This is a genomic window from Subtercola boreus (assembly GCF_003399635.1).
In the GTDB taxonomy this organism is placed as follows: domain Bacteria; phylum Actinomycetota; class Actinomycetes; order Actinomycetales; family Microbacteriaceae; genus Subtercola; species Subtercola boreus_B.
In genome coordinates this window covers 282700-336248 of the sequence record NZ_NBXB01000029.1, presented here as the reverse complement: position 1 = coordinate 336248, position 53549 = coordinate 282700, and the positions used below count along the sequence as shown (strand labels likewise).

At 68.0% G+C, this 53549-nt stretch carries 44 protein-coding genes (1 of these 44 running past the window's edge); 15 read left to right on the top strand and 29 right to left on the bottom strand.

Annotation, left to right across the window (positions count from 1 at the left end; translation table 11 throughout):
• The coding region (locus B7R22_RS11465) for an HNH endonuclease signature motif containing protein (protein WP_147305361.1) at nt 1-1094 on the top strand (1094 nt) is incomplete at its 5' end.
• 197 nt (nt 1095-1291) lie between these two features.
• The gene (locus B7R22_RS11460) at nt 1292-2857 is read left to right on the top strand and encodes a DUF7059 domain-containing protein (protein WP_116411849.1); all 1566 of its coding nucleotides are present in this window, start codon (nt 1292-1294) and stop codon (nt 2855-2857) included.
• Between the two features lie 3 nt (nt 2858-2860).
• Here the strand turns inward: B7R22_RS11460 and B7R22_RS11455 are convergent, their stop codons facing one another.
• From B7R22_RS11455 to B7R22_RS11420, 8 genes are all read right to left on the bottom strand, one after another.
• Nucleotides 2861-4297 carry a threonine/serine ThrE exporter family protein gene (locus B7R22_RS11455; protein WP_116411848.1) on the bottom strand — a complete coding sequence of 479 codons (1437 nt, stop codon included), beginning with the start codon at nt 4295-4297 and terminating at the stop codon, nt 2861-2863.
• Between the two features lie 38 nt (nt 4298-4335).
• Entirely contained in the window at nt 4336-5118 is a 783-nt protein-coding gene (locus B7R22_RS11450) for a dienelactone hydrolase family protein (RefSeq protein ID WP_172582325.1), read from the bottom strand.
• A gap of 10 nt (nt 5119-5128) precedes the next feature.
• The gene (locus B7R22_RS11445; protein WP_116411846.1) at nt 5129-6874 is read right to left on the bottom strand and encodes an ABC transporter ATP-binding protein; all 1746 of its coding nucleotides are present in this window, start codon (nt 6872-6874) and stop codon (nt 5129-5131) included.
• A complete protein-coding gene (locus tag B7R22_RS11440; protein WP_116411845.1) occupies nt 6871-8022 on the bottom strand; it encodes an ABC transporter permease in 1152 nt (383 codons plus the stop codon). The genes B7R22_RS11445 and B7R22_RS11440 overlap by 4 nt, the downstream gene beginning before the upstream one ends.
• A gap of 2 nt (nt 8023-8024) precedes the next feature.
• Nucleotides 8025-9125 (bottom strand): ABC transporter permease, encoded by a 1101-nt coding sequence (locus tag B7R22_RS11435; RefSeq protein ID WP_116411844.1) that lies wholly within the window; start codon nt 9123-9125, stop codon nt 8025-8027.
• Nucleotides 9126-9241: 116 nt separating this feature from the next.
• Complete coding sequence (locus tag B7R22_RS11430; RefSeq protein ID WP_116411843.1) at nt 9242-10882, bottom strand: ABC transporter substrate-binding protein; 1641 nt, start codon at nt 10880-10882, stop codon at nt 9242-9244.
• Between the two features lie 232 nt (nt 10883-11114).
• Nucleotides 11115-11789: a hypothetical protein gene (locus B7R22_RS11425; protein WP_116411887.1), complete on the bottom strand. Its 675-nt coding sequence runs from the start codon at nt 11787-11789 to the stop codon at nt 11115-11117.
• Nucleotides 11790-11978: 189 nt separating this feature from the next.
• Complete coding sequence (locus B7R22_RS11420; protein ID WP_172582324.1) at nt 11979-13394, bottom strand: glycosyltransferase 87 family protein; 1416 nt, start codon at nt 13392-13394, stop codon at nt 11979-11981.
• Between the two features lie 56 nt (nt 13395-13450).
• Here B7R22_RS11420 and B7R22_RS11415 point away from each other — a divergent pair, with 56 nt between their 5' ends.
• Nucleotides 13451-14830, top strand: a complete 1380-nt coding sequence (locus B7R22_RS11415; protein ID WP_116411841.1) for a molybdopterin-dependent oxidoreductase — start codon at nt 13451-13453, stop codon at nt 14828-14830.
• Nucleotides 14827-15306: a hypothetical protein gene (locus B7R22_RS11410; protein WP_116411840.1), complete on the top strand. Its 480-nt coding sequence runs from the start codon at nt 14827-14829 to the stop codon at nt 15304-15306. Before B7R22_RS11415 ends, B7R22_RS11410 begins: the two co-directional genes overlap by 4 nt.
• Nucleotides 15307-15386: 80 nt before the next feature.
• On the opposite strand, the gene B7R22_RS11405 is transcribed toward B7R22_RS11410, so the two are convergent.
• From B7R22_RS11405 to B7R22_RS11365, 9 genes are all read right to left on the bottom strand, one after another.
• The gene (locus B7R22_RS11405; RefSeq protein ID WP_253259026.1) at nt 15387-16640 is read right to left on the bottom strand and encodes an LCP family glycopolymer transferase; all 1254 of its coding nucleotides are present in this window, start codon (nt 16638-16640) and stop codon (nt 15387-15389) included.
• A gap of 249 nt (nt 16641-16889) precedes the next feature.
• A complete protein-coding gene (locus B7R22_RS11400) occupies nt 16890-17555 on the bottom strand; it encodes a class I SAM-dependent methyltransferase (RefSeq protein WP_116411839.1) in 666 nt (221 codons plus the stop codon).
• Nucleotides 17552-18238, bottom strand: a complete 687-nt coding sequence (locus B7R22_RS11395; protein ID WP_116411838.1) for a TIGR04282 family arsenosugar biosynthesis glycosyltransferase — start codon at nt 18236-18238, stop codon at nt 17552-17554. The genes B7R22_RS11400 and B7R22_RS11395 overlap by 4 nt, the downstream gene beginning before the upstream one ends.
• 212 nt (nt 18239-18450) lie before the next feature.
• The gene (locus B7R22_RS11390; protein WP_253259036.1) at nt 18451-19188 is read right to left on the bottom strand and encodes a glycosyltransferase; all 738 of its coding nucleotides are present in this window, start codon (nt 19186-19188) and stop codon (nt 18451-18453) included.
• Between the two features lie 152 nt (nt 19189-19340).
• Nucleotides 19341-20618: an NAD-dependent epimerase/dehydratase family protein gene (locus tag B7R22_RS11385; protein WP_116411837.1), complete on the bottom strand. Its 1278-nt coding sequence runs from the start codon at nt 20616-20618 to the stop codon at nt 19341-19343.
• A complete protein-coding gene (locus B7R22_RS11380) occupies nt 20611-21576 on the bottom strand; it encodes an MTAP family purine nucleoside phosphorylase (protein ID WP_116411836.1) in 966 nt (321 codons plus the stop codon). The genes B7R22_RS11385 and B7R22_RS11380 overlap by 8 nt, the downstream gene beginning before the upstream one ends.
• A gap of 44 nt (nt 21577-21620) precedes the next feature.
• Nucleotides 21621-22577 carry a bacteriorhodopsin gene (locus tag B7R22_RS11375; protein WP_172582322.1) on the bottom strand — a complete coding sequence of 319 codons (957 nt, stop codon included), beginning with the start codon at nt 22575-22577 and terminating at the stop codon, nt 21621-21623.
• 5 nt (nt 22578-22582) lie between these two features.
• Complete coding sequence (locus B7R22_RS11370) at nt 22583-22921, bottom strand: DUF7882 family protein (protein WP_172582320.1); 339 nt, start codon at nt 22919-22921, stop codon at nt 22583-22585.
• A 226-nt stretch (nt 22922-23147) separates the two neighbouring features.
• A complete protein-coding gene (locus B7R22_RS11365; protein WP_116411834.1) occupies nt 23148-24521 on the bottom strand; it encodes an L-serine ammonia-lyase in 1374 nt (457 codons plus the stop codon).
• Nucleotides 24522-24678: 157 nt separating this feature from the next.
• On the opposite strand from B7R22_RS11365, the gene B7R22_RS11360 reads away from it, so the two are divergent.
• From B7R22_RS11360 to B7R22_RS11345, 4 genes are all read left to right on the top strand, one after another.
• A complete protein-coding gene (locus tag B7R22_RS11360) occupies nt 24679-25206 on the top strand; it encodes a metallophosphoesterase family protein (RefSeq protein WP_116411883.1) in 528 nt (175 codons plus the stop codon).
• Between the two features lie 245 nt (nt 25207-25451).
• Nucleotides 25452-26495, top strand: coding sequence for an AAA family ATPase (locus B7R22_RS11355; protein WP_116411833.1), 1044 nt, complete (start codon nt 25452-25454; stop codon nt 26493-26495).
• A 3-nt stretch (nt 26496-26498) separates the two neighbouring features.
• Nucleotides 26499-27818, top strand: coding sequence for a DUF58 domain-containing protein (locus B7R22_RS11350; RefSeq protein WP_116411832.1), 1320 nt, complete (start codon nt 26499-26501; stop codon nt 27816-27818).
• Nucleotides 27815-30232 carry a transglutaminaseTgpA domain-containing protein gene (locus B7R22_RS11345; protein WP_116411831.1) on the top strand — a complete coding sequence of 806 codons (2418 nt, stop codon included), beginning with the start codon at nt 27815-27817 and terminating at the stop codon, nt 30230-30232. Before B7R22_RS11350 ends, B7R22_RS11345 begins: the two co-directional genes overlap by 4 nt.
• A gap of 67 nt (nt 30233-30299) precedes the next feature.
• On the opposite strand, the gene B7R22_RS11340 is transcribed toward B7R22_RS11345, so the two are convergent.
• The gene (locus tag B7R22_RS11340; protein WP_116411830.1) at nt 30300-32135 is read right to left on the bottom strand and encodes a glycoside hydrolase family 15 protein; all 1836 of its coding nucleotides are present in this window, start codon (nt 32133-32135) and stop codon (nt 30300-30302) included.
• Nucleotides 32136-32197: 62 nt separating this feature from the next.
• Between B7R22_RS11340 and B7R22_RS11335 the strand changes: the two genes are divergently transcribed.
• From B7R22_RS11335 to B7R22_RS11320, 4 genes are all read left to right on the top strand, one after another.
• Entirely contained in the window at nt 32198-33361 is a 1164-nt protein-coding gene (locus B7R22_RS11335; protein WP_116411829.1) for an acyl-CoA dehydrogenase family protein, read from the top strand.
• Nucleotides 33358-33933: a gamma carbonic anhydrase family protein gene (locus B7R22_RS11330; protein WP_116411828.1), complete on the top strand. Its 576-nt coding sequence runs from the start codon at nt 33358-33360 to the stop codon at nt 33931-33933. Before B7R22_RS11335 ends, B7R22_RS11330 begins: the two co-directional genes overlap by 4 nt.
• Before the next feature lie 8 nt (nt 33934-33941).
• On the top strand, nt 33942-35240 hold the full coding sequence (locus B7R22_RS11325) for a glycoside hydrolase family 3 N-terminal domain-containing protein (protein ID WP_253259025.1): 1299 nt from the start codon (nt 33942-33944) through the stop codon (nt 35238-35240).
• A gap of 62 nt (nt 35241-35302) precedes the next feature.
• Nucleotides 35303-36037: an SOS response-associated peptidase gene (locus tag B7R22_RS11320; protein WP_116411826.1), complete on the top strand. Its 735-nt coding sequence runs from the start codon at nt 35303-35305 to the stop codon at nt 36035-36037.
• A gap of 18 nt (nt 36038-36055) precedes the next feature.
• Here the strand turns inward: B7R22_RS11320 and B7R22_RS11315 are convergent, their stop codons facing one another.
• The 5 genes from B7R22_RS11315 to B7R22_RS11295 all read right to left on the bottom strand — a co-directional run bounded on the left by B7R22_RS11315 (nt 36056) and on the right by B7R22_RS11295 (nt 40520).
• Complete coding sequence (locus B7R22_RS11315) at nt 36056-36493, bottom strand: MarR family winged helix-turn-helix transcriptional regulator (RefSeq protein WP_116411825.1); 438 nt, start codon at nt 36491-36493, stop codon at nt 36056-36058.
• 9 nt (nt 36494-36502) lie between these two features.
• A complete protein-coding gene (locus B7R22_RS11310; protein ID WP_253259023.1) occupies nt 36503-38245 on the bottom strand; it encodes an MFS transporter in 1743 nt (580 codons plus the stop codon).
• A gap of 88 nt (nt 38246-38333) precedes the next feature.
• On the bottom strand, nt 38334-39011 hold the full coding sequence (locus tag B7R22_RS11305) for a Pr6Pr family membrane protein (RefSeq protein ID WP_116411824.1): 678 nt from the start codon (nt 39009-39011) through the stop codon (nt 38334-38336).
• Nucleotides 39012-39092: 81 nt separating this feature from the next.
• Nucleotides 39093-39509: a DapH/DapD/GlmU-related protein gene (locus tag B7R22_RS11300; protein ID WP_172582318.1), complete on the bottom strand. Its 417-nt coding sequence runs from the start codon at nt 39507-39509 to the stop codon at nt 39093-39095.
• A gap of 78 nt (nt 39510-39587) precedes the next feature.
• Complete coding sequence (locus B7R22_RS11295; protein WP_116411822.1) at nt 39588-40520, bottom strand: DUF4349 domain-containing protein; 933 nt, start codon at nt 40518-40520, stop codon at nt 39588-39590.
• Between the two features lie 85 nt (nt 40521-40605).
• On the opposite strand from B7R22_RS11295, the gene B7R22_RS11290 reads away from it, so the two are divergent.
• Nucleotides 40606-41589 (top strand): aldo/keto reductase, encoded by a 984-nt coding sequence (locus B7R22_RS11290; protein ID WP_116411821.1) that lies wholly within the window; start codon nt 40606-40608, stop codon nt 41587-41589.
• Nucleotides 41590-41616: 27 nt separating this feature from the next.
• Here the strand turns inward: B7R22_RS11290 and B7R22_RS11285 are convergent, their stop codons facing one another.
• From B7R22_RS11285 to hrpA, 3 genes are all read right to left on the bottom strand, one after another.
• Entirely contained in the window at nt 41617-42441 is an 825-nt protein-coding gene (locus B7R22_RS11285) for an aldo/keto reductase (protein ID WP_116411820.1), read from the bottom strand.
• A gap of 73 nt (nt 42442-42514) precedes the next feature.
• Complete coding sequence (locus B7R22_RS11280) at nt 42515-43723, bottom strand: MFS transporter (protein WP_116411819.1); 1209 nt, start codon at nt 43721-43723, stop codon at nt 42515-42517.
• An 82-nt stretch (nt 43724-43805) separates the two neighbouring features.
• Nucleotides 43806-47666 (bottom strand): ATP-dependent RNA helicase HrpA, encoded by a 3861-nt coding sequence (gene hrpA / locus B7R22_RS11275; protein WP_172582316.1) that lies wholly within the window; start codon nt 47664-47666, stop codon nt 43806-43808.
• Nucleotides 47667-47724: 58 nt separating this feature from the next.
• On the opposite strand from hrpA, the gene B7R22_RS11270 reads away from it, so the two are divergent.
• A complete protein-coding gene (locus tag B7R22_RS11270; protein ID WP_116411880.1) occupies nt 47725-49443 on the top strand; it encodes a thioredoxin domain-containing protein in 1719 nt (572 codons plus the stop codon).
• Between the two features lie 36 nt (nt 49444-49479).
• Here B7R22_RS11270 and B7R22_RS11265 read toward each other — a convergent pair whose 3' ends face one another.
• The 3 genes from B7R22_RS11265 to B7R22_RS11255 all read right to left on the bottom strand — a co-directional run bounded on the left by B7R22_RS11265 (nt 49480) and on the right by B7R22_RS11255 (nt 51893).
• Entirely contained in the window at nt 49480-49920 is a 441-nt protein-coding gene (locus B7R22_RS11265; RefSeq protein WP_172582315.1) for a rhodanese-like domain-containing protein, read from the bottom strand.
• Nucleotides 49921-50013: 93 nt separating this feature from the next.
• Nucleotides 50014-50601 carry a CoA-binding protein gene (locus B7R22_RS11260; protein WP_116411817.1) on the bottom strand — a complete coding sequence of 196 codons (588 nt, stop codon included), beginning with the start codon at nt 50599-50601 and terminating at the stop codon, nt 50014-50016.
• Nucleotides 50598-51893, bottom strand: coding sequence for an O-acetylhomoserine aminocarboxypropyltransferase/cysteine synthase family protein (locus tag B7R22_RS11255; RefSeq protein ID WP_116411816.1), 1296 nt, complete (start codon nt 51891-51893; stop codon nt 50598-50600). Before B7R22_RS11255 ends, B7R22_RS11260 begins: the two co-directional genes overlap by 4 nt.
• Before the next feature lie 144 nt (nt 51894-52037).
• On the opposite strand from B7R22_RS11255, the gene B7R22_RS11250 reads away from it, so the two are divergent.
• On the top strand, nt 52038-53549 hold the 5' portion of the coding sequence (locus B7R22_RS11250; protein ID WP_116411815.1) for a long-chain-fatty-acid--CoA ligase. The gene runs 96 nt beyond the window's last position; only the first 1512 of its 1608 coding nucleotides appear in the window; the start codon lies at nt 52038-52040; the stop codon falls past the right edge of the window.

The following is a 53549-nucleotide window of genomic DNA, read 5'->3' as shown; positions in this document are numbered from 1 at the left end:
GGGGCGATATTGGGGTGGATGTTGCGGAGATGATCACCCGCCGCCTCACCGACGTGGCTTCCCGTGTCGGGTTCACCGAGGAGGTCGAGGAGGCTGAGGGTGGGCTGGTGTCGTATGCGCAGGATCGGGTCGGAGGGTTCGGGTACTCGGTTCGTGAGGTCGATGATCTCGCGATCCGGTACAGGGAGCACCTCGACCCCGACGGCGCGGAACCCCGCGACGCGGAACTGCATGAGCGCCGGTACCTCACGCTGACACCGCACTGTTCCGGGATGACTCGTATCACGGGCATGCTGACAGCCCCGATGGCCGGGATCATCGGCGCCGCCCTCGAACCGTTCACAAGCCCCCGGATCGTCTCGTTCCAGCCTGACACCCCCGATCCTGATGCGCTCGACGATGATGGTGTGCCGGGTGATGCTGTGACGGTGGATACCCGGAGTGCGGGTCAGAAGCGCGCCGACGGTCTTGTGCAACTGATCGAGCTGGGGGCGAAAAACCCAACGGTGCCGCGTCTGAACGGTGCGGCACCGACTGTGAACCTGCACGCCACCCTCGACGACGTCACCTCCGGGCGTGGTGTGGGCTGGATAGACGGCCTCACCGAACCCGTCCCCTACACCACCGTCGAAGCGCTCCTCTGTCACGCGGATGTCATCACGACCCTGTTCGGTCAGCACGGGCAGGTCCTCCAACACGGGAAGACCCGACGCCTGTTCACCGCCGCCCAGAACCGGGCCCTGGCAGCCCGGGACGGCGGGTGTGTCTGGCCAGGCTGCAACGCACCACCGTCCTGGTGTGAGAGTCACCACGTCGACGGGTGGCTTTCCCCAACACACCCGGGCGGCCTGACGGATCTGGACAACGGGGCTCTGCTCTGCCACTTCCATCACTCAAACGTGCACAAAGCACGCTGGAAACTGACCATCCGAAATGGCACCCCGCACGTCATCCCACCCCAATCCCTCGACTGGAACCAAACCCCCAGACCCTGCCAACAAAACAGGGCACGCCAACGGAAACCCGGCCACCACCCACCAGACCATCCATCAGGCGAGGGTCTGCAAAATGATCATCACAGCGACACCGGGTAGAACGACGCCCTCCACAGGCCACCCCACCGGCGCCCTGAACCCGGCCACCACAGCCAACCACCCGAGTTCCGTAGAGTCGCCCGCCGTCCGCACCACCGATCCAGCCACGCGCATCCAGAACCCATCCATCCGACGGCAAGCCCGCAGGGCGCGACAGCAGGTCGAGCACGTGCTGGCGCGTGCGCTTGAATGGGGTGATGGGCTCCACTCTCACCGCCGACCTCCGCCGCGATCTGATCACCTCGTCGTTCAGCGTCGAGACGGTTGGCAGGCTGTGGGGCGAGGAGGCGGCGGCAGCCCTGTTCCGCGGGCAACGGCTTCCGGCCCTCCGCGCACTGGCACGGCGCCGCGCAGATGGTCTGCCGTTCACCCGGGCAGAGGCCCTCGCCGCGCTTTTCGTCCTGAATGAGCCGCTCGACCGAGCCGAGGTCGACCGAGCCCTCCCGCAACTCGGCAGTGCGGGCGCCGAAGCCTTAGGACTGGTCGGCGACGCACCCAGCGGGCAACTCGACGGCAGACTCGACGGCAAACTCCGCGCGCTCCTCGACCTGCGACCGTACAGCTTCGTCGACACGCTCGGTGCGGGCAGCTGGTGGATCCTCTCCGATCTCGGCGAACTCGCCCTCGGGCATCCGCTCAGCGAAGATCACGTGCTCGGCATCGGGGGAGCATCCACCACCCTCAGCGGACTCATGATCAGCTCGCCCGTCGACTCGGCGCTCGACCTCGGCACCGGCTGCGGCATCCAGGCGCTGCACGCATCCCGTCACGCGCGCCGGGTGGTCGCCACCGACATCTCCGAACGGGCGCTCTGGCTGGCAGGACTGAATGCCGAGCTGAACGCGGTAGACAACATCGAGTTCCGGCTGGGGAGTCTCTTCGAGCCGGTTCTGGATGAACGTTTCGACCAGATCGTCTCCAACCCGCCGTTTGTCATCACTCCGCGGCGGGAGGGCGTGCCGCTGTATGAGTACCGCGATGGCGGGCTAGTCGGTGACGCGCTGGTGCAGACGGTCATCCGTGAGGCCGGCGAGCATCTGACACCCGGCGGCACTGCGCAGCTTCTCGGCAATTGGGAGTACCACGTAGCTTCCGCCGACTCGGGCCTCGACCGGGTGCGGGGCTGGATCGAGCCGACGGGTCTCGACGCCTGGGTCATCGAACGCGAGCTGCAGGATGCCGCTCTGTACGCCGAGACGTGGATCCGTGACGGCGGCACCCGCCCCGGAACCCGCCAGTTCGACGAGCTGTACGAAGCGTGGCTCGACGACTTCGATTCACGGCACGTCACGCGGGTCGGTTTCGGCTACGTGCTGTTGCGTGCGCCCCTCGCCGGCACAGGCGGGAGACTCGCGCGCTACGAGACGCTCCATGGCGGGTGGGGTGACAATCCTGCCGGGTTGGGTGAGTACTTCCAGGCCGCGCTGGAGGGTCACGACTGGCAGGCGACGCTCGGCGACGCCGGTCTGCTCACCTCGGTGGTGACCTACGCCTCCGATGTGACAGAGGAGCGCCACTACTGGCCGGGGCAGGAGAATCCGACGGTGATGACGCTCCGGCAGGGCAGCGGGTTCGCCCGAACTGTCTCTCTCGACACGGCGTTGGCCGCGCTCGTGGGTGCCTGCGATGGGGATCTCACGCTCGGGCAGCTGTGCGGCGCGATCGCCCATCTGCTCGAGGTGGAGGAGGCCGTGCTGATCGACGACGTGCTTCCGCGCATCCGGAAGCTCATCGACGACGGGTTCCTGCTGCCGCTGAAGTGACGCTCAGCGACCTCCTCGCAGCGCTCGTCTGGCTCGCCGCGCGCGGTCGAAGTCGCGGGTGAGACCCGTCCCGACGAGGATGCCGAGCGCGATCGAGAAGAGCGAGAGCGCGGTGTTCACGATGGTGGCGGCGCTGCCTGCGCTCTCCGTTGCCGTTTCACTGATGCCGATGAAGCCGAGCGCGCCGGGAACCAGCAGCCAGAACGAGGCGAGGGTCATGACGGTGGCTGGTGGTGCTGTGCGGAAGCGCGCGAAGAGCCGACTGATCGGCACGATCACCAGGGCGCCGACGAATCCACCGAGCTGCGGACCGATGGCGATCGCTCCGAGGGACTGGGCCCCATAGGCCACGAACAGCGCGAGCAGGATCCAGAGGAACGACCTCTTCGGTGCCGACAGGAACAGCACGTAGCCGGCGGCGACCAGAGCGACACCGAGCACCGAGGTCCACCAGCCCAGTTGCACTCCGACGCTCAGCACCGTGACACTCGCCGTGACCGTGAAGCCGGCGATGACCCCGAAGGTGAGCAGCAGAAGCTGAGCGACTCCGTAGACGATGCGGCTCGCGCCGGCGATGATCTGGTTGCTGGTGAGTTCGATCGAGGCGACAGTCAGGGTGAGTCCCGGCAGAAAGCTCACCAGCGCCGGGGTGATCAGCCGCAGCGGATCGCCGCTCGCCGGCCCGGTGAGGAACAGCACGGTGACGATGGTCACAATGAACGCAGCGAAGACCGGCATCGCACTGGCGAGGGTGGGGAGTTTCCGGCCGAGGAGCAGCATCAGCCCCACGATCGCCCCGAGCAGCACGTAGGCCGGTACCGCCGAGAGTGTCGGGTTCAGGGTGAGCCCGAAACCGAGGCACAGCACGGTGTGCCCGATCACGATCATCCACGCCGGGAAACGCGGACGGGACGACCGGATGATCGCAAACCTCGTCGCCGCATCGTCGGGGTTCAACCGGCCGAGCCGCGCTTCGTTCACCAACTCGTCGATGGACGCGGCCTGGTCGAGCCGCACGGAGAGGGAGGAAACGGTGTCGAGATCGGTGCGACCGGCTCGCACGGGGTCTCCGATGCCGCTGTGTGCACTGCCGCGACCGCTCGCGGCGCGCACGTCGTCGGCAAGTCCGGCCGCGATGCGGGCTGTGCTGATGGTGCCCGTGTCGACCGCGACGGAGGGGATGCTGTCGAGCTGCAACACCACGAGAGTCGGCAGTACTGCGATGCGAATGCCGGTCAGATGGTACGTTTCGGCGATCTCGTAGAGCGTCGACTCCACATCGTTCGTCGCCTGGCTCGACGCGAGCATCGCGATGCCGAGGGTGCGGAGCATGGTCAGGATCGACGTGTCGACGGCCACGTCGTCTGGTGGTTGCTCGCTCACGGGCGGAGGTTTCAGCGACCAGCCGAACGCTCGCCGTACCAGGTCGAAGGCGCTCATCCGGTCATCTTCCCTCAGGTCGTCAGCGGGTGGTTGTGTCAGCGAGTCGGCGCGAGGTTCTTGGCCAGGAAGGCGAGGCTCTTCTTCCAGGCGTCCTGCGCTGCGTCCTTGCGGTAAGCGTGCGCGTTCGACTCGTTGAAGAAGGCGTGACCGGTGTTCCGATAGGCGATCGCGGTGAAATCGACGTGCGCAGCTTTCATCTGCGCGGTCAGGCCCGGCAACGCCAGGAAGAGGGCCGGGTCGTCTTCACCGACGAAGTACAGGATCGGACAGGCGATCTCGCCGAGCAGCTCCCTGGGCAGGTTCACGTAGGCGTAGAAGGGGATGGATGCTCGCACCCGCGAGTCGGCGACGGCGAGGCTGAAGGCATAGCTGCCGCCGAAGCTGAACCCGGTGACAGCGATCCGGCCGTCGACAGCCTCCTGCCGGTGGAGGTGGTCGACGGCGGCGATCAGCCGGTGGATGGCCCGGGTCGCGAAGGCGGGGTCCGTGATGGGAGCCATCAGCTCGCGGAGGCGTTCCTGGCCCGCAGCGAGCTCAGCGGGGTCGGCGCTGACCAGCTGTCGCTGCAGTTCGTCGGCTTCGCCGGATGACGCGCCGAGGTCGTCCATCAGATCGGGCGCAATGGTCAGGTACCCCTCGGCCGCGTACCGGTCTGCAACGCTCCGGATGTGGTCGACGAGCCCCCAGACCTCGTGGATGACCATGACGGCACCCCTGTACTGTTCCGCCGGGATCTGCGGCGTCGCGACATACGCCGTGAACTCGGCACCGGCAGCGCTGAGGGTCACGGTCTGGCTGGCAGCAGGCGTCTGGTTCACGGCAGACAGTTTACGAGGTGCCGGCCGCGCGAGCCTCATCGGCGCGAAGCGCCCGCAGTGCCTCGCGCCGTGACGCCTGCTCGACCGGATCGGGCACGGGCAGCGATGCGAGCAGGCGCTGGGTGTAGGGGTGTTTCGGCGAGCCGAGCACCTCCGAACCGGTTCCCTCCTCGACGAGCTTGCCCTTGTAGAGCACCGCGATGCGGTCGGCCAGCAGATCGACCACGGCGAGGTCATGGCTGATGAAGAGCGCGGCGAACCCGAACTCGCGCTGCAGCTCGGCGAAGAGCTCGAGAACCCTGGCCTGCACCGAAACGTCGAGCGCGGAGGTGGGTTCGTCGGCGATCAGCAGTGCCGGTTCCAGTGCGATGGCGCGGGCAAGGCTTGCCCGTTGCCGTTGACCGCCCGAGAGTTCGTGGGGGTAACGGTCGCCGTAGCTCTTCGGGAGCTGCACCGCCTCCAGGAGCTCGTCGACGCGGGCCCTGGCTTCACGGGGGTTGCCGGCACGGCCGTGCACGACCAGCGGTTCGGCCACGCAGTCGGCGATGGTGAGCAGGGGATTGAAACTCGAGGCGGGATCCTGGAACACGAAGCCGATGTCGCTCCGCACCTTCTTGAAGACGCGCTCGCGGATGCCGTTCATCTCGTGATCGAGCACCTTCAGGGAGCCGCCGGTCACGCGGGTGAGTCCGCCGATGGCACGGCCGATGGTGGTCTTGCCCGATCCGCTCTCGCCGACCAGGCCAAGCACTTCGCCCGCCCGGATCTCGAAGTCGACCCCGTCGACCGCGACGAATCCGCCACGACCGAAACGACCCGGGTACTCGATGCGGAGGCCCGAGGCGACGACGACCGGAGTGGCGTTCTGCCAGTCGGTTGCGCGAGCGGATGCCCGTTCTACTGTCTGGAGTGCCCCCTGGCCGATGTGCGGCACGGAGGCCAGAAGCTTCTTCGTGTAGTCGTTCTGGGGATCGGAGAACAGGGTGACGGCGTCGGCCTGCTCGACCACCTCACCCTGGTACATGACGGCGACCCGGTCGGCGAGGTCTGCGACGACACCCATGTTGTGGGTGATCAGAACGATGGCGGTGCCGAACTCGTCGCGGCAGCGGCGCAGCAGGTCGAGGATCTCGGCCTGTACGGTGACGTCAAGGGCGGTCGTCGGCTCGTCGGCCACGATCAGCCCCGGATCGAGCACGAGCGCCTGCGCGATGACGACGCGCTGCTTCTGGCCACCCGAGAACTGGTGCGGGTAGTAGTTCACCCGCGTCTCGGGGTCGGGGATGCCGACGCGGCCGAGGATGTCGATCGCCTTGGCCTTCGCCTCTGCGCGCGTGTACTTCCCATGTGCGCGAAGCCCCTCGGCGATCTGCCAGCCGACGGTGTAGACCGGGTTCAGCGCCGTCGAGGGTTCCTGGAAGACCATCGACACATCGGAACCCCGGATGCCGCGGAGCTGCTTCTTCGACAGGCTCAGCACATCGTTGTTGTGTGAACTGCCGGCCCCGGGTGCGCCGCCGCCGTCGCGGCTCGAGAGGATGATCGCACCCCGCGCGGTCGCGGTCTCCGGCAGGAGGCCGAGGATCGACTTCGCGGTGACGGTCTTGCCTGACCCGCTCTCGCCGACGATGGCAAGCACCTCGCCCGCGGCCACCTCGAGACTGACCCGGTCGACGGCCTTGATCGCCCCGGCGTCTGTGGAGAAGGAGACTTCGAGATTCTCGATGGAGACGATGGTCTTCTGCTGGCCGCTCATGGCTGGCGCCTTTCCGGCTGGGAGGTGTCGGTGTGTGAGGTGTCCGTGTGTGTTCTCGTACCGCTGTCGTCGAAGTCACCGCAGCCTTCGAGCCCCGAGAGCCCGCCGAGACCGGCTTCCAGAGTGCCGCCGGGAACCACCGAGGTGGCGGCAACGTCACCCGCGGCCGCTGCCACTGCGCGTCGACCCCGGAGGCGTGGGTCGGCGAGATCGTTCAGGCTCTCGCCCACGAGGGTGACGCCGAGCACCGAGAGGACGATGGCGAGACCCGGGAAGACAGCTGTCCACCAGATGCCGCTTGTCACGTCCGAGAGCGACTTGTTCAGGTCGTAGCCCCATTCGGCTGCGGCCGTCGGTTCGATTCCGAAACCGAGGAAGCCGAGCCCCGCGAGGGTGAGTACGGCCTCCGAGGCATTCAGGGTGAAGATCAGGGGGAGGGTGCGGGTGGAGTTCCGGAGGACGTGCCGCACCATGATGCGGGCGTTCGAGGCCCCGATGACCTTTGCCGACTCCACGAAGGCCTCGCCCTTGATACGCACGGTCTCCGCCCGGATGACGCGGAAGTACTGCGGGATGTACACCACGGTGATCGAGATCGCCGCCGCGAGGATGCCGCCGTAGAGGTTCGACTGGCCGCCCGAGATGACGATCGACATCACGATGGCCAGCAGCAGCGACGGGAACGCATAGATCGCGTCGGCCAGCACCACGAGGATCCGGTCCAGCCAGCCGCCGAAGTACCCGGACACGAGCCCGAGGAAGACGCCGAGGAAGATCGAGAGCACGATGGCCACGATCATCACTTCGAGAGCGGTCTGCGCGCCCCAGATCACCCGGGAGAACACGTCGTACCCGCCGACGGTGGTGCCCCAGAGGTGTTCGGGGCTCGGTGGCAGCTGGGCGCCGAACTGGCCGTCCGGGCCGCGGAGCTGCGCGAAACCGTAGGGGGCGATGAACTGCGCGAAGACCGCGCAGATGATGAAGACGCCGGTGATGATGAGGCCGGCGACGAGCATCCCGCGTTGGAGGCCGACACTCTGGCGGAGCTGGTGTACGACGGGGAGGCGGGAGAGCAGCGAGCGTCTCGCGGGCCGTGGGAGCCTCGTGGAGGTGGGCGTGGACTTCGTACGCGTCGGGGAGTTCGTCATGGTCAGTACCTCACTCGCGGGTCGATGAGGGCGGCGATGATGTCGACGATGAAGTTGGTCACGGCGACGATGACGGCGAGCAGGGCGACGATGCCCTGCACGGCGACGAAGTCGCGGGCAGCGAGGTACTGGGCGAGCTGGAAGCCGAGGCCCTTCCACTCGAAGGTCGACTCTGTGAGCACGGCCCCGCCCAGCAGCAGGGCGATCTGCAGGCCGATCACCGTGATGATCGGGATGAGGGCCGGCTTGTAGGCGTGCTTCCGTACGAGACGGAACTCGCTGACACCCCGCGAACGCGCCGCATCCACGTAGTCCGTCGAGAGTGTGCCGATGACGTTCGTTCTGACCAGGCGGAGGAACACGCCGGCTGTGAGCAGACCGAGCGCGATCGCCGGAAGGATGGCATGCATGAGCACATCACTGATCACCGCCGGGTCGCCGGTCTGGAAGGCGTCGATCAGGTAGATGCCCGTCTTGTTCGGCAGGAACTGCATTTCGAGTTCTGACGAGGTGGATGCCCGCCCCGCCACCGGCAGCACGTTCAGCCAGACGGAGAAGACGAGCTTCAGCAGGATGCCCGCGAAGAAGACCGGCGTCGCGTAGCAGAGGATGGCGAAGACGCGGAGCACGGCGTCCTGGCCCTTGTCGCGGAAGTACGCGGCGAGCATCCCGAGCGGGATGCCGACGATGAAGGCGACGATGAGGGCGTAGAACGCCAGCTCCAGCGTCGCGACCCCGTAGGTCGCGAGGATGGTCGTGATGGGGCGGTTGTCGCTGATGCTCGTGCCGAAGTTGCCGGTCACGATCTGGCCGAGGTACTCGAAGTACTGCACGAGGATGGGCCGGTCGTACCCGGCCGCGTGGATGCGCTCCTGCAGCTGCGCGCCGCTCAGGCGGCCGCCGAGAGCCGCCGTGATCGGGTCGCCTGTGGCGCGCATCAGGAAGAAGACGAGCGTGACGAGGATGAAGATGGTGGGGATGATCAGCAGGAACCGCACCACGATGTAGCGGCCGAGCCCCCCGCCGGGTAGGCGCCGCCTGGCAGTGGGCCTGGAGGTCGGGCTGGGGGCGGGTGCGCCAACAGCTGGAACAGTCGCTGTCATGGGTGCCAATCGTCAGTGGTGGGCAGGTTGGTACAGAGAGTACAGGTCGTTCGGAGACTGCAGAGAAGGGGGGCGATCCGCTGGATCCGGATCGCCCCCCGAGTGGTGCGGAGTGCCTAGCTCTTCGAGAGAGCTCCGTAGCGGAACTTGAACGACGCGTCGAGCGTATCGGCAGCACCGTTCACGTTCGAGCCGACGACGGCGACCTGCGAGCCCTGGAGGTAGGGGATCGTCGAGAGGTCGGCCGCGACCTTGGCCTGGATGTCCTCGACCTCCTTCTGGCGTGCCGCGGGGTCGGTCTCGCTGAGCTGCTTGGTGATCTCGTCCTGCACGGCGGTGTTCTCGTAGTGGTTCGCGAGGAAGTTGTCGGCGGAGAAGAACGGCGTCAGGTAGTTGTCAGCGTCCGAGTAGTCGGGGAACCAGCCGAGCTGGTACTCCGGGTAGACGTCTGCCGTGCGGTCCTTCGAGTACTGCACGTAGTCGGTCGTCTGCAGGTTGACCGTGAACAGGCCGCTCGACTCGAGCTGGTCTTTGATCAGCGCGTACTCGTCGCCTGACGAGGGACCATAGTGCTCGGAGACGTACTGAAGGTTCAGCGTGACCGGCCCGGTTACACCGGCGGCAGCGAGGGTCGACTTCGCCTTGTCGGCGCTGGGCTTGCCCGTTCCGTCTCCGTAGAGGTCTTTCAGGACGGTGGTCGCACCGGTGAGTCCGGCGGGAACGTAGGAGTACAGCGGTGTGTACGTGTTCTTGTAGACCTGCGAGGCGATGGCGTCACGGTCGATCAGGTCGGCCACGGCCTTGCGCACGGCGAGCGACTTGGCCGGGTCGGCCTCGGATGTGGTGGCACCGTACGGCATCGTGTTGAAGTTGAAGACGATGTAGCGGATCTCGCCGCCGGGACCGTCGACGACCTTCACCTTGCTGTTCGTCGACAGGTCGGCGATGTCGGTGGCCGAGAGGCTGCGATACGCGACGTCGATGTTGTTCTGCTGGATGTCGAGCTTGAGGTTCGGAGCCTCTGCATAGTACTTGACGTTGACGGTCTCGGTCTTCGGTGCTCCGAGCAGTCCCTGGTAGTTCGGGTTCGCCTTGTACTGGATGGTGTTGTTGAAGTCGTAGCTCGAGATGTCGTACTGCCCGGCGAACGGGTGACCCTTGACGATGTCGTTGTCGGGGGTCAGCGCGGTGGCCGAGAAGACCTGCTCGTCGACGATCGGGCCGGCCGGGCTCGAGAGGACCTGGGCGAAGGTCTGGTCGTTCGCGTTCTTCAGGGTGAAGACCACGGTGGTGGGGTCGGGTGCAGCAACGCTCGCGAGGTTGCCGAGCAGGGACGACGGGCCGTTCTCATCGGCGATCGCGACGATGCGGTCGAAGCTGAACTTCACGTCGGAAGAGGTGAGGTCGTTGCCGTTCACGAACTTCAGCCCGGGCTTGAGCTTGACCGTGAACTCGGTGGGGGAGGTGAAGTCGGCCGAGACGGCGATGTCGGGCTTCACATCCGGGCTACCGAGCGGGGAATTGACGAGGAAGGGGTAGATCTGGTTCTCGACGGCGAACGAACCGTTGTCGTAGGAGCCGGCCGGATCGATGGTGGTGATCTTGTCGGTCGTGCCGATGGTGATCGAGCCGGAGGACGTGCCGCCGGAGGCGGACCCGCCGGAGTTGGAGCCGGAGCAGCCGGCCAGGGCGAGGGCCGAGACGGCGAGTGCGGCGGAGACCGCGAGCACGCGCTTTCGATGGAATGCGGAGGACATGGGTGTCTACCTCTTTCGGTTTGCTGTTTGCTGTGTAACCAGTCTTAACACACCCGGAGAACGCGGCCGGTCAATTCGGCCGAATGTTTACAGCAACGCAACGAACCGCTCGTGTGGAGGAGAGGAGCACCGAATACCGTTCCGAAGCAACAAATGCCCATCAACAGAGAAAGGCCCCGGCGCAATGCGCCGGGGCCTTTCGAATGCTGTGTGATGCGGGGAGAAGCAGTTACTACTTGGTGTTCACCGTGATCTTGGCGACACCGACGAGCAGGCCTTCCTTGACGGCGGTCGTGCCGTAGGTCTTGTTCAGCAGCGCAGCAGCGTCAGCCGACACGTGGACCGTGGTGCCCTCGAGGATCGCGGTGCTACCCGAGGTCTGCAGGGGCTTCAGGGTCGAACCGTCGAGGTCGAACAGGAAAGCCTGCTTGGCGACATCTGCACCATTGGCGGCAACGTCACCGTAGAGCTTCGAGGTTCCGGGGTCGATCGTGAAGTTGGTCAGGTCGACCTCGATGCCGCCACCGGTCAGGCTGAGGCCCGAGCCCTTGTGCTCGATGGAGCCCTGGACGTACGGACGGAAGGACTCGTTCGGGTCGTAGTACTTGACGTTTCCGCCCGTGATCGGGAAGTCGAGCACGCCAGCGGTGGACAGGGTCGCGGTGCCGATCACGCCGGGGGTGAGGCCGAGGCTCTTCAGTGCTGCGAGGAAGCCAGCGTCGACCGTGACGGCCGTGTCCTTGCCCGAGAGGGCGGGGATGCTCGCAAGCGGCGTTCCGTTGGTCGAAGCCGACGCCGAAGCGGAGGGCGAAGAAGACGTGGTGGAAGACGTGGAGCAGGCGGCGAGCGAGAAAGCGAGCAGCCCCGAAGCGGCGATGGCGATCGAGACCTTCTTGAAGTTGCGCATGATGGACATCCTTTTCTGTGGGTGGGTTTCGGGTACGTCAAAGGAGTTGATGTACCGGTTCACGTGTAGCCGGAGCCACACATCCGCCGGGACAAGAACTGACGGAGTCGAAACCCGTTTGTGTCGGTGATTGCCTGACGCTATGAGTTCGCCACCCCCCGCAAATCGGATGGGTATGGATTTTCGTTCTCAGGTCACGCTCAGGTTCGCTGTCGGTCGGGGGCTGCCGCCGAGGCCGCCGGTGCGCCGTCTCAACACCGTGACGATCAGGATGCCCACGATGGCGGCCGCGAATGAGATCCGTGCCACCGCCAGCGTGGGTGCCAGCAGCTGCACGGTGAGGGCGAGGGGAACGAGCATCCATTCCCACCGCCGGGTGAGCGCGACGAACGGCACCATCAGCAGTGCGTACCAGGAGTAGCTCGGCGTGACGACGAGCATGGTCACCCCTATCATCACGACCTGGCCGAACCACGGACTGTCCTGGTCGGTGAAGCGGAATACGAGCAGGGCGGTCACGAGCAGAAGGATCGCCGCCAGCACCAGCGATCCGAGCCCGGGGGCGACGATCGACAACAGAGCGAACCGGCTGCCGTCGTCATATCCTTCCTCGCTGAGGTACCCGGGCAGAAAACCGATCACCGCAATGCCGGTCGACAGGATGTAGGGCACGTAGAGGGCGGCGAAGGTCAGAACGGCGGAGATCGAGACGCTGAACGGATGCCGCCGGAGGATCGCGGGAACGCCGATGACCGGCACGAGCTTCACTGCGATGGCGACGCCGAGGCTGATTCCGCCGAGAACGCTGCGCGAAAGATCGACCCGCCTGACGCCCGTTCCCGCCCGGGAGAGGACGAGGGTGGCGATGAGCAGCAGCAGCGCCGCGAGGGCGTCCACATGCGAATTCGTCACCGCCTCCGTGGCAACGAAGGGGCTCCAGGCCCAGATTGCGGCCCAGCGCGGGTCGATGCCGCGTCGGCGCAGGGCGAGAACCAGCGCGATGCTCACCCCGATGAGGATGAGGGCGCCGGCGACCTGGAACGGCGTGTAGCCGACGCTCGCCGGAACGGTGGCTCTGACGCCCGCGAAATAGAGTTCGGCAGCCGGCGGATAGATCGTGTTGACCTGTGGCCGGTTGATGGTCGTGCAGGTCACCACGAAGGAGGGAATGCTCAGCGTGCGCCCCACGCGGGGCCCCTCGCACTGCGGGTGCCCGTCGGCGTCGTCCACTGTCGCCGGGAACAGCCAGTCGGTGCGGAATTCGGCCAGAGCGTCGTCGGCAGGCACGTGGGTATAGGGGGAGACGCCGCCGAGCTGCACGATCCCGTCCCAGGCGTAGCGGGCGGAGTCGGTGCTGGTGTTCGGCGGTCCGGCGAGCGCGCTGCCGCCGAGCAGGGCCGATCCGGCGATCACGAGCACGATCGCCGCCCTCGCGGGCACCTTCCTGACCGACCAGAGCGCCAGGGCGTAGAGCGCCCAGAGGCCTGCTGTGCACCAGAAGATGCCCCCGGCATCCGACGGGTCGAAGAAGCCGACCGCGGTGATCGAGAACACGGTGAGCGCGGCCATCGCAACGAGGATGATGGCCGTCAGCAGAATACGCACAACGCCTATCATGGGGCCAGAGCCACCACTTCGGTGTCCCGCTCCGAAGAGAGACCATGCGCCGACTGCTTCTCACCCTCCAGCACGCCGTCGCCGTGCCCACCCGCAATCCGCGGCTCGCGGTGGTGATCGGCCGCCTGCTCGCCCTGGCCTTCCTGGTCTGCTTCGGCACCGGGCTCTACAGCCACTTCCTGCAGGAACCGCTGCCCTGGATGCACTTCCCGACGTTCCCGAGCAACCTCTACCAGTTCACGCAGGGCATTCACATCACCGCCGGGATCGCCTGCTTCCCGCTGATTCTGGCAAAGCTCTACACCGTGTTCCCGAACCTGTTCGAGACCCCGCCGATCACGGGTATCGGCAGTCTGCTCGCCCGGGCATCCATCGCCGTCTTCGTGGGGGCGTCGCTGGTCGAGATCACCATCGGGCTGCTGAACACCTACCAGTTCTACCCGTGGCCGTTCGGCTTCCGCGAGGTGCACTTCGCGCTGTCGTTCGTGATCATCGGATCGCTCGCCATCCATATCGGCGTGAAACTGCCGATCATCGCAAAGTATTGGCGGAAGCGCGACGGTTACGGCCCCGAGCTCGCCTTCGATGAGGAGGAGCGCGCCGAGATCAATGCTCCGCTCGTGGACGCGCTGCCGGCACCGCTTCAGAAGGTGCCGGGCGCGCGCCAGGTGTCCGGGCTGACGGGGCGGCTGTTCCGCTGGATCGACGCCGCGCCCGCCGAGGGCGTCGTGCCGCTCCGGGCGGTGGATGTCGCCCCCGACGCACCCGCGACGCCGGCCGTTCCCGCCGATGAGCCCGAGCCTCTCGGGCAGTCCCGCACCCGGGCATCCACGAGTCGGCGGGGCTTCCTGGTCACCGTCGGCGTCGGCGTGGCCGCGGTCGTTGTGCTGACCGCCGGGCAGTCCTTCGCGCTGCTGAGACCGTTCAACCTGTTCGCACCGCGGGTGAAGGGGATCGGGCCGCAGTCGGTGCCCATCAACCGCACCGCCACCGCCGCACAGGTCACCGAGACGGCGACGGCACCGGACTGGGCGCTCACTCTGAGCAACGGATCCCGCACTCTGTCGTTCAGCCGCGCCGAGCTGCTCGCGATGCCGCAGACCACCGTCGACCTGCCGATCGCCTGTGTCGAGGGCTGGAGCCAGATGGCCACCTGGACGGGCGTGCGGCTGAAGGAGCTCGTCCGGCAGGTCGACGCGGGCCAGAGCGCGGCCCTCCGCATCACCAGTCTCGAGAAGGAGGGTGGCTACCGAGTCACCCAGATGGGGTCGGAGTACGTGGCCGACAACACCACCCTCGTGGCGCTGACGCTGAACGGCGAGACACTCGACATCGACCACGGGTATCCAGCGCGGATGATCGCGCCCGGGCGCCCCGGTGTGCTGCAGACGAAATGGCTGAGCAAGCTGGAGGTGCTGTCATGAGCGGACGCGAGCTGAGTGGGCCCGGAATGAGCGCCCGCACGATGCGGCTGACCCGAACGATCCTGATCGGTGTGGGGGTGCTCGGCCTGGTGCTCGGCGCCGTCGTGCTGGTCTCGAAACAGGATCTGCCCGCGATCCTCGGCGTGGCGGCGTGGATGCTCGGGGCGATCATCCTGCACGACGCGATCCTGTCGCCGGTCGTGTTCCTCATCGGCGTGGTGGCCAGGCACGCCGGTCGACGGGTGTCGAAGGTGGTTCTGGCGATCATCCAGGGCGGAATCGTCACCGGATGCCTGCTGATGCTGCTCGTGGTGCCGGAGTTCTACGCGAAGACGTTGCCGATCGCGAACGACACGGTGCTGCCGTTCGACTACGCGGCCCGGCTGGGCTTCATGTGGCTCGGCCTCGCCGTGCTGACGGCGGGGGTCTGCGTGGTGTACCTGCGGGTCGCCGGGCGCCGGAACGTCGCCCGCTAGAAGGCTGCCCGGCAGAACGTCGCCCGGCAGAACGCCGCCCGGCAGAACGCCGCCCGGCAGAACGCCGCCCGGCAGATCGGCTAGTTGCCGACAGTACAGGTCTCGTCGGCTGCAGTCTGGCCGGTCACGTTCGAGGGCAGGGCAACGTCGGTCGAGGTCGGCGCGGGCGCCGTCGTCGCACCGTCGGTCGGCACTGCCGTGTTGGTCGGCACTGCCGTGTCGGTCGGAGTGGCGTTGGGGTCGCTGGTCGCGGCCTCGCCCGTTCCGCCGGTGAGGGAGATCGGCTGGTTGTTCACCAGTGCGGCATTGAGCACCTCTGCGGCAGTCTTGTCGGCGACCACACGGTTCGGGTCGTCGGGGTCGGCGACCACCGGGTACTGAACGAAGACGAGCTGCTTGAGGTCGACGTCCTTCAGGGCGAGGGCGATCGAGACCATCGAGTTCGCGTTGTTGAGGCTCGTCGACATCTTCATATTCGCGAGGGCCGCGTTCGCGAGCTGGTAGAGCGTCACCGGGTTGGCGAGCACGCCGGCGCTGGTGACCTTGCGCATGAGCGCAGACAGGAAGACCTGCTGGTTGCTGATGCGGCCGAGGTCGCTGCCGTCTGCGACGCCGTGGCGGGTACGAACGAAGGCGAGTGCCTCGTCGCCGATCAGGTTCTGGTTGCCGGCCTGGAGGTCGAGGCCGGTGTAGGAGTCGACGACCGGCGAGGCGAGGCAGACGGTGACGCCGCCGACGGCGGTGGACATCGCCGACACACCGGAGAAGCTGATCTCGGCGGCGTACGGGATCGTCAGGCCGGTCAGGGCCTCGACGGTGAGCACGGTGCAGGAGATTCCGCCGCGCGACAGGGTGGAGTTGAAGATCGCGGCGTCGGTGGCGTCGATGGTGCCCGATCCCTTGGGGTCGGGGCAGGCGGGAACCGGGCCCACGAGGTCGCGTGGAAAGCTGATGACGGCAGCGCTCTTGTGGTCGGCCGAGATGTGCAGCAGGATCGTCACGTCGTTGTTGCCGACGCCGGAGCTGGCGATCTGGTTGGCAGAGTCTTCGAAGCCGGCGCCCTGGTCGGTGCGGGTGTCGGTGCCGACGAGCAGCAGGTTGACACTGCCCTCCGCAGCCCCGATGGCGACGGCCGGTGCGTTCTCGCCCGTCGCGGTCTGGAGTTGGATGCCCGGCTGCGCACGACCGAGAGTCTGTGCCACAGCGATGGCGGCCACCGAGGTGGAACTGACGGCGAGCACCGCAACGACAGCCAGCACGATGCGGAACATGACACCTGCGGGACGTCTCGCCTGCAGCCGGCCGTGGCGCACCTGCAGGTCGGGCGCGCTCACTGCGCTGCTCCGGACGGCGTTGCTCCGGACAAAGTTGCTCCGGACAGCGTTGCTCCGGATAGCGCTGTGAGCCACAGCGCTGTCAAAGAATGTGTCAGTCTCATTCGCGGCCGGGTGCCCTTCAGTCAGCAATCGTCACCCTATGTTGCCGTATCCGAACCCGCGCAGCTGGTCACTGCGGTGTTTTTACCGGAGATTCCTCGGGAATGCTCAGTATTGCTGCGGTCAGCTCTGCTGCTGTCAGCTTTGCTACGGTCGGCTCTGGCGCTCGAGGCGGCAGAATGACCGCCCGTCACGAGTCCAGGTCTGCACCGGGGTGAGACCGACCTCTGCGGCACGGGCAGCGAGGGCGGAACTGCCGATCTCGGCCCACGGGAACGAGGCGCTCGCGCAACCATCGTCACCCACGACCGTGCAGTCATAGGTGCGGTCGAGCGTCGGATCCCGCTGCACCTCGACGAGCACACAGCCGGTGGGTGACAGGAGTTCGGCGCACCGTTCGAGCAGTGCGGTCGGATCGCCGCCGATACCGATGTTTCCGTCGACCAGCAGCAGCGTCATCCATTCGCCCTCAAGCGGGAGGCGGTCGAAGACCGAGGCCTCGAGCACCGGCACGCCGGCGGCGAGGGCGACTCCGACAGCCGCGCGCGAGACGTCAATACCGAGGGCGCTGTATCCCGCGGTGAGTGCCGCCCTGACCATCCGGCCAGGCCCGCAGCCGATGTCGAGCAGGGGCCCGGTTCCCTCCTCGATGAGGCTCATGTCTGTGGCGTCGGCCGCGGAACTCCAGCGGGCGACATCCATCACCAGCGACCGTGAATCGGGCGCGCCGACGGGTACGAGCAACAGCTGGCCGTCGTTCTGCAGGGCGCGGGCGTACGGTTCGCCGCCGCCGGCGCCGAAGGTGGGCGTCATGCTCGTGCTCCCGCGAGGTCTCGTGCTGTGCGGGTGGGTGCCGCGTTCTCCGACCCGGCTGCTCGCCAGGCCGCCGCGAACCGGCCCTCGGGTGCGAGGGAAGCCACGAGCGCGGCATCCTGTGCCGTGTCGACATCGGTGAGGCTCGCGAGCAGACCGACAGTGAGGCCGGCCTGGTGCAAGCGGTCGAGCTGGATGCTGCCGGTGTCGTCCTGGGACATGGGGACGCCCTCGATGACGCTGCCGTCGGGGTTGGCCATGGCCAGCGCCCAGAACCCGCCATCGGTGGAGAGCCCGAGCCAGGCGTCGGGGAGCTCTGAGTCCACACCCTGCGGCCAGCTGAGAATGGGCTCGAGGTCGCTGCGGAGGAGCTGGGGAGTGTCCATGCCGACCAGCAGAGTGGGCCCCTCGCACTTCGAGAAGATGTCGGCGAGTCGGGCATCCAGGCCGCCTTCTGCCTGCGGAATCAGCTCGAACCCCTCTGCTTCGACGGGCGCATTCGCCGGGTCGCCGTCGAACGCGAGGATGCGACGCTCTGCGGGAAGCCCACGTACGACGTCGAGGGTGTCGGCGAGACTCGCGGATGCGACGGCTGCAGCCTGTTCGAAGGTGAGGTCGGGGGCCAACCGGGTCTTCACCCGCCCGGGAACACACTCTTTTGCGATGACGATGACTGTGAGCACCGGAACTCCCTCTTGGCTGCGTGTGACTGCGACATATGCTGCACGGTGTTGCTGGCTGTGTTGCTTGCTGTGTTGCTGCTGTGTTTGTGGTGATTGCTGTGTTTGCTGTGTTTGTGCGGGAGTGGTTCGGAGCAGGGGCCCGGATGGTTGGTTCGTACAGCCGGCGGTCAGGTTCAGCCCACCGTCGGTGTGGGAAGGTTCAGCAGCGGTGCTCAGCCGTCGTCGCCGTTCTTCGAGGCGGTGTTCATTGCCGCGCTGGTTTTCACGGCGCCGTTCTGTACGGCGCTGTTCTTTACCGCGGAGAGCAGTCGGGACATGTCGCGGATCGCTCCGATGGTTCCCTGCACCGTGCCGGTGACCTTGGAGCGACCGACGCGCGGGGAGTACGCGGTATCGGTCTCGACGATACTCCACCCTCTCTCATTGGTGCGGAGCACCATTTCGAGCGGATAGCCGCTCCGGCGGTCGATCAGGCCGAGGGCGAGGAGGTCGGCCCGGCGGGCGACACGCATCGGCCCGAGGTCGTGCAGCACCACGCCTGAACGCAGGCGGATGAGGAGAGAGAGGGCACGGTTCGCGAGCCGGGCGTGCAGGGGCCAGGATCCTCGGGACGTCGGGCGGCGGCGGCCGAGCACGAGGCGTGCGCCGGTGAGCGTGGCTGTGCCGGGTGTGACTGTGCCGGGTGTGACTTCGCGGACAGCGGGCGCGAGGAGGGCGACCATGCGGGGGAGTTCCGACGGATCCATCGAGGCGTCTGCGTCGCAGAACGCGACCGTCTCCGCCGTCGCAGCAAGGAGACCCGCGTGCGCGGCCGCTCCGAAGCCGCGCCTCGACTCGGTCACGACGATGGCGCCGTGCGCGCGCGCCACAGCGGCCGAGTCATCCGTCGACCCGTTGTCGACCACGATTGCGCGGTAGCCGGCCGGCAGGCGGCCGAGCACCCAGGGCAGGGCGTCGGCCTCATTGAGGCAGGGGAGGACGACGTCGACGAGCGGCGGGAAATCTCTGAGGGGTGCGGCACCGTCGAGGGGTGCGGCGTCTCCGAGCGGCGTGGCGTCGGGCGGCACAGCGTCGGGGGGCGCGGCGGGGCCGCCCGGGCCGCTCACGACGACTGCACAGCCGCGCGGAGGGGTGCCGACGCGAACTCGCGCACTCCTTCGTCGAACGACACCGACGGCTGCCAGCCGAGTTCCGCGCGCAGGCGTTCGCTCGATGCCGTGATGTGACGCACGTCGCCGAGCCGGAACTCCCCGGTCACGACGGGCGCGAGCCCACCCGACCAGCGGCTCAGGGCCGCGGCGAGATCGCCGATCGTGTGCACAGTGCCGCTGCCCACGTTGAAGGCGCGGAAGCTCGAGTCGGCGCCTGCCGCCGTGCTGTCCACCGCCCGGAGGTTCGCGCGGGCCACGTCTGCCACGTGCACGAAGTCGCGCCGTTGGCGGCCGTCTTCGAAGACCCGGGGTGCTTCGCCGCGTTCGATGGCCGAGCGGAAGAGGGATGCCACCCCCGCGTAGGGCGTGTTCTGCGGCATTCCGGGGCCGTAGACGTTGTGGTACCGGAGGGCAATGGCCCGGCCGCTGGTCGAACGGGCCCAGGAGGCTGCGAGGTACTCCTGGGAGAGTTTGCTCGAGGCGTAGACGTTGCGGGGGTCGAGGGGGTCGTCCTCCGCGATGAGCGCCGGAACGAGAGGCAGCCCGGTCATCGGGTCGAGGGGGTCGAAGCGCCCGGCCTCGAGGTCGCTCTGCAGCCGCGCAGGCGGGCGGATGGCGGCGCCGGCGTGGGCGCCGGCGCGTGAACCGGCCTCTGAGTCGGCCTCTGAGTCGACCCCTGAGCCGGCCTCTGGGTCGACCTCTGCACCAGCCTGCTCGGCGGCTCCGGATGCCCGGCGGTAGCTGCCCTCGCCGTAGACCACCATCGACGAGGCCACCACGAGCCGGCCGATGCCGGCGCGTGTCATCCCGGCCAGCAGGATCGCGGTGCCGAGTTCGTTGCTCGCCACATAGTCGGGGGCGTCGAGAAAATCGACTCCGAGACCGACCTTCGCCGCCTGGTGGCAGACGACGCTCACGCCGTCGAGCGCGGCAGCGACGGCCTCCGGGTCGGTGACGTCGCCGAGCTGGAACTCGACCCGCGGATCGCCGGGGGAGACGCCATCGATGACCGGTGTCGTCTCGCCCGCAGCCCGCACGGCATGCACATCGGGGCGGAGCGAGTCGAGCACGCGCACCCGCCAGCCGAGCCTGAGCGCCTCGCGCACGATGGCGGAGCCGATGAAGCCGGCGCCGCCGGTGACCAGCAGCAGCTCGGCTGGGTCATGCGCAGAAGTGTCAGTCGCGAAGGGGTCATGCACGGCGGAGTCAGGCACGACGGAGTCAGGCATGGGTGCCGCCGATCTCCGGAACCGCGTACGCCATGACACGCGCGACTTCGTCGGCTGCGATCAGCTCCCGGGGCTCATAGCCCGCGGGGATGGCGGCGACGATGGCTTCGATCGCCCGCACGATGCGCGGCTGGGCATCCCGGAGCTGGCGGAAGACGAGGTCGGCGCTCACCGAGTCGGGCTCCGCGACAGCCGCTGCATCAGCGGCCTCGCCCGCCGCCCCGCGCGCCGCCGCACCGGTCGCTGTGCCCGCCGGGGCGCTCGGGGCCAAGCCGGCGTCCGCGTCGGTCACGAACGAGAGGTTGACCGTTCCGATGTTCAGTTCGGCGGCGAGCGTCACCTCGGGCACCAGGGTCATGTTGACGGTGTGGGCACCCGCGGCCCGGAACCAGACCGACTCCGCGCGGGTCGAGAACCGGGGGCCCTGGATGACGACGACGGTGCCTGTGGACGAGAAGACCTCTCCTGCACCGGTGAGGGCGCTCGCGGCCAGGCTGTGGAGGGCCGGGCAGAACGGATCGGCCGCGGCAAGATGCTGCACGCTGCCCCGGTCGAAGAACGTATCGGGCCGGCCCCAGGTGCGATCGATGAACTGGTCGGTGAGCACGAGGGTTCCGGGCGGCACCTCCGGGCTCACGCCGCCGACTGCAGCGGACGAGACGATCGCCCGAACCCCGAGGGACTTCAGCGCCCAGATGTTGGCCCGGTAGTTGATCTGGTGCGGCGCGACGGAATGGTCGGCGCCATGCCGGGTCAGGAACGCGACCGTGTGGCCGCCGATCCGGCCCACCGTGATGGGGCTCGACGTCTCGCCGAACGGCGTCGGTACCACGAGGGTCTCGGTTCCGGCCGCCGATTCGTCGAACAGGCTGTAGAGACCGGAACCTCCGATGACGGCGACCAGGGGCCGCTCGGTGGCAGGCGTTACAGGCGTTGCAGGCGGTGGCGCTTCAGGCATGGTTCACGGTAACAGCCCGGGCGAGCACCGGAAGTCCCTTGACCTCACAGCTCCTCGTCGTCGGTGGCGGCTCGCTCCACCGGCACCGCAGATGACCTGGGCGGGCGGGCGTGCCGCTGGTGCACGGAAGCGCCCTCCGCGAGATAGACCTCGCTCGGCTGGCCCGCGTCCGACTGTTTGACCGACGAGATCCAGATGGACTCCGGATGCACGTCGTCCCCGGCCCGGACATCCTCCGCCGTGCGGAGTTTCGCCACCCGGTGGATGAGCGTGCCGAAGCCGATCTTCACCAGCACATCGGCGACACAGAGCGACACCTGCATCGTGGTCGCCCAGCCGCCGCCCGAGCCGAACACCTGGATCAGGTAGACGAGGGGATAGACGACCCACCCGGAGAGCATGAGGATGGTGGCAGAGCGCATCCATGAAGCGGCCAGTGGCGTCAGCGTGGGAAGGGAACGACGGACGCTCTGGATGAGCACAACGTTGGTGACGATCCAGAACACACAGCTGATCCCACCCCAGATCAGCAGCTGGGCCTGGCTCTGGCCCTCATCGATGACGATCGCGCCGAGGAAGCCGCAGAAGATCATCGCGAACGCGCTCGCCGCTGCGAGCACCTGCGTGCGGCGAAGACCCGAACCGACGACACTGCAGACAGCAAGCAGTTCGAGTGTCAGCATGGGGACCGTGACCGACCAGTCCATGTACCTCAGAGCGAACACCAGCACGGCACCCTGGTTTGGGACGTACTCACCCCCGACGAGGCTGTATCCCGAGAGGAAGGTCATCACGAGCAGGATGTACGACACGGACGCCACGCCCGTGACGGCGAGTCTCGCCACCACGGCCGGTCGAAACCGCGATCCGACCTCCGAGCGCGTCGCCACGCTCCGGGCGAACCCCGCGATCAGCGCGAGCCCCGCCACGACGAGGAAGTACAGCGTGATCAGGTACTGCGGCTGGCTGAGAGATGCAAGCCAGGGTGCGGAGGCGGTCATCCGGGTCAGCCTCTCGATCGGGCGATCGGGGAATTGTGGGCACCGGTGCCCGGCTCCGGCAGGAAGAAGAGCCCGCCGCCGCTGTTCGCGGACTCCATCAGCACGTCGATCCATTCACGGTTGATCGCCGGAACGCGAGAGCCGAAGTAGCGGTAGTAGAGAGTGCTCGACGGGTCGAGCCAGATGGAGCTGCGGCCGCTTCCGACGTCGGCTGAGTCGTTCCAGGAGAAGACGAAGCTCTCGCGGCGGCGAAGTTTGGCCGTGATCACGATCTGGAGATGCTGGAGGGCCCGGTCATCGAAGCTGATCTCGATGCTCGGGTTGCCATAGAGCAGAATGCCCAATGCGCGGCGCGCCTAGAGGCTCTGCGGTTCGGGATCCGCCGGAGCTCCACCCGACGCGGTGTCCTCTTCGGTCTCGGCGTCGTGATCGGCGTCGGGTTCCGGTTGTGTCTTGTCGGTCATGGGTTAAAAATACGCGGTCGGCGGTGGGGGCGTCCTGCGGCCCGCCGGGGACTTGTGCGATCGGCGGATCGGCTCTATGCTCGCCAGCCCGTTCATCGCCCTGCCGTCAACACTCGACCACGTTCAGCGCCAGGCCACCCCGCGACGTCTCCTTGTACTTGTCCTTCATGTCGGCCCCGGTCTCCCGCATGGTCTTGATCGCGGCATCGAGGGAGACATGGTGCTCGCCGTCGCTCCGCACCGCCATCCGAGCAGCGGTGATCGCCTTCACCGCGCCGACCGCGTTCCGTTCGATGCAGGGGATCTGCACGAGCCCGCCGACGGGATCGCAGGTCAGGCCGAGGTTGTGTTCGATGCCGATCTCGGCCGCCATCTCCACCTGTCTCGCCGACCCGCCGAGCACCTCGGCGAGACCGGCGGCGGCCATGGAGCACGCCGAGCCGACCTCACCCTGGCAGCCGACCTCGGCCCCTGAGATCGACGCGTTCTCCTTGAAGAGGATGCCGACCGCCGTCGCTGCGAGCAGGAATCGCACCACGTCGTCGTCGCCGGCTCCGGGAACGAAGCGGGTGAAATAGGCGAGCACGGCGGGAATGATGCCGGCGGCGCCGTTCGTCGGTGCCGTCACGATGCGCCCGCCGGCTGCATTCTCCTCATTCACGGCGAGGGCGAAGAGGGTGACCCACTCCATCGCACGGAGCGGATCGTCCGGGGCGGGGTTCTGCTCCAACTGGGCCAGCTGGGCGGCGGCACGACGCCTGACCTTCAGCCCGCCGGGTAGCGTCCCGGTGGCCGAGCAACCTCGCTCGATGGTCTGCTGCATCACCTCCCAGAGATGCAGGAGGCCCGCGCGAACATCCGCTTCGCTCCGCCAAGCGAGTTCGTTCTGCAGCACGAGGTCGCTCACCCGGAGGCCCGTTCGTTCGCAGAGGTCCACCAGTTGGGCGCCGCTGGTGAAGGGGTACGGCACGGGCGTCGCGTCGTGCACCAGCATGGTGCGGCCCGCTTCGTCCTGGTCGAGCACGAAGCCGCCACCGACCGAGAAGTACTCGCGCTGGTCGAGCACGTCGCCCGAGTCGTCGAACGCAGTGAACCGCATGCCGTTGCTGTGAAAGGCAAGGCGCTCGCGGCGGTGCATCACGATGTCCTTCCGCCAGTCGAAGGGCACCGGATGCCCGCCCGCGAGCTCGAGCGTGCCACCCTCCGACTGACGCTCGACCTTCACGTCTGCGGTCAGCGGATCGACGAGGTGAGGCTGTTCGCCGGAGAGGCCCAGCATGACCGCCTTGAGGGTGCCGTGCCCGTGGCCGGTCGCCCCGAGGGAACCGAAGAGGTCGACCTTCACCCGTCTCACAGCGGGGAGCCGGTCATCCTGCTGCAGCCCCGACACGAACAGGTACGCCGCGCGCATCGGGCCGACGGTGTGCGAACTCGACGGACCGATGCCGATGGAGAAGAGGTCGAACGCGCTGAGGCTCATGGGCGGCCAGCTTACGCTCCGGCGCGTGCGAGCGCGTGCGAGCGCGTGCGAGCGCGTGCGGGCGCGGGCAGGGGCGGGCGGTGCGGGCGCGGGCAGGGGCGGGCGGTGCGGGCGGCTTGGCTGGCTCGGGTGGCCGATCCTGGCCTATCGTGTGCACGTGACCCGTCTCCTGCTGCTCGCCGACACCCACCTGCCGAAGCGGGCGCGCGACCTGCCGACCGAGGTGTGGCAGGCGGTGGATGCGGCGGAGGTGGTGTTCCACGCCGGCGACTGGGTCGACCTCGAGACGTACGAGCGTCTCACCGCGCGTGTCGCAGCGGCCGGGGGCACGTTCGTCGGGGTCTGGGGCAACAACGACGGCCCGGAGCTCCGCGCAGTGCTGCCCGAGGTCGCGAGGGTGGAGACGTCTGGGCTCCGTTTCGCGATGACCCACGAGACCGGGCCGGCCACCGGCCGCGAGGCTCGCGCCGACGCGGCGTTCCCCGACGTCGACGTGCTGGTCTTCGGGCACAGCCATATCCCCTGGGACTCCGTCACCCCCGGCGGCGTCCGCCTCCTGAACCCCGGATCGCCCACCGACCGCCGCCGCCAGCCCTCCTGCACCTACCTCACGGCCACGGCCACCGCCGCCCAGCTCGGCGGCACCCTCACCGACGTGACCCTCCACCGCCTCCCGCCCCGCTGATCCTCACCCACCCGCCCTCCTCGCCGCGGATCCGCCCTCGCACTCGCCAGACCGACATCGATCTCCCGAAAACTGTCGCTCTGGCAGCGCGGAAGCGACAGTTTTCGGGAGATCGATCACGATCCTGCTGGGCGCTTCATTTCCGGGACGGTTTTTCGGGGCCGCGCCAGGGGCCGTCGGCGGGCGTTGCGCTGACAGTTTCTCAGGCTACAATCGGCGCACGAGTGCCGAGAGCGGGAGCAGCTATGACAGACCGGGCCACGACCAGAGCCGCCGAATCACGCTCAGCGAGCCGGGCCGACCCGCAGCAGCTCGGCGAGATCGACGATTTCGGGCGGCTGTCCGCGGCGATTCTGTCAAATCTGCAGAAGGTGATCAACGGCAAGGAGGAGATCGCCACTCTCTCCTTGATCGTGCTGCTCGCCGAGGGCCACCTGCTGGTCGAGGATGTTCCGGGCGTGGGCAAGACCACTCTGGCCAAAGCGCTGGCCCGCTCGGTCGGCTGCAGCGTCAGCCGCATCCAGTTCACTCCCGACCTTCTGCCCTCCGATGTGACCGGCGTCTCCATCTACAACCAACACGAGCGCGAGTTCGAGTTCAAACCGGGCGCGATCTTCTCGAACATCGTCATCGCCGACGAGATCAACCGTGCCTCGCCGAAGACCCAGTCGGCCCTTCTCGAGTGCATGGAGGAACGACAGGTCTCGATCGACGGCCAGACCTACTTCCTCGAACCCCCGTTCAGTGTCGTCGCCACCCAGAACCCCATCGAGATGGAGGGCACCTACGCCCTCCCCGAGGCCCAGCGCGACCGCTTCATGATGCGGGTGTCCATGGGGTATCCGGATGCCCGGGCCGAACTCGCCATGCTGCACAATCGTGAGCAGCAGAGCCCGCTCGACCAGATCGATGCCGTCGTCACCCGCCAGGAGCTGCAGCGGATGATCGAGACCGCCCGCAGCGTCTTCGTCTCACCGGCCGTGGAGCAGTATGCGGTCAACATCGCCCAGGCGACCCGCCGCGATCCCGACATCCGCCTCGGGGTGAGCCCCCGCGCGACCCTGCACCTGGTGCGGGCGGCGAAAGTGGCGGCGGCTCTGGATGGTCGTGAGTTCGTGTTGCCCGACGACATCGACGCCCTGGTCGTGCCCGTGCTGGCCCACCGCCTGCTGCTCACCCGGCGATCGCTCTCCGACAACCGTGTCGGCGGGGCGGCCGCACACGATGAGGTGCTCCACCGCATCGTCGCGAACACGCCCGTTCCCCTGGTCGCGGCGAGGATGGCCTAGGCCGTGCCCGCCGCGCTCGCCTTTGTGCGGGATCGTGTGCCCCGGCCGACTCTCCGGGGCTGGGGTTTCCTGGTGGCGGGCATCCTGCTGCTCGTCGTCATGAATGTGATGCAGCGCCGTGACCTGAGTTTCGTTGCGCTCCTCGTGCTGGCACTGCCCATCGTCGGAGCGGTCGGCGTATCGCTGAACCGACCGAAGCTCACCGTCGATCGGCGCTTCACTCCCGAGCTCGCCACCGCCGGCAGTGAGGTGAACGTTCGACTGCTCGTTCAGAACCGCGGCTTCTTCGCCGTGGGGCACGCGGTCTGGTTCGACCGGGCGGCCGCGCCGCTGGTCGCCGGCGCCCGGGCGCCGTTCCCGCGGCTCCGGAGATCTGGCGCCGGGGTGCCGACGGTCTTCGACTACGAGCTCGAGGCGCGCCATCGGGGGCAGCACCAGGTGGGCCCGCTCACACTGCTTCTCTCCGACCCGTTCGGCATGGTCATCCGGTCAGTGAGAGTCGGCGGCACCGATGTGCTCACGGTGACGCCGTCGACCGTGCCCCTGCCGCGCGGCGCGGTGCGCCTCGCCTCCGGAGCAGGCTCTGCGCCAACCTCCCGCCAGCTCGGCGGCGCAGGGGAACAGGATGTGATCTCCCGCAAGTACCAGACCGGTGACTCGATGCGCCGCGTCAACTGGTCGGCGACGGCCCGGCTCGGTGAGCTGATGGTGCGCCAGGACGACCAGCAGAACGACCAGCATGCGGTCGTCATCCTCGACTGCGCCGCGGCGGGGTATGCGGCCGGCCAGCACCGTTTCTCACCCGAGTTCGAGTGGGCGGTGTCCATGAGCACGTCGATCGCGCTGCACCTCCTCGGCGAGGGCTTCCAGGTGCGGCTGATCGACGCCATCGGCGCCCGGTTCGATCCGTCGTCGCCCGAGGAACTGCTGCTGCACGCGGCACGCGCCTCGGTCGTCGAAGCGGCGCACCGGGATGATGCGGGCGAAACCGTGGGCGATCACGCCTCCGCATCGGTTCCGGTGAGCGTCGACTACCGCCTCGCCGTGAGCCGCACGGAGTCAGCGCTCGGTGACCTGCCGCCTCTTTTCGCCGTTGTGGGCCGGCTCGAGGATGCGTCTCTCCATTCGCTCGCCAGCGCCGCACGGTTCTCATCCGGTGCCGTCGCAATCATCGTCACCCCGCCGGGGGCGGCCTCTGCTGGCTGGGCGCTCGCCTCGCGCCAGGTGCTCGAGTCAGCGGGCTGGATGACGCAGGTCATCACCTCCGACGAGGCCCCGTCTGCAGCGTGGGGAACCGTCGACGGCGAGAGGTTGGTGCTGTGAGCGGCACGCGCACGCTGATCCGTCCACCTCTGCAGCCCGTCCGGCCGCCGGTCGGGCACGAGAACGGCTCCGGGGCCGGCCACGAGAACGGCCGCCCCGGCAGCGCCGGGACCCGCCCCCGCATAGAGCCGAGCCGAGCTGCGCAGGCCGCCGTCTCACCCCTTCTCTTTCTGCTGATCATGCTTCCCGTGGGCGGGCTCGCCCCCCTGCTCTCCGGGTCGGGCTGGTGGTGGAACACCGCCCTCGTCGTGGCCCTCGTGCTGGGTGTCGCCCTCATCGTCCGCCTTCTCCCGCTGCCCGTCGTCGCGGCACCGATCGCGGCACTGGTGGCCTGGGCGATCACGGTCACCGTGATGTTCGCGCCGGGCAGCGCGCTGTTCGGCCTTCTCCCGACCCTCGACACGCTCGACGCGATCCGTTCCGGCCTCGCCGATGCGGGGGAGTCGATCGCGATCCAGAGCGTTCCCGCCGACCCGGTGCAACCCATCGTGCTGCTGCTCGCCCTCACCGTCGGGCTCCTCGCCGTGTTGGCCGACGCGCTCGTCTTCGGGCTCCGGATGCCGGCTCTCGCCGGTCTCGTGCCGGTGTCGATCCTGATCGTGCCCTATACCGTCCGCCAGCAGGACTTCGACCTCGTGTTGTTCGCCGTGCTCGCCGGCACCTATCTGCTGCTGCTCTTCGCGGCGGCGCGTTTCGGCATCGGGTTGCGCCTCCGGGAGACGGCGAGCATCCGATCGGGCCGGAACGGCGGGCGCGCGGTGCTCTCCGGGGGGCTCGTGGTGCTGCTCGCCTGCTTCCTGCCCGGGGTCACCCCCGGGCTGACCCCCGGGTCGTTCCGCACGCCGCTGTCGGCCCAGCTGCCGTCGGTGTATTCGAGCGGAGTCGATCCGTCGATCCAGCTCAGCCAGGATCTGCGGCGTACCAACCCGGTTCTCTCGCTGACCTACAGCACGACCTCGGCGTCGGGTCTCTACCTGAAGCTCGTCAACCTCTCCGACTTCACCACCGGGCCCTGGCAGCCCGAGGAGACGAGTGACGCCGCGCCGCTCGAGGCCGGTTTCGCCGCGCCCGACGGGCTCTCGGCGGATGTCGCGACCCAGCCGGTCACGTCCGACGTCTCTGTGACCGGCCTCCGCAGCGACTGGCTTCCCGTGCCCTACCCGGAGACCGGGGTGACGGGCCTGAACGGCGCCTGGACGGTCAGCCCCGGCAGTCTCACCGTCACCGGGGACAGCACGAACACGACCGGCCAGAACTACACCGTCTCGAGCCTCCTCGTGCAGCCGACAGCCGATCAGCTGGCGTCCGCAGGCTCGTCGGTTCCGGATGCCCTGCAGAGCTATCTCCGGCTGCCCCGTTCGATCTCCCCGATCATCGGCAATACGGCACTCGAGGTGACGAACGGCGCGGCCAGCGCCTACGACAAAGCCGTCGCGCTGCAGAGCTACTTCACCTCGGGAGCATTCGAGTACTCGGTCTCAGCGCCTGTCGAGGGTCACTACGACGGGGGCAACTTCGCCGCGGTCGCCACGTTCCTCTCCGCGAAGAGCGGGTACTGCATCCACTTCGCGTCGGCAATGGCCGTCATGGCGCGCACCCTCGGGATTCCCTCGCGCATCGCCATCGGGTACCACCCCGGCGGGGCCGGAACTCGCACGAGCGATGACCTGACCACGTTCCAGGTCTACAGCGACCAGTTGCACGCGTGGCCCGAACTCTGGTTCGACGGCGTCGGCTGGCTCGCGTTCGAACCGACCCCGGGGCTCGGGCTCACCCCGCCCGACTACTCGCTGCCGAACTACACGGCCGCGGCCGCGGCTGCCCCGCTTCGGGATGCCGCAGGCTCGACCGCCGCACCCACCACACCGCGAGCCGCCCCGCAGGTCGACAGTGGCGACGTCGCGGTCACCGACCCGCAGGTGCAGGCGGCCCAGCAGGGCACGGCGTGGCTGATCGCGGCCGGCGTCACTCTGCTGGTGATCCTTCTCGCGCTGCTTCCCGCCGCCTGGCGGAGGATGCGGCGGAGGCTCCGAATCGCGGGGATGCTGACGGATGCGCGGCCTGCCTCTCTCGGCTGGCAGGAGGTCAGGGACTCGGCCAGGGACTACCGTTTCGAACTCTCCGGGGGCGAGACGGCGCGGGGTTTCGCTGCGCGGCTGGCGGGGCTCTACCACATGCCGGCGGAGGCGATCGAGGAGTTGTTGGCGGCGGTCGAGCGTGAGCAGTTCGCGCCGCCGGGCGCGGTGGGCGGGGCTGCGGGTGGTGCCCTGCCGCAAGATGAGGTCGAGCGGCGCAGCCGTCTCGTGGTGGATGTGCAGGCGATCATCCGTTCGCTGAGTGCCCAGGCCAGCGCAGCGGATGACCGGCGGGCGGCTCTGCTGCCGGTGTCACTGCTCAACCGGTCGGGGCGCTGAGCGGCTGTTTGCGCCATCCGGTGCCCAGTCTGCCCGGCTACCGGAGCGCGTTCCCCGGCCTGCCCTGCTATCGGAGCACGTTCCGTTCCGTGGCCTCGGGTGCGCCCGTGTCCGCGTCCTTCGATTCGCGCGCGGTGTCGGTCAGCGCGTCGGCCGCACGCACGAGTGCGAGGTGCGTCAGCGCCTGAGGGGTGTTGCCCGCCTGGCGGTGGCCGGTGATGTCGTACTCCTCGCTGAGGAGGCCCACGTCGTTGCGGAGCTTCAGGAGGGCATCCATCAGCCGCCGGCCGTCTTCGAGCCTGCCGCTTCGGGCGTACTGCTCGACGAGCCAGAACGAGCAGGCGAGGAACGGATACTCGCCCGCGGGAAGTCCGTCGACGCCCGACTCGGTGCGGTAGCGCAGCAGCAGCCCGTCGTGCAGCAGTTCCTGTTCGATGCGGGCGACGGTTCCGAGCATCCGCGGATCGTCGGCATCGACGTAGCCCACCTGGGCGAGCTGCAGGAGGGAAGCGTCGACAGCGGTGCCCCCGAAGACCTGGGTGTAGCAGCCGAGTTCAGCGTTGTAGCCCTTCTCCTCGATCTGGCCACGCACCTGCTCCCGCAGTCGCCGCCACTTCTCGACGGGGCCGCGGAGGCCGAACTGCTCGACACCCTTGATGCCCCGGTCGAGAGCTGCCCAGACCATCACCCGGGAGTGCGTGAAGAACTGGTTCGGGCCGCGGATCTCCCAGATGCCGGAGTCGGGCCGTTCGAGGTTCGTCTCGACCACCGTCAGCAGCGCGCGCTGGAGAGCCCAGGCATCCTGGCTGGCGTTGCCGGTCTGCACGCGGGAGCGGTGGAGGGCCACCATCACCTCGCCGATCACATCGGCCTGGTACTGGTCGACCGCGCCGTTGCCGACGCGCACGGGGGAGGCGCCGTTGTAGCCCGGCAGCGAGGTGAGTTCGCGTTCGGGCAGCCAGCGCTCGCCCTCCAGCCCGTACATGATCTGCACGTCGTTCGGGTCTCCGGCGATCGCCCGGAGGAGCCAGCCGCGCCACGCATCCGCCTCGCCGGTGAAGCCGTGGTCGAGCAGCACGGTCAGCGTGAGCGACGCGTCCCGGAGCCAGACGTAGCGGTAGTCCCAGTTGCGCTGGCCGCCGAAACTCTCCGGCAGAGAGGTGGTCGCGGCGGCGACGATCCCGCCGGTGTCCTCGTGGGTCAGGGCCCTCAAGACGAGGAGCGAGCGCATCACAGCTGCGTGGTACGGGCCGTCCTGGGCGCTGTCGGAACCCCAGTTCTCCCACCAGTCCAGAGTGTCGGCCAGGGCGAGATCCACGTCGTTGGGGGTCGGTGTGGGGCGGTGGGACGGATACCAGGTCATCACCGTGTCGACGATCTCGCCCTCCTTCACGACGAACTCGCGGCCGTGCGAGTGATCGGACGGTTCGAGTTCGGCACCGCGGATCACCAGGGCGTCGGGGCCGGCGATCGCGACGAGATCGGAGGCGCCCTCCGGGGTGGCGATCTGGCGCACCCAGGGGATGGCGGTGGCATAGCCGAACCGGATACGGAGGTCGACCGCCATCCGCACCGCTCCGGAGACGCCCCTGACCCGGCGCATCAGGTCGGCCCGGCGGTCGCCGTGCGGCATGAAGTCGGTGACTTCGACGACGCCCTCAGGGGTGGTCCAGACGGTGGTGAGCACGAAGGTGTTGCCGAGGTAGTGGCGGTGCGAGCGGGCATCCGGATGCTTCGGGGCGATCTTCCACCGACCGTGGCTCTCGTCTCCCAGCAGCGCACCGAATGTCGACGGCGAGTCGTAGCGCGGCAGGCAGAGCCAGTCGATGCTCCCGTCATCACCGACCAGTGCCGCGGTGTGGCAGTCGCTGATCAGGGCGTAGTTCTCAATCGGGAGGGCCATGTGTCCATCTTGCCCGACGACGTAGTCTTGACGGGTGAGCAGGCAGACATGAGCGCGGCAACATGAGTGCAGCGGCAACGGAGACGATCATCAGCGACGAGCTGCTCGGGAGCATCCGTTCGCGTGCCGCAGGCTACGACGCGCGGAACGAATTCTTCACCGAGGATCTCGACGCTCTGGCCGAGGCCGGGTACCTGCGGATGTTCGTGCCCGAGCAGTTCGGCGGCCTCGGTTTCGGGCTCGAGCGGGTCGCCCGCGAACAGCTCCGCCTCGCCACGGCGGCCCCGGCCACCGCCCTCGGCATCAACATGCACCTCGTCTGGACGGGAGTCGCGAAGGCCCTGCTCGACCGCGGCGACGACTCCCTCGAGTTCGTGCTGCGCGAGGCCGGGGCCGATGAGGTGTTCGCGTTCGGCAACAGCGAGGCGGGCAACGACCTGGTGCTCTTCGGATCCACCACCCGTGCCGAACCGCAGCCGGGCGACGGGTACCACTTCTTCGGGCGCAAGATCTTCACGTCGCTGTCGCCGGCGTGGACGCGGCTCGGCATCTTCGGGCTGGATGAGACCGACCCCACCGACCCGCTGCTCGTGCACGGCTTCCTCGACCGCGCCGCGGGCGGGTTCGAGACCCTCGACGACTGGGACACGCTCGGCATGCGGGCCACCCAGAGCCGAACGACGGTGCTCGACGGGGCCGAGGTCAGAGCGGACCGCATCGTCCGGAAGCTCCCGGCCGGCCCGAGCGCCGACCCGTTCGTGTTCGCGATCTTCGCGAATTTCGAGATCCTCATCGCCGCCGTCTACACCGGGATCGGCGAACGCGCCCTCGAACTCGCCGTCGAGGCGGCTCACCGGCGCACGTCGCTGAAGAACGACGGCCGACGCTATTCGTCGGATCCCGACATCCGGTATCGCATCGCGGATGCGGCGATCGCGCAGGATGGGCTGTACCCGCAGCTCGACGTTCTGGCGCGGGCTGTGGACGAGAAGACGGATCTCGGCCGGTCCTGGTTTCCGCGACTCGTCGGTCTGAAGCTCCGGGCGACCGAGAACGCGCGGTTCGTCGTCGACCAGGCGCTGCGGGTCTCCGGCGGCCGGTCTCTGTCGTCGAGCAGCGAGCTCGGCCGACTGTACCGGGATGTCGTCGCGGGCATCTTCCATCCCTCCGACCCCGAGTCTGCGCACTCGACGGTCGCCACTGCCTGGTTGGGGCCTGCCGAATGACACCGTTCACGAACATCCTGCCGCTCGATGGCGTCACGCCTTCTGTTGACGACTCGGCCTTCATTGCGCCAACCGCCCTGCTCATCGGCGATGTCGCCGTCGCCGGGTCGGCGAGCGTCTTCTACGGCGCGGTCGTGCGGGGTGACACCGCGCACATCTCGCTCGGCGAGGGCAGCAACCTGCAGGACAACGTGGTGGTGCACGCCGACCCCGGTTCGCCGGTGCAGATCGGAGCCGACGTGAGCGTCGGCCACGGCGCGGTGCTGCACGGCTGCACGATCGGCGACCGCAGCCTCGTCGGCATGAACGCGACCGTGCTGAATGGCGCACAGATCGGTGACGACTGCCTCATCGCTGCGGGGGCGCTGATCCTCGAGAACACAGTGATCCCGAGCGGATCGCTGGTGGCCGGGATGCCCGGAAAGGTGCGGCGCGAACTGACCGACGCCGAGCGGGCCTCGGTGAAGGACAACGCGGTGCGCTACCGGGAGACGGCGGCGCGCCACCGGCAGGCCGTGGGAGCTGCTGGCGAGGTTGTGGAAGCTGCCGGCCGGGCTGTGGGAGCTGAATGATGGCGCGCGTGCGGGTGCGAGCGCGGGTGCGACCGGGGCTCTCGGCCCGGGCGGCGGTGGCGTTGGCGCTGGGCGTGGCGCTGGCGGCGTCGATCAGTGGATGCTCGGCCGCAGCCTCGGCGGATTCTGCGGGTGGCACTGCGCTGGCCACGTCCGCCCCCACGTCGTCGGCCTCAGCGGTTCCGTCCGCCACGTCGACGGTCGCAGCCACGCCGGCCGCCACAGCCACGCCGGCCGCCAGAGCCAGCCCGGCCGCCACAGCCACCGCCGCCACCCCAGCAGAGCTCGACGCGTTGTATGCCTCGACGCGCATGCACTCGATGACGCTCGATGCCAAGCTGGCGACGATGTTCATGGTGCAGGTGCCGGGCACCGATCCGGCACCGATGGTGAAGTACCTGGCGGCGAACGGCCCGGGCGGGTTCCTGCTGCTCGGCAACAACGTGCCCGGCTCAGCGGGAGCTCTCCGTGCCCAGCTCGCCGGCGTGACACTCACGGCAGGCCTCTCCCCGCTCGTCTCGATCGACGAGGAGGGCGGCGATGTCGCCCGGCTCGGTGAGGATGTCTTTCCCGGGGCAGACCAGCTGAAATCCCTGCCAGTGGAGGAGACGAAAGCGTCGTTCACCCAACGGGCGGCCCTGCTGAAGTCTGCCGGCGTTTCCGTGAACTTCGGCACTGTCGCCGATGTCACCGCCGACCCGGGCTCGTTCATCTTCGACAGAGTTCTCGGCACCGATCCGGCGTCGTCGAGCGCGCGGGTCGCCGCATCCGTGGCGGCAGAGAACGGGTCGGTCTTCAGTACTTTGAAGCACTTCCCGGGCCACGGCGAGACGAACGCCGACTCCCACACGAGCATCCCGTCGACAGACCTCGCGTTCGACCAGTGGCAGGCGCGCGATGCGCCTCCCTTCGCCGCCGGGGTCGATGCCGGAGCGTCCCTGGTGATGTTCGGCCACCTGAGCTACACGAGCGTCGACCCGGAGCCGGCCTCGCTCTCGGCGCGCTGGCACGAGATCCTCCGCGACGATCTCGGCTTCACCGGGGTGGCCGTCACCGACGACATGCTGATGCTTCAGGATTCCGGGCTGCCGGAGTTCGCCGACCGGTCCGCCAACGCCGTGCGTGCGGTGTCGGCGGGTAATGACATCCTGCTCTACAACAGTGCGATCGACATGTCGCAGCCCGTGGCAGCGATCCGCGCGGCCGTGCAGTCGGGGCAGATCGGTGAGGATCAGATCGATGAGTCGGTGGTGCGCATCCTGACGCTGCAACGGCAGCAGTGGGAGCGCACGCACCCGGCGGGGTGAGCGTTTCGATCCAGGTGTGGTGTGCAGGTGTTCGGTTCGGGCGAGGGAAGGGCAGGGAGAAGATGTGCGGCAGATTCGCCATGAACAAGGAGACGGATGACCTCATCCTCGAGTTCATCGCGCGCGGTGGCCGAGCGGAGGACTGGCGTCCGCGCTACAGCGTCGCTCCGACGGACGAGGCTCCGATCATCCGGGAGCGCGTTCTGAAAGACGACGCCGACGCCCCGACGCCGGAGCCAGCGCCGGGTGTGGAGCGTGAACTTGAGCTCGCTGCCTGGGGGCTGAAGCAGGCATGGTCGAAGCCCGGCGGGCCTGCGCCGATCAACGCTCGGCTCGAGTCCGTGGCGACGAACGGGATGTTCCGCACCGCTTTCGCCTCGCATCGGTGCATCGTGCCGATGACCGGGTATTACGAATGGCAGCAGCAGGCCGATGGCAAGCAGCCCTACTTCATCCACGCCGACGTGGAGGTGCTCGCAGCGGCAGGGCTCTACAGTGCGCGTCGCGAAAATGACGACTGGAAGGTGACCTTCACGATCATCACCCGGGAGGCGCGCGATGCGTCAGGCGAGGTGCACGACCGGATGCCCGTCTTCCTTCAGCCTGATCTCTGGACCCAGTGGCTCGATCCCGCCAAGGTCGCCGCTCCGGATGCTCTGCTGCACCTGCTCGATATGAGTTCGACCTCCGTGGCGAGGTCGATCACGACCTATCCGGTGGGTCGCACGGTGAACAATTCGCGAACCCTCGACCCGGCCGATCCGGGGCTCATCGAACCGGTCGAGCTGGCGGGCTGAGGCGCGCGCGGCGGCCGGTCAGCCCCGGTTGGCGGCAGCGGCCTCGAGCGCGGGAAGCGCCTGGGCCAGGTTCACGATCTCGTCATCGCTCTGGTCTTCGAGCAGCTGCAGCACCCGGGTGGTGCGCGCGAGGCGAGCCGTCGCGACCGCTTCGACACCCGCCTCCGACGCCCGGAGCAGGAAGGAACGACCGTCGGCCGGGTCGGGCTCGCGTTCGACGAGGCCGCGGTTCTCGAGGTCGGCGACGATCCGGGTCATCGTGGGGGCAGCGACGTTCTCGAGCCGGGCGAGGTCGCTCGGGCGAAGAGGACCGGCATTCTTCACGCTCGACAGCGCCGAGAGCACGCCGTTGCTCAGCTCGTCGCCGACCGGGCGGATGCGCCGGTTCAACCGGCTGATGGCCAGCGTGAGGCGCTCGGCAACGTCGTGTCGGTCGATGCGGGATTCGTCAGGCATTTCTCGACTTTACACGGGGCGGCTGGCAGGCTGCGGAACGCTGGACTCGTTGTCGGCAGGCACCTCGTCGACGTGCACGTACTTCGACCCGCGCGTGATCGACATCACCGCGGCGATCACCGACATGGCGGCGGCCACCACGAACACGAGCACGAGGCCGTCGTGGAAGGGGCCGGAGAGGAGTTCCGGAAAGAAGGTCTGGCCTGTGAGCGTCGCCGAATTCTGCTTCGACAGGGTGCCGAGGATGCCGGTGGGTCCGAGGAGGCTCTCGATCGGGTTGTAGCCGAGGAATGCCGCGAACAGGCTGCCGACCGGGGGCGTCTGGCCGATCTGCGCTGCGACGGTGCCGGGAACGCCATTCTGGCTGAGGCCTGCCGTCATGGCGGCGGGCAGGGATGTCGAGAGTCCGGCGATCATCAGGGAGAAAAAGACGCCGATCGAGAGCGAACTGCCCGCGTTGAGCGCAGCCCCGGCCATCCCCGAGGCCGAACCCCGCTGGTTGGCCGGAACGCTGTTCATGATCGCGGTGCGGTTCGGCGAGCTGAACAGCCCCGAGCCGATGCCGCTGAGGCCGGTGATCAGGGCGAACTCCCAATACTCGAAGTTCACCGGGATGACCAGCAGGGCGAGGAAGGTGGCCGCGTTCAGCAGCAGGCCGGTCGTCGCGAACGCCCGGGCTCCGAACCGATCCGAGAGCGCTCCCGACAGGGGGCCGGCGATCAGGAACCCGATGGTGATGGGCAGGAGGTAGATGCCGGCCCAGAGCGGGGTGTCTTCGTAGGAGTAGCCATGAAGCGGAAGCCAGATGCCCTGCAGCCAGATGATCAGCATGAACTGCAGCCCGCCCCGCCCGATGGCCGCGAGAAGTCCGGCGAAGATGCCGCTCGCGAACGCTCGGATCCTGAAGAGATGCATGTTGAACATCGGATCGGGCACCCGGAGCTCGATCTGGACGAACACGACCAGCAGGGCGAGGCCGCCGACGATCGCTCCAAGCACCCAGGGATTCAGCCAGCCCATCGACATGCCGCCGTAGGGCTGGATGCCGTAGGTGATCCCCGCGAGCACTGCCGTGAGTCCCACGGCGAACGTGATGTTGCCGGGCCAGTCCACCGAGCTCCTCGCGCTGGTGCCGACTTCGTGCAGCGACTTGTACGACCAGATCGTGCCGATGATGCCGATCGGCACGCTCACGAAGAAGACGGCGCGCCAGTCGACCACGGCAAGCAGCCCGCCGACGATCAGTCCGATGAAGCTGCCGGCGATGGCGGCGACCTGGTTGATGCCGAGGGCGAACCCGCGCTTGTTCACCGGGAAGGCGTCGGTGAAGATGGCGGTCGAGTTGGCGAACAGCATGGCACCGCCAATCCCTTGCACGACGCGCCAGACAATCAACCACATCGCCCCCGCGCCCGCACTGAAGGGATCGAGTGCGAGCGCGATCGATCCGACGGTGAAGACGATGAAGCCGATGTTGTAGATCTTCACGCGACCGTAGATGTCACCGAGCCGCCCGAAGGTCACGACGAACACTGCGGTGACCAACATGTAGCCCATCAGGATCCAGAGCAGGTAGCTGACGTTGCCGGGCTCCAGCGGGTTCAGTCCGATGCCCGTGAAGATCGCGGGCAACGAGATGATGACGATCGACGAATTGATCGTCGCCATCAGAACACCGAGTGTCGTGTTGCTGAGCGCGACCCACCGGTAGCGCGGGTGGTCCTTGGTGAAGAGGGCAGTACGCGTGGCCACAGGATGCTCCAGAGTCAGATCGGCGACTAGTTGCTTCAGCCTAACTAACTATACTCGGGTCGCCGCCCCGATCATTTACCGCTCTGCGTCACGTCAGGCGGGACTGCGTCCGACCCCGGCTGATGCGGATCGTGCCGGCCCCGATCGCGGTGATCACGAGCGCGATGAGGATCACGTAGAACGTCACGGAGAGGTATCCGTTCGGCGATGTCGCCGGATTCAGGAACGGATACGGGTACCAGTTCGCGCCCGTGCTGCCATCGATCGCGAGGGGCCCGCGCACCAGCGTGTAGACCACCCAGACGATCGGGAAGGCGAGGATCGTCCAGAGCCGCTTCCAGTCGAGGGGGACCCGCCCGGGGGCGAAGAGCCAGTCGAGCAGGAGATAGATCGGTGCGATCACGTGCAGGATCTCGTTCGACCAGGCGAGCGTCTGGCCCTGGGGGAGCGCGATGCCCCGCAGCAGGAGGTTGTAGACGATGCCGGTCGTCACCATGTACGTGACGACGGCGGCGCGCACGGTCGTGAAGAGCATCGGATCGGGTGACACCCGTCGGACGACCAGCGCCGCCCCGGCGACCAGCACAACGATGCTGGCGACATTGGAGTCGATCGTGAAGAAGCTGAAGAAGTTGACCACGACAAATCCCACCGACGCGGGATTCGCCTGGTTGGCGAGGTTCGCGGTGTGTGCGAGCTGGCCGATGACGGCGGTGGCGATGGCGGCCGCGATGACGACTCGCAGCACGGTGAACAGGAGCTTCATGCCCACAGCTTAGGACGAGCATGCCTGCATGCAGCAGAACGCCGTGCGGCGGCGGTACCGTGCCCGGCGTTCTCTAGAGGATCACGCCGCTTTCGCGAACGATCCCTCGGAGTGGGATGACCGGCTGATGACCCCGTCGTCGGCGATGACGGAGTCGTGCGCGACGTTCACGCCGTCGGCCACGGTCGCCCGGTCGCCGATGCGGCTGTGGCTGCCGATCTTGGCGCCTCGGCCGATGCGCGACTCTTGGCCGACGTGCACATTCGCACCGATGAAGACCCCGGCCCCGACGAGGGCACCCCGGTCGATCCAGCTACCGGCGCCGATCCACGCGCCCTGCCCGACCTGCGCGTCGGGTTCGACATAGGCCGACGACTCGATGTAGGCACTCGGGTGCACCGTGGCGGTTGCCGAGATGAACCCACGGCCGTTCAGGTGGTGCTTGTACCGTGCAAGCTCGCCGAACTCATTCTCGATCTCCACGTAAACCTTGCTCAACAGAATCTCCCTGACGTACTTGTACCTGTGATACATGTAACACGGCAGGATGCTTGTCGATTCCCTACAGCCTGCAAATCAGCTGGGCGTTTCGCCCCCCACTGGCGGCACCCCTCGCCTCCCGAGGCGCGTCACCAGCCGCACGATTCCCAGCACGATCAGGCCGATGACGCCGAGGGAGACGAGCCAGGGGAGCGCGACGCCGAACGCCACCAGTGCCCCCGCCAGCGCGGTGAGGAGCGAGGCCCAGCCGGTGCCGAGACCGCTCCAGAAGTCTCCGGGGGCCGTCACCGGTGCTGTGCTGGAATCCTCGATGCTGACGGTGATCGAGGAGTACGCGACAGTGTCGGTGAGCGCTGTGCGCTGCGCGACGAGGCTGTCGAGATCTGCCTGACGCTGGGAGAGAGTGGACTCGAGCGCGATGAGGTCCGTGGTGCTGGTGGCCTTCGACATCAGGTCGAGGAGCCGGGTGACGGAGGTCTGGAGCGCCGTCACCCGGGCATCGATGTCGCTGGCCTGGGCTGTCACGTCGGTTGCGGTGATCGAGACCGAGTCGACGGTGGCGAGCTTCTTCAGGCCGTCGATCGCCTCCGTCACCTTCGCACTCGGGATGCGGAGCACGAGGTCGGCGCGCGCGTCGCCCGAGGACTGCTCCGTGCGGTTGTCGACGTGGCCGCCGAGCGACGTGGTGAGGGCGACCGCGCTGTCGGCGGTCGCCGAGGGCTCTTCGGCCAGGAGGGCGATCGTGCCCGTCGTGACGATCTGGGCTCCGGGGATGAGCGTGGGGGCGTCCCGCCCGGTGCTCCCGTCGGCTGGAGCCCCCGCGTTCGGCGCTGCCAGCGCGTCGCCCGGTGAGCCGTTCGCCTCGCTCGAGGTGCCGCCGGACGAGCCGCCCGAGAGGCCGCCCGAGGAACCGCTGGACGAGCTGCCGGACGAGCCACCCAGGGCCGAGCATCCACCCAGTAGCAGGGCCGGGGCCAGAACACCGATAACGAGCAATTTTCGCTTCATGGCCACACTGTAGGGAGACCAGCTGCGAATCAAGCCCGTGCGGCCCAGATGGTTATGGGGTTGTTATCCGCCTTAGGGTGGGGGAATGCACTCACGCGAACTCGGCCGAACCCACCGCACCGTCTCAGAGATCGGACTCGGCACCTGGCAGCTCGGCGCCGACTGGGGTGATGTGGCCGAATCGGATGCCCTGGCTGTGCTCGATGCGGCCGTCGACTCCGGCGTCACCTTCTTCGACACAGCGGATGTGTACGGTGACGGCCGGAGCGAACAGACGATCGGCACCTTCCTGTCGGCGAATCCCGGCCACTCGATCACGGTCGCCACGAAGATGGGCCGCCGCGAGGCGCAGGTCGCCTCCAACTACGTGCTCGACAACTTCCGGCTGTGGACCGACCGGTCGCGCCAGAACCTCGGAGTCGAGACACTCGACCTCGTGCAGCTGCACTGCCCGCCGTCCGAGGTCTTCGTCGACGACGCCGTCTACGATGCGCTCGACACGCTCGTCTCCGAGGAGCGCATCGCGGCCTACGGTTTCAGCGTCGAGACGACCGACCAGGCGCTCGCCGCCATCGCGCGGCCCGGCACCGCGACCATCCAGATCATCCTGAACGCGTTCCGGCTGAAGCCGCTCGACGAGGTGCTGCCCGCCGCCCGTGCCGCGGGGGTCGGCATCATCGCCCGGGTGCCGCTCGCGTCGGGGCTGCTCAGCGGGAAGTACACGAAGGAGACCACCTTCGACGCGAACGACCACCGCACCTTCAACCGCGACGGCAGCGCCTTCGACGTGGGGGAGACCTTCTCGGGAGTCGACTTCGAGTCGGGAGTCGAGGCGGCTCACGCCTTCGCCGAACTGGTGCCCGAAGGTGTGGCGCCGGCCACCGCCGCTCTGGCCTGGGTCGCGCAGCAGCCGGGCGTGAGCACGGTCATCCCCGGTGCCCGTAACCCCGGCCAGGCCGCCGGCAACGCCGAGGCCGGTTCCCTCGCTCCTCTCGGGGCGGCCTTCGACGACGGCGTGCACCGCATCTACGACCGCTACTTCCGCCAGAGTATCCACTCGCGCTGGTAGCGCTCGCGGCTCCCAGAGCGCTGTGCGTCAGCCGACGTCGTCGGGGTCGCGACCGGTGCGCTCGCCCGTCTCGAGGCTGGCGATGAGCGCGAGGTCCTCCTCGTCGAGGGTGACGTCGAACACGTCGATGTTGCTCGCGATGCGAGACGGGGTGATCGACTTCGGGATCACCGCGTTGCCGAGCTGCACATGCCACCGGATGACGACCTGCGCAGGGGAGATGCCGTGTTTCGCGGCAACCGCGTCGAGAACGGGGGTGCCGAGCACCCGGCCGCGGGCGAGAGGCGACCACGCCTCGGTCACGATTCCGTGCGCGTCGTTGTAGGCGCGGAGCTCTGCCTGCGGGAGCCACGGGTGCAGCTCGACCTGGTTGACACTCGGAACCACACCGGTCTCGGCCGCCAGCCGGTCGAGGTGGTGCGTGTGGAAGTTCGAGACGCCGATGGATCGGGCCAGCCCGTCGGCCTGGATCTTCTCGAGGGCCCGCCAGGTCTCGACATAGAGGTTCTGCTTCGGTGCGGGCCAGTGGATGAGGAACAGGTCCACATAGTCGAGCTTCAGCCGTTCGAGGCTCTCGTCGAAAGAGCGGCGGGCCTCGTCGTAGCCGTGCCGGTCCTGGAAGACCTTCGTCGTGACGAAGATCTCCGAACGTGCGATCCCGGAGCGGTTCACCGCCTCACCGACACCCACCTCGTTGTCGTAGAGCGTAGCGGTGTCGATGTGCCGGTACCCGCAAGCGAAGGCGGCAGCGATCGCCTCCACGGCCTCAGCGTCGGTGACCTTGTAGACCCCGAGCCCCACCTGGGGGATCGAGTGGCCGTCGTTGAGCGGAATCGAGGGGGCTGTCGTCATTGCCCCATTCTTCTACACGCCCGTGCCGAGCGGCGCCGAGCTACCCGGCGCGACACGCCCGGTGCCGAGCGGCTCAGCTCGTGACAGCGGCGAAGGGCTCGGTGTCGGGGATGGGGCTCGCGTCCCTGCCGCGGAGGTCCGGGTGCCAGCGTCGCCCGAGGAGAGGCACGAGGAATCCGACGAGAGCGAGGCAGGCCGCCACGATGAAAGCCCCGGTGGGACCCTGGGCGTCGATGAGGAACCCGGCCAGCGCCGATCCGACCGCCGCACCGATGAGCTGGCCGGTGCCGACCCAGCCGTAGGCCTCGGCCGTCTCGCTGAAACGCACGCTCGACGAGACGATCGAGAACATCACCGCGAGGGCGGGAGCGATGCCCACGCCGGCCAGGAACAGGAAGATCGCCAGCCACCACACGTTCAGCGAGACCGCGGCGATCGCGGTGCCGACAAAGACGACGAGCATGCGCTGCGCGAGTGACCACGGGCCGATGCCGACATGGCCGAGCGCGAGCCCGCCGACGAGCGATCCGACCGCGAACACAGCCAGCACGATGCCGGCCTCCGCGCCGCCGTGCCCGAACGATGCGACGACCCCCGCCTCGATGGCGGCGCAGGCGGCGACGAGCAGGAAGCCGACGATGGTGGCGAGCAGCACCGGCGGCTTCTTCAGAACCGCGCCGAGTCGCTTGCGGCTGCGGGGGATGCGCACCCGGCCGAGTTCGGGGCTCGACAGGAACCAGGCGCCGCCGCCCACGAGGAACGCGACCGCGAGCAGGATGCCCTCGACGGTGCCGATCTGGGTTGCGGTGAAGGTCGTGATGACGGGGCCGACGACCCAGATGATCTCCTGCGCCGAAGCGTCGAGCGAGAACAGCGGAGTGAGCTGCTTCGAGTTGACCATCTTCGGGTAGATGGTGCGCACGGCCGGCTGGATGGGCGGCATCGTGAGCCCGGCGGCAAAGGCGACGACCATGGTGAGGGGAATGGTCATCGGAACAAGGGCGATCACCGAGACGGCGATGGCGCAGACGATGATCGTTCCCGTGATCACCGGTCGCATGCCCCAGCGCCCCATCAGGCGGCTCGTCAGCGGGCCGGCGATGGCCTGGCCGATCGACAGCGCGGCCAGCACCAACCCGGCCGCCGCGTACGAACCGTGCACGTGTTCGATGTGCAGCAGAAAGGCGAGCGAGAGCATGCCGAAGGGGAAGCGCGCCACAAGCTGGGCGGCCATGATCCGGCCGACACCCCGGGTCTTCAGAAGATTCGCGTAGCTACTCACAAGAGATCAAGTGTACCGGTTGGACGGTATGGACGCCTCCGTGGGGGCCGAACCGTCACCGATCCGTTGCCGAGCGTTCAGCTCAGCTCGCGAGAAGCTTCTGCAGCCGTTGCAGCGAGACGGGCTCTGCGGTGCCGAGCGATTGCGCGAAGAGGCTGATCCGCAGCTCCTCGATCAGCCAGCGGGCCCGGATGATCGGGGTGCTCAGCACCGTGGCCGGATCCTTCGGCAGGGGGAGCGTGCCCCCCGAGGCCTCGTAGCGAGCGGTGGCGTTCTGCACCTCGTTCAGCCACGCCCTGTCCCGCGCAGGTGCGTCGGGGAGCTTCTGCATCCGCTGCTCCACGCCCGTCAGATACCGTGGATAGTTCTGCAGCTGCACGATGCCTGTGGACGAGATGAAACCCGGGAAGATCAGCGCAGCGAGCTGGGCGCGGGCATCCGAGAGCGCGGGCAGCAGAGAGACGCTCGTGACGGTCTTGAGGGCACGTTCAGCGTCCCGGGCCTTCGCCAGAGTGGCGGCGACCGTCGCCACTGTCTGGTACATCGAATCGATGATGCCGGCTGACAGACGGTCACGCACGGCCTCGAATTCGGCCCGCGTGTAGAGCAACCTGGTCGGGTGCGCGCTTCGGAGCACCTCGTCGGCACACGCCGCGAGGCAGTCGTCGAAGAGGGCCTGGATGCTCGCATAGGGGCTCGTGGCCAGAATGAGCTTCTCGTTCTGGCTCAGGTGCTCGCGCACATACGACACCGGCGAGGGCACGGCAAGCAGAAGGAGCCGACGGATGCCCGCGGGGCTCAGCCGGTCGGCCTCCTGCTGGGTGCTCATCAGCCGGATGGCGACAGACGTCTTCTCGTCCACAATGGCCGGATACGCGCGAATCACACTGTTCTGGAGTTTCGTGTCCACGAACTTCGGCAGCTCCGTAGAGTCCCATGTTGTCAGGCCGCTCCGCTCCAGCGCGTGGGCGGTCTGCCGAGAGGCGCGGGCGACACTGTCGCGCGCCGCCGAACGGAACCGGGCCTGGAGTGCAGGCAGATCCTTCGACGCCGCGACAGTCTTGCCCGTTTCATCCACGACACGGAAGGAGACGGAGAGATGCGACGGAAGACGAGTGCGATCGAAGTCCGAGGCGGCAACCGGCACGTAGGCCAGACGCGACATCGTCTGGGCAAGAGACGCGAGAAAGGTCAGGTCGTCGCCGGACGGCGCGGCGTGCCCGGTGCCGTTCCCGGTGGCGTCCGCGGCATCCGGCAGCGCCCCCAGCAGTTTCGATGCCCAGTCGGTCGCGGGCACGAAGTTCCGCCGGCTCGCCTTCGGCAGCGACCGGATGAGCGCCGTGACGAGTTCCTCGCGAAAGCCCGGCACCTGCGCTTCGAAACCTGTCGGCTCGAGCCGTGGCAGCAGCGCCAGCGGAACCGTCACGGTGACTCCGTCGTCTTCCGAGCCCGGCTCGAAGCGATACGACAGCGCGAGCTGCTGGTCGCCCTGTTGCCAGGCTGCGGGGAACTGGGACTCGTCGATCTCCGGAGCGCCGTCCGGCAGCAGCGACTCGACGGTCATGCTCAGCAGAGCGGGGGTGTCGTGGCGGGCCTTCTTCCACCAGCCGTCGAAGCTCCGGGCGGTGTTGACGTCCCGCGGAAGACGCTTGTCATAGAACTCGAACACCGCCTCGTCGTCGAGGAGCAGGTCGCGGCGGCGGCTGCGCTCCTCGATCTCGGCGAGTTCGTCGCGAAAGCGCCGGTTCTCCCGGTCGAACGCGTGGTGCGATTCCCAGTCCCCGTCGACCAGAGCGTGGCGGATGAACAGTTCGCGGGCGTAGGCCGCATCCACCCGGGAGAACTGCACGCGCCGCTTCTGGATGATCGGCACCCCATAGAGCGTCACCCGTTCGAAGGCGACGACCGCACCCTGCTTCTTCTCCCAGTGCGGCTCGGAATAGCTCCGTTTGCACAGGTCGCCCGCCAGCGTCTCCGCCCAGGCGGGGTCGATCGAGGCGTTCATCCGGGCGAACAGTCTGCTCGTCTCGACCAGTTCGGCGCTCATCACGGCGTTCGGCTGCTTCTTCGAGAGCGCAGAACCGGGAAACAGGCTGAACCGGGTCTGGCGGGCGCCGACATAGTCCTTCTTCGCCACATCCTTCAGGCCGATGTGCGAGAGGAGGCCGGCGAGCAGCGAACGGTGGATACCGTCGGGGTCGACCGACGGCTCGCCGATCACGAGGTCCAGCGGCCTGCTGAGCTGACGGAGCTGCCGGAAGACGTCCTGCCACTCCCGCACCCGCAGGTAGTTCAGGTGCTCGGCCTTGCAGAGCCGCCGGAATGCGCTCGACGAGAGCTCCCGCTGCTTCTCCTCCACGTAGTTCCAGAGGTTCAGCAGCGTGAGGAAGTCGCTGGTCGGGTCGGTGAACCGTGCGTGGAACTCGTCGGCGCGCTGGCGCTTCTCGAGCGGGCGTTCGCGAGGATCCTGCACAGTCAGGCCGGCCACGATCGCCATCACCTCGCGGCTCGTGTTGTGGTTCTTCGACTCGATGACCATCCGCGCGAAACGGGGTTCGATGGGCATCCGCGAGAGATCGCGGCCCACCCGGCTGAGGGTCGGCACCACGGGCGCGCCGGGCTTGTTCGAGGTCGCACCCGGGGCGTTGATCGCGCCCAGTTCGCTCAGCAGGTCGAGGCCGTCCTTGATGCCGCGGGAGTCCGGCGGCTGCAGAAAGGGGAACGAGGCGATGTCGCCGAGGCCGAGCGAGATCATCTGCAGGATGACCGCTGCGAGGTTGGTGCGGAGGATCTCCGGCTCGGTGAATTCGGGCCGGGAGAGGTAGTCCTCCTCCGAGAAGAGGCGGATGCAGATCCCGTCGCTCGTGCGCCCGCTCCGGCCCGCACGCTGGTTGGCAGATGCCTGCGAGATCGCCTCGATGGGCAGCCGCTGCACCTTCGAGCGCACGCTGTAGCGGCTGATGCGAGCTGTGCCGGTGTCGATCACGTACTTGATTCCGGGAACCGTGAGGCTCGTCTCCGCCACATTGGTGGCCAGCACGATGCGTCGCCGGATGCCCGGGGTGCTCCCCTTCTGGAACACCTTGTGCTGGTCGGCAGCACTCAACCGCCCGTAGAGCGGCAGAACCTCGGTGGCCGAACCCAACGAGGCGGATCCGCCGGAGTTCAGCCGGCCCCGAATAGATTCCTCGGCGTCACGGATCTCGTTCTCGCCGGAGAAGAACACCAATACGTCGCCGTCGCCCTCGCGGGCGAGCTCGTCGAGGGCTTCGTTGACCGCGTCCAGGGGGTCGCGGTCGGCGGTGGCAGTGCTGGTGTCGACATCGTCGACGTCATCCGGAACCCCACCGTCGGCGACCAGCGGGCGGTAGCGCACCTCCACGGGGAAGGTGCGGCCGGAGACCTCGATGATCGGTGCGCCGCCGAAGTGCTTCGAGAAGCTCTCGGGGTCGATCGTCGCCGACGTGACGATGACCTTCAGGTCGGGGCGCTTCGGCAGGAGCTCCCGCAGGTAGCCGAGCAGGAAGTCGATTGTGAGGCTCCGCTCGTGCGCCTCGTCGATGATGATCGTGTCGTACTTCTTCAGCAGACGGTCCCGGTGGATCTCGTTCAACAGGATGCCGTCGGTCATCAGCTTGATGCGGGTGTTCGGCCCCACCTTGTCGGTGAAACGCACCTGGTACCCGACGAGGTCGCCGACCTCCTGCCCCAGTTCTTCGGCGATGCGCTCGGCGATCGTCCGTGCCGCTATGCGCCGGGGCTGGGTGTGCCCGATGCTGGTGCGGCCGAGCTGCAGGCAGATCTTCGGGATCTGGGTTGTCTTGCCCGATCCGGTCTCGCCGGCGATGATGACGACCTGGTTCGCCTCGATGGTGCGCGCGATCTCGTCGCGGAGTCGACTGACGGGAAGCTCGGGCGGAAAGTGGATCGACTCAGGAATCATGGGCGTTCCATTCTACAAGCGACGCTCGGCCGCGGGACCGGGCACGTACGCTGGGAGCATGGCCAACCGACTCGCCGCCGCGATAAGCCCCTACCTCCGCTCGCACAGCGACAACCCGGTCGACTGGTTCCCCTGGGGGGAGGAGGCCTTCGCCGAGGCGGTGCGCCGCGACGTGCCGGTGCTGGTGTCGATCGGATACTCCACCTGCCACTGGTGCCATGTGATGGCCCGGGAGAGCTTCAGCGACCCCGTTCTCGCAGCCGCCCTCAACGACGGTTTCGTCGCCATCAAGGTCGACAGGGAGGAGCATCCGGAGGTCGATGCGGTCTACCTCGCGGCCGCTGGTGCCTTCACCCAGAACCTCGGCTGGCCTCTGAACGTGTTCGCGACCCCCCAGGGCCGGGTGTTCTTCGCGGGAACCTACTCCCCGCCGGTGGCCGTGCAGGGCAATCCGTCGTTCCAGCAGGTTCTGGATGCGGTGCAGGAGGCCTGGCGGAGCAGACGCGACGACGTGGAGAGCACCGCGGGCCAGCTGGTGCAGGCACTCGCCGAGGCAGGAGCGAAGACCACTTCCGAGATGAGTCTCGAGCTGCCCACCGCCGGGGAGCTGGCCCAGGTGGTGTACGAACTCGACGACTACGAGGACACCGAGCACGGGGGGTTCGGCACCGCGCCGAAGTTCCCGGTGGCACCGGTGCTACAGTTCCTGCAGGCGATGGATGCCCCCCTGGCCGATCGCACGCTGCGAGCCATGGCGGGCTCGCCGCTCCGCGATCCTGTGGAGGGCGGCTTCTTCCGCTACGCGACCCGGCAGGATTGGAGCGAGCCGCACTACGAGCGCATGCTCTACGACAACGCACTGCTGCTCGACGCGTACACGACTGCTGCCGAGAAGCACGAGGCAGCGGAGCGTGCGGGAGAAGCTGCAGGCGGCGGCGGTGCCGGCGGTGCCGGCGGTGCGGGCGGCGGCAGTGGCGCCGACGGCGGGGGCGGCGCGGATGGCGCGGGCCACGGCTGGGCGCGAGCCACGGCCCTCGGAATCGCGGGATACCTTGTCAGCCACCTGCAGCAGCCAGAGGGCGGCTTCGCGTCTGCTCAGGATTCCGAAAGTGTCGTTGCGGGCGTCCGCACCGAGGGTGGGTACTACGAACTCGATCGCGAGCAGCGCGCGGGAGAGGAGCCCCCGGCTTTCGATCTCAAGATCCTCACCGGCTGGAACAGTCTCGCCATCGGCGCACTCGCGCACGCGGGAACGGCGTTCGGCGACAGTGCGTTGATCGGGTCTGCCCGGCGTGCAGCGGACTATCTGCTCGAGCATCATCTCCGCTCCGACGGAACTTTGGTGCGCGCGTCGCTCGGCGGCCGCGTCTCGGAGGCTCCGGCGACGCTCGAAGACTACGGAATGTTCGCCACGGCCCTGCTGCAGCTCGGCACGGCCACTGGCGACACGCGCTACAGCCGAGCGGGCGCGGACCTGCTCGACACGGTGATCGCGCCGACAGCCGAGGGCTCCCCGTTCGCCGTTCCCGGCGGCGGCGATCCGGTGCTGGCGGCCCGCGGTCTGCTGCTCGAAGGGGATGTGTCTGAGGGGGCGTATCCGTCGGGCAACAGTGCTGCGGCCCGTGCCGCGTACCTGGTGCACCTCGAGACCGGAGGCGAGTCCTACCGGCGCGTGGCGGTGCGGGCGCTTGCGCCTCTCGGCCCCGACGCACTGTCGCGACCGATCGGGTTCGGTGCCGCCCTCGAGCTCATGGTGCGGCTGCAGTCCGACGGCTGAAGATCGGCTGCGGGGGATCGGCTGCGGGGAGAGCCGTCAGGCCGCCGCGGAGTCCGCAGCGGACTCGACCGGGCGCTCTTCAGCGTTCCACTTCAGGAAGCCACCGACGAGCACACTCACGCGCTCGTAGCCGAAAGTGCCGAACGCCTCCTGCAGGCGAAGGGCGGGCGACGTGACCCCGGGTGCGCTCTCTGTGCCACTGTCGTAGACGACGACCGTGGCACCGGAAGTGATGCCGAGGCGCTCAGCCACTCTGTGGAAAGAGGCCTCGTCCACGCTGAACCGATCGGCGAACAGGGCACCGGGGATGCGCGTGCAACGCGCCTCCGACAGGTCGTCGGGCAGACCGAAGCCCCGGGCATCCAGAACCACCATCGTGTCGGAGCCGAGGTGATCGCAGAGCCACTGGGTCGACACCATGGCCGGCACGGCGGAGCGCGTGGCAGCTGCGGGGAGGAAACCGGGTGCGATGATCACGGACACAACGCTATCGGCGACCAGTGACATCGACCTGAACATTGGGGGTGAATGTCACGGACGCGTAACAATCGGCCTCGTGACCGTTGCGCCCTAGCGAAGGGTCTTGCGCGCCGAGATCTGGCCAGTGTCGAACCCCAGCAGGTGCAGCCCGCCGTGGAAGCGGGCATGCTCGACCTTGATGCAACGGTCCATCACGACGGTCAGTCCCTTGCTCTCGCCGTACTCTGCCGCCTCCTGGTTCCAGATGCCGAGCTGCACCCAGACGGTCTTCGCCCCGCTCGCGATGACGTCGTCGATCACCGAGGGGATGTCACTGGCTTTGCGGAACACGTCCACGATGTCGGGCACCTCGGGGAGCGAGGCGAGATCCGGGTAGGCCGGCTGCCCGAGGATCTCCTTCGCGTTCGGGTTCACGAAGTAGACGCGGTAGTCGCTCGACGACAGGAGGTAGGTACCCACGAAGTAGCTCGAGCGCGCGGCGTTCGGCGACGCGCCTACGATGGCGATCGACTTCGCCGTCCGTAGGATCTTCAGGCGTGCCTTCGCATCGGGGCCGACCCAGGTGCGCTGGGAATTCAGCAGCTTCGCGAGGGGTGACGATGACGGCACCGAGCAGGTCAGGCCGTTCGAGAGCTGGGCCGTCACGAGCTCGTTGGGGGTGTCGTTGGTGAGCGTCATGAGAGACCTTCCGTCGCCTTCGTCAGTGCCTGGTCGAGGTCGTAGACGATGTCCTCGGGGTCTTCGATTCCCACGCTGATCCGCACGATGCCGGGCAGCACGCCCGCCTCGACGAGCTGCTGCTCGTTCAGCTGGGCGTGGGTGGTCGACGCGGGGTGGATCACGAGGGTCTTGGCGTCGCCGATGTTCGCCAGGTGGCTCGCCAGGTCGACGGATTCGATGAACGTGCGTCCGGCATCCCGGCCGCCCTTCACACCGAAGCTGAAGACCGAACCCGGACCCTTCGGCAGGTACTTCAGGCCACGTTCGTAGTGCGGATGCCCGGGGAGCCCGGCCCAGTTGACGTACTCGACGCGGGGGTCGGCGTCGAGCCACTCCGCGACGATCCGCGCGTTGTCGATGTGCGCCTGCATGCGGAACGGCAGCGTCTCGACGCCCTGCGCTAGCAGGAAGGCCGAGTGGGGGGCGAGGGAGGGGCCGATGTCTCGGAGCTGCTCGGCGCGGAGCCTCGTCAGGAAGGCGTATTCGCCGAAGTTGCCCGACCACTCGAGGCCGCCGTAGCTCGGCACGGGCTGGCCGAACAGCGGGAACTTCTCGCTGTGCCAGTCGAACCGGCCGCTCTCGACGACAACGCCGCCGAGGGTAGTGCCGTGGCCTCCGAGGAATTTGGTGGCCGAGTGGATGACGATGTCGGCTCCCCACTCGATGGGCCGGTTCAAAAACGGAGTGGCGATGGTGGAGTCGATGATGAGCGGGATGCCGTGGGCGTGGGCGACCTCGGCGAGCCCCTCGATGTCGGCGATCTCGCCCGAGGGGTTCGCCACGGTCTCGGCGAAGATCAGCTTCGTCTTGTCGGTGATGGCTGCGGCGTAGTCGGCGGGGTCGGAGCTCCGAACGAAGGTGGTGTCGACGCCGAAACGGCGGAGCGTGACATCCAATTGCGTGATCGAACCGCCGTACAGGTTGGCAGATGACACGATGTGGTCGCCCGCGCCGACTAGCGACGCGAAGGTGATGTACTGCGCGGCGAGCCCGCTGGCGGTCGCGACAGCGCCGAGCCCGCCCTCGAGGCTGGCGATGCGCTCCTCGAAGGCAGCGACGGTCGGGTTCGCGAGCCGGCTGTAGATGTTGCCGTACTTCTGCAGGGCGAAGCGGGCCGCGGCATCCGCCGTGTCATCGAAGACGAACGCCGACGTCTGGTAGATCGGCAGCGCGCGGGCGCCGGTCACCTCGTCGGGGATGTTGCCTGCGTGGATTGCCCGAGTCCTGAAACCGTATTCGCGATCTGCCATAGCCTCCAAACTACCGGAGGCTATCGTCACGAATGCCCTCCGGAGGCCCCTGCTACGCAATGTGACGCCGCGGGTCTCGCAGGCAGTTCTGAGACTGCCGATCTAAGCTGGACGCACGTCAATGCCGACTGAGAGAAGCGCTTCATGAGTACAGGTTTTGCCACGATGTCCGTTGCCTCGATCCTGGTCGAAGCAGCGAGACGAACACCCGACCACGTTGCGATCGTGGTCGGCCCAACCGAGACCACCTACGCCGAGCTCTGGCAGCAGACGCGCCAGTACGCCGGAGCCCTGCGGGACCGGGGTGTGGGCCCGGGAACGGCCGTGGCCATGCTGATTCCGAACGTCGCCGACTTTCCCCGGATCTACTACGCGGTGCTGTCTCTCGGAGGGGTCGTCGTGCCGATCCACGCGCTGCTGAAGGGCAAGGAGATCGAGTACGTGCTCCGCGACAGTGGCGCCGAGCTGCTCGTCTGCGCAGCCCCGCTGCTGGCTGAGGGCGCGAAGGGCGCGGGGCTCGCCGGTGTGCCGGTGCTGAGCGTGCTGCTGCCTGAGGCGAACCCCGAGCTGCCGCCGCGGCTCGAGGACGAGGCTCGGGCGTCCGTTCCGATCGACACGTATGTGCAGCGCGATCCGTTCGACACGGCGACCATCCTCTACACGAGCGGCACGACGGGCACGCCCAAGGGGGCTGAGGGCTCGCACCTGGCCCTCGTCGAGCAGGTGAACGTGTCGCTGCTGACGACCTTCGACATGAAGGAGGATGACAAGGTGCTCGGCGCCCTGCCGCTGTTCCACACGTTCGGGCAGACCTGCACGATGAACACGGTCTTCCGCGCCGGAGCGACCATGGTGATGGTGCCGAAGTTCGACGGGGACACCGCGCTGCGGGTGATGAACGAGCAGCAGTGCACGATCTTCATGGGTGTGCCGACGATGTACATCGCGCTTCTGGATGCCGCGACCCGCACGGAGGCCCGGCCGCCGCTCCGCTACGGCATCTCGGGCGGTGCGGCGATCCCCGTCGCGGTGATCAACCGCTTCAAGGAGCTGTTCGGCACCGAGATCCACGAGGGGTACGGCCTCACGGAGACCTCACCCGTCGCCACGTTCAACGTGGTCGGGGTGCCGCCCCGCGCAGGCACGATCGGCACGCCGATCTGGGGGGTGGATGTCGAGATCGCCGATGCCGACACGGCCGACACCATCGTGCTGCTGCCGACCGGCGAGCTCGGGGAGTTGGTCATCCGGGGCCACAATCTCATGAACGGGTACCACAACCGCCCCGAGGACACGGCGAAGGCGATGGTGGACGGCTGGTTCCGCACCGGCGACCTCGGCCGGAAGGACGAGGACGGCTACCTCACGATCGTCGACCGTACGAAGGACATGATCCTGCGGAATGGCTACAACGTGTACCCGCGGGAGGTCGAGGAGGTGCTGGCCGGGCATCCGGCGGTCTCGATGGTCGCCGTCTACGGCGTGCCGCACGAGACGCACGGGCAGGAGATCGTCGCCTCGATCGTGCTCGCGGCGGGCGCTTCGGCCACGGTCGACGAGCTCTCGGAGTTCGTCAAGCAGGATGTCGCGGCCTACAAGTACCCGCGCCACATCGACATCGTGGAGGCGCTGCCGCTCGGCCCGTCGGGCAAGGTA

What these genes read in the sequence shown, in the direction of transcription:
- B7R22_RS11460 (WP_116411849.1), top strand. Translation starts at nt 1,292, where the DNA reads ATGGGCTCCACTCTCACCGCCGACCTCCGCCGCGATCTGATCACCTCG.
- B7R22_RS11455 (WP_116411848.1), bottom strand. Translation starts at nt 4,297, where the DNA reads ATGAGCGCCTTCGACCTGGTACGGCGAGCGTTCGGCTGGTCGCTGAAA.
- B7R22_RS11445 (WP_116411846.1), bottom strand. Translation starts at nt 6,874, where the DNA reads ATGAGCGGCCAGCAGAAGACCATCGTCTCCATCGAGAATCTCGAAGTC.
- B7R22_RS11440 (WP_116411845.1), bottom strand. Translation starts at nt 8,022, where the DNA reads ATGACGAACTCCCCGACGCGTACGAAGTCCACGCCCACCTCCACGAGG.
- B7R22_RS11435 (WP_116411844.1), bottom strand. Translation starts at nt 9,125, where the DNA reads ATGACAGCGACTGTTCCAGCTGTTGGCGCACCCGCCCCCAGCCCGACC.
- B7R22_RS11430 (WP_116411843.1), bottom strand. Translation starts at nt 10,882, where the DNA reads ATGTCCTCCGCATTCCATCGAAAGCGCGTGCTCGCGGTCTCCGCCGCA.
- B7R22_RS11425 (WP_116411887.1), bottom strand. Translation starts at nt 11,789, where the DNA reads ATGCGCAACTTCAAGAAGGTCTCGATCGCCATCGCCGCTTCGGGGCTG.
- B7R22_RS11415 (WP_116411841.1), top strand. Translation starts at nt 13,451, where the DNA reads ATGCGCCGACTGCTTCTCACCCTCCAGCACGCCGTCGCCGTGCCCACC.
- B7R22_RS11410 (WP_116411840.1), top strand. Translation starts at nt 14,827, where the DNA reads ATGAGCGGACGCGAGCTGAGTGGGCCCGGAATGAGCGCCCGCACGATG.
- B7R22_RS11400 (WP_116411839.1), bottom strand. Translation starts at nt 17,555, where the DNA reads ATGACGCCCACCTTCGGCGCCGGCGGCGGCGAACCGTACGCCCGCGCC.
- B7R22_RS11385 (WP_116411837.1), bottom strand. Translation starts at nt 20,618, where the DNA reads ATGCCTGACTCCGTCGTGCCTGACTCCGCCGTGCATGACCCCTTCGCG.
- B7R22_RS11380 (WP_116411836.1), bottom strand. Translation starts at nt 21,576, where the DNA reads ATGCCTGAAGCGCCACCGCCTGCAACGCCTGTAACGCCTGCCACCGAG.
- B7R22_RS11375 (WP_172582322.1), bottom strand. Translation starts at nt 22,577, where the DNA reads ATGACCGCCTCCGCACCCTGGCTTGCATCTCTCAGCCAGCCGCAGTAC.
- B7R22_RS11365 (WP_116411834.1), bottom strand. Translation starts at nt 24,521, where the DNA reads ATGAGCCTCAGCGCGTTCGACCTCTTCTCCATCGGCATCGGTCCGTCG.
- B7R22_RS11355 (WP_116411833.1), top strand. Translation starts at nt 25,452, where the DNA reads ATGACAGACCGGGCCACGACCAGAGCCGCCGAATCACGCTCAGCGAGC.
- B7R22_RS11340 (WP_116411830.1), bottom strand. Translation starts at nt 32,135, where the DNA reads ATGGCCCTCCCGATTGAGAACTACGCCCTGATCAGCGACTGCCACACC.
- B7R22_RS11335 (WP_116411829.1), top strand. Translation starts at nt 32,198, where the DNA reads ATGAGTGCAGCGGCAACGGAGACGATCATCAGCGACGAGCTGCTCGGG.
- B7R22_RS11330 (WP_116411828.1), top strand. Translation starts at nt 33,358, where the DNA reads ATGACACCGTTCACGAACATCCTGCCGCTCGATGGCGTCACGCCTTCT.
- B7R22_RS11320 (WP_116411826.1), top strand. Translation starts at nt 35,303, where the DNA reads ATGTGCGGCAGATTCGCCATGAACAAGGAGACGGATGACCTCATCCTC.
- B7R22_RS11315 (WP_116411825.1), bottom strand. Translation starts at nt 36,493, where the DNA reads ATGCCTGACGAATCCCGCATCGACCGACACGACGTTGCCGAGCGCCTC.
- B7R22_RS11305 (WP_116411824.1), bottom strand. Translation starts at nt 39,011, where the DNA reads ATGAAGCTCCTGTTCACCGTGCTGCGAGTCGTCATCGCGGCCGCCATC.
- B7R22_RS11295 (WP_116411822.1), bottom strand. Translation starts at nt 40,520, where the DNA reads ATGAAGCGAAAATTGCTCGTTATCGGTGTTCTGGCCCCGGCCCTGCTA.
- B7R22_RS11290 (WP_116411821.1), top strand. Translation starts at nt 40,606, where the DNA reads ATGCACTCACGCGAACTCGGCCGAACCCACCGCACCGTCTCAGAGATC.
- B7R22_RS11285 (WP_116411820.1), bottom strand. Translation starts at nt 42,441, where the DNA reads ATGACGACAGCCCCCTCGATTCCGCTCAACGACGGCCACTCGATCCCC.
- hrpA (WP_172582316.1), bottom strand. Translation starts at nt 47,666, where the DNA reads ATGATTCCTGAGTCGATCCACTTTCCGCCCGAGCTTCCCGTCAGTCGA.
- B7R22_RS11270 (WP_116411880.1), top strand. Translation starts at nt 47,725, where the DNA reads ATGGCCAACCGACTCGCCGCCGCGATAAGCCCCTACCTCCGCTCGCAC.
- B7R22_RS11260 (WP_116411817.1), bottom strand. Translation starts at nt 50,601, where the DNA reads ATGACGCTCACCAACGACACCCCCAACGAGCTCGTGACGGCCCAGCTC.
- B7R22_RS11255 (WP_116411816.1), bottom strand. Translation starts at nt 51,893, where the DNA reads ATGGCAGATCGCGAATACGGTTTCAGGACTCGGGCAATCCACGCAGGC.